General features: G+C 49.2%; 61 protein-coding genes and 1 other RNA gene (1 of these 62 only partly in view). 16 read left to right on the forward strand and 46 right to left on the reverse strand.

The features are described from left to right. Window positions 1-115: 115 nt before the first annotated feature. On the reverse strand, window positions 116-691 hold the full coding sequence (gene grpE / locus MN202_RS15650) for a nucleotide exchange factor GrpE (RefSeq protein WP_335737076.1): 576 nt from the start codon (window positions 689-691) through the stop codon (window positions 116-118). Between the two features lie 42 nt (window positions 692-733). After that, window positions 734-1,753 carry a heat-inducible transcriptional repressor HrcA gene (gene hrcA / locus MN202_RS15655; protein WP_335737077.1) on the reverse strand — a complete coding sequence of 340 codons (1,020 nt, stop codon included), beginning with the start codon at window positions 1,751-1,753 and terminating at the stop codon, window positions 734-736. Window positions 1,754-1,879: 126 nt separating this feature from the next. Between hrcA and nadK the strand changes: the two genes are divergently transcribed. The 3 genes from nadK to MN202_RS15670 all read left to right on the forward strand — a co-directional run bounded on the left by nadK (window position 1,880) and on the right by MN202_RS15670 (window position 4,951). Beyond that, window positions 1,880-2,761: an NAD(+) kinase gene (gene nadK / locus MN202_RS15660; RefSeq protein WP_335737078.1), complete on the forward strand. Its 882-nt coding sequence runs from the start codon at window positions 1,880-1,882 to the stop codon at window positions 2,759-2,761. Window positions 2,762-2,859: 98 nt separating this feature from the next. Beyond that, a complete protein-coding gene (gene recN / locus MN202_RS15665) occupies window positions 2,860-4,533 on the forward strand; it encodes a DNA repair protein RecN (RefSeq protein ID WP_335737079.1) in 1,674 nt (557 codons plus the stop codon). Window positions 4,534-4,600: 67 nt separating this feature from the next. After that, complete coding sequence (locus tag MN202_RS15670; RefSeq protein WP_335737080.1) at window positions 4,601-4,951, forward strand: outer membrane protein assembly factor BamE; 351 nt, start codon at window positions 4,601-4,603, stop codon at window positions 4,949-4,951. Between the two features lie 56 nt (window positions 4,952-5,007). Here the strand turns inward: MN202_RS15670 and MN202_RS15675 are convergent, their stop codons facing one another. Together MN202_RS15675 and MN202_RS15680 are read right to left on the reverse strand one after the other, a co-directional pair. After that, window positions 5,008-5,352, reverse strand: coding sequence for an RnfH family protein (locus MN202_RS15675; RefSeq protein ID WP_335737081.1), 345 nt, complete (start codon window positions 5,350-5,352; stop codon window positions 5,008-5,010). After that, the gene (locus MN202_RS15680) at window positions 5,345-5,788 is read right to left on the reverse strand and encodes a type II toxin-antitoxin system RatA family toxin (RefSeq protein ID WP_335737082.1); all 444 of its coding nucleotides are present in this window, start codon (window positions 5,786-5,788) and stop codon (window positions 5,345-5,347) included. Before MN202_RS15680 ends, MN202_RS15675 begins: the two co-directional genes overlap by 8 nt. Window positions 5,789-5,894: 106 nt before the next feature. On the opposite strand from MN202_RS15680, the gene smpB reads away from it, so the two are divergent. The 4 genes from smpB to MN202_RS15700 all read left to right on the forward strand — a co-directional run bounded on the left by smpB (window position 5,895) and on the right by MN202_RS15700 (window position 9,131). After that, window positions 5,895-6,377, forward strand: a complete 483-nt coding sequence (gene smpB, locus MN202_RS15685; protein WP_335737083.1) for an SsrA-binding protein SmpB — start codon at window positions 5,895-5,897, stop codon at window positions 6,375-6,377. A 145-nt stretch (window positions 6,378-6,522) separates the two neighbouring features. After that, window positions 6,523-6,883: a transfer-messenger RNA gene (gene ssrA / locus MN202_RS15690) on the forward strand. 412 nt (window positions 6,884-7,295) lie between these two features. Continuing rightward, the gene (locus MN202_RS15695; protein WP_335737084.1) at window positions 7,296-8,093 is read left to right on the forward strand and encodes a PEP-CTERM/exosortase system-associated acyltransferase; all 798 of its coding nucleotides are present in this window, start codon (window positions 7,296-7,298) and stop codon (window positions 8,091-8,093) included. A gap of 24 nt (window positions 8,094-8,117) precedes the next feature. Beyond that, window positions 8,118-9,131, forward strand: coding sequence for a metal-dependent hydrolase (locus MN202_RS15700; RefSeq protein ID WP_335737085.1), 1,014 nt, complete (start codon window positions 8,118-8,120; stop codon window positions 9,129-9,131). On the opposite strand, the gene MN202_RS15705 is transcribed toward MN202_RS15700, so the two are convergent. Continuing rightward, window positions 9,118-9,621 (reverse strand): DUF1543 domain-containing protein, encoded by a 504-nt coding sequence (locus MN202_RS15705; RefSeq protein WP_335737086.1) that lies wholly within the window; start codon window positions 9,619-9,621, stop codon window positions 9,118-9,120. The genes MN202_RS15700 and MN202_RS15705 overlap by 14 nt on opposite strands. A gap of 207 nt (window positions 9,622-9,828) precedes the next feature. On the opposite strand from MN202_RS15705, the gene MN202_RS15710 reads away from it, so the two are divergent. After that, window positions 9,829-11,199 carry a GAF domain-containing sensor histidine kinase gene (locus tag MN202_RS15710; protein ID WP_335737087.1) on the forward strand — a complete coding sequence of 457 codons (1,371 nt, stop codon included), beginning with the start codon at window positions 9,829-9,831 and terminating at the stop codon, window positions 11,197-11,199. Here the strand turns inward: MN202_RS15710 and MN202_RS15715 are convergent. Then, window positions 11,189-12,445: an ABC transporter permease gene (locus MN202_RS15715; RefSeq protein ID WP_335737088.1), complete on the reverse strand. Its 1,257-nt coding sequence runs from the start codon at window positions 12,443-12,445 to the stop codon at window positions 11,189-11,191. The two genes, MN202_RS15710 and MN202_RS15715, sit on opposite strands and share 11 nt — an antisense overlap. Beyond that, window positions 12,439-13,131, reverse strand: coding sequence for an ABC transporter ATP-binding protein (locus MN202_RS15720; RefSeq protein ID WP_335737089.1), 693 nt, complete (start codon window positions 13,129-13,131; stop codon window positions 12,439-12,441). Before MN202_RS15720 ends, MN202_RS15715 begins: the two co-directional genes overlap by 7 nt. A 68-nt stretch (window positions 13,132-13,199) precedes the next feature. Between MN202_RS15720 and MN202_RS15725 the strand changes: the two genes are divergently transcribed. Further along, window positions 13,200-13,739 carry a DUF3299 domain-containing protein gene (locus MN202_RS15725; protein WP_335737090.1) on the forward strand — a complete coding sequence of 180 codons (540 nt, stop codon included), beginning with the start codon at window positions 13,200-13,202 and terminating at the stop codon, window positions 13,737-13,739. Window positions 13,740-13,783: 44 nt separating this feature from the next. On the opposite strand, the gene MN202_RS15730 is transcribed toward MN202_RS15725, so the two are convergent. Then, the gene (locus MN202_RS15730) at window positions 13,784-14,374 is read right to left on the reverse strand and encodes a ZrgA family zinc uptake protein (protein WP_335737091.1); all 591 of its coding nucleotides are present in this window, start codon (window positions 14,372-14,374) and stop codon (window positions 13,784-13,786) included. 127 nt (window positions 14,375-14,501) lie between these two features. Between MN202_RS15730 and MN202_RS15735 the strand changes: the two genes are divergently transcribed. Continuing rightward, window positions 14,502-16,031: a cryptochrome/photolyase family protein gene (locus MN202_RS15735; protein WP_335737092.1), complete on the forward strand. Its 1,530-nt coding sequence runs from the start codon at window positions 14,502-14,504 to the stop codon at window positions 16,029-16,031. Between the two features lie 102 nt (window positions 16,032-16,133). Here MN202_RS15735 and MN202_RS15740 read toward each other — a convergent pair whose 3' ends face one another. The 3 genes from MN202_RS15740 to glnB all read right to left on the reverse strand — a co-directional run bounded on the left by MN202_RS15740 (window position 16,134) and on the right by glnB (window position 18,576). Then, the gene (locus MN202_RS15740; RefSeq protein WP_335737093.1) at window positions 16,134-17,030 is read right to left on the reverse strand and encodes a M28 family peptidase; all 897 of its coding nucleotides are present in this window, start codon (window positions 17,028-17,030) and stop codon (window positions 16,134-16,136) included. Between the two features lie 2 nt (window positions 17,031-17,032). Beyond that, window positions 17,033-18,064: a tetratricopeptide repeat protein gene (locus MN202_RS15745; protein WP_335737094.1), complete on the reverse strand. Its 1,032-nt coding sequence runs from the start codon at window positions 18,062-18,064 to the stop codon at window positions 17,033-17,035. Window positions 18,065-18,237: 173 nt separating this feature from the next. Beyond that, on the reverse strand, window positions 18,238-18,576 hold the full coding sequence (glnB, locus tag MN202_RS15750; RefSeq protein WP_335737095.1) for a nitrogen regulatory protein P-II: 339 nt from the start codon (window positions 18,574-18,576) through the stop codon (window positions 18,238-18,240). Window positions 18,577-18,725: 149 nt separating this feature from the next. Between glnB and nadE the strand changes: the two genes are divergently transcribed. Further along, window positions 18,726-19,553 (forward strand): ammonia-dependent NAD(+) synthetase, encoded by an 828-nt coding sequence (gene nadE, locus MN202_RS15755; RefSeq protein ID WP_335737096.1) that lies wholly within the window; start codon window positions 18,726-18,728, stop codon window positions 19,551-19,553. Between the two features lie 110 nt (window positions 19,554-19,663). Continuing rightward, entirely contained in the window at window positions 19,664-20,173 is a 510-nt protein-coding gene (locus MN202_RS15760; RefSeq protein ID WP_335737097.1) for a GspH/FimT family pseudopilin, read from the forward strand. On the opposite strand, the gene MN202_RS15765 is transcribed toward MN202_RS15760, so the two are convergent. The 24 genes from MN202_RS15765 to murJ all read right to left on the reverse strand — a co-directional run bounded on the left by MN202_RS15765 (window position 20,170) and on the right by murJ (window position 42,853). Continuing rightward, window positions 20,170-20,595 carry a type IV pilin protein gene (locus MN202_RS15765; RefSeq protein ID WP_335737098.1) on the reverse strand — a complete coding sequence of 142 codons (426 nt, stop codon included), beginning with the start codon at window positions 20,593-20,595 and terminating at the stop codon, window positions 20,170-20,172. The two genes, MN202_RS15760 and MN202_RS15765, sit on opposite strands and share 4 nt — an antisense overlap. Beyond that, on the reverse strand, window positions 20,582-21,658 hold the full coding sequence (locus MN202_RS15770) for a hypothetical protein (RefSeq protein ID WP_335737099.1): 1,077 nt from the start codon (window positions 21,656-21,658) through the stop codon (window positions 20,582-20,584). Before MN202_RS15770 ends, MN202_RS15765 begins: the two co-directional genes overlap by 14 nt. Before the next feature lie 4 nt (window positions 21,659-21,662). Next, window positions 21,663-22,022 carry a hypothetical protein gene (locus MN202_RS15775; protein WP_335737100.1) on the reverse strand — a complete coding sequence of 120 codons (360 nt, stop codon included), beginning with the start codon at window positions 22,020-22,022 and terminating at the stop codon, window positions 21,663-21,665. Between the two features lie 8 nt (window positions 22,023-22,030). Further along, window positions 22,031-22,981, reverse strand: a complete 951-nt coding sequence (locus MN202_RS15780; protein WP_335737101.1) for a PilW family protein — start codon at window positions 22,979-22,981, stop codon at window positions 22,031-22,033. 3 nt (window positions 22,982-22,984) lie between these two features. Further along, window positions 22,985-23,473: a type IV pilus modification protein PilV gene (gene pilV, locus MN202_RS15785; protein WP_335737102.1), complete on the reverse strand. Its 489-nt coding sequence runs from the start codon at window positions 23,471-23,473 to the stop codon at window positions 22,985-22,987. 66 nt (window positions 23,474-23,539) lie between these two features. Continuing rightward, complete coding sequence (locus tag MN202_RS15790; protein ID WP_335737103.1) at window positions 23,540-23,965, reverse strand: type IV pilin protein; 426 nt, start codon at window positions 23,963-23,965, stop codon at window positions 23,540-23,542. Then, complete coding sequence (locus MN202_RS15795; protein ID WP_335737104.1) at window positions 23,962-27,117, reverse strand: pilus assembly protein; 3,156 nt, start codon at window positions 27,115-27,117, stop codon at window positions 23,962-23,964. The genes MN202_RS15790 and MN202_RS15795 overlap by 4 nt, the downstream gene beginning before the upstream one ends. 17 nt (window positions 27,118-27,134) lie before the next feature. Further along, window positions 27,135-27,647 carry a pilus assembly PilX family protein gene (locus MN202_RS15800; RefSeq protein ID WP_335737105.1) on the reverse strand — a complete coding sequence of 171 codons (513 nt, stop codon included), beginning with the start codon at window positions 27,645-27,647 and terminating at the stop codon, window positions 27,135-27,137. A 7-nt stretch (window positions 27,648-27,654) separates the two neighbouring features. After that, window positions 27,655-28,575, reverse strand: coding sequence for a PilW family protein (locus MN202_RS15805; RefSeq protein ID WP_335737106.1), 921 nt, complete (start codon window positions 28,573-28,575; stop codon window positions 27,655-27,657). After that, on the reverse strand, window positions 28,572-28,994 hold the full coding sequence (pilV, locus tag MN202_RS15810; protein WP_335737107.1) for a type IV pilus modification protein PilV: 423 nt from the start codon (window positions 28,992-28,994) through the stop codon (window positions 28,572-28,574). The genes MN202_RS15805 and pilV (MN202_RS15810) overlap by 4 nt, the downstream gene beginning before the upstream one ends. After that, window positions 28,967-29,584 carry a GspH/FimT family pseudopilin gene (locus MN202_RS15815; RefSeq protein WP_335737108.1) on the reverse strand — a complete coding sequence of 206 codons (618 nt, stop codon included), beginning with the start codon at window positions 29,582-29,584 and terminating at the stop codon, window positions 28,967-28,969. The genes pilV (MN202_RS15810) and MN202_RS15815 overlap by 28 nt, the downstream gene beginning before the upstream one ends. Window positions 29,585-29,705: 121 nt before the next feature. Next, window positions 29,706-30,410, reverse strand: coding sequence for a LytR/AlgR family response regulator transcription factor (locus MN202_RS15820; RefSeq protein WP_335737109.1), 705 nt, complete (start codon window positions 30,408-30,410; stop codon window positions 29,706-29,708). Continuing rightward, window positions 30,410-31,444 (reverse strand): sensor histidine kinase, encoded by a 1,035-nt coding sequence (locus MN202_RS15825; RefSeq protein WP_335737110.1) that lies wholly within the window; start codon window positions 31,442-31,444, stop codon window positions 30,410-30,412. Before MN202_RS15825 ends, MN202_RS15820 begins: the two co-directional genes overlap by 1 nt. 132 nt (window positions 31,445-31,576) lie before the next feature. After that, complete coding sequence (locus MN202_RS15830; RefSeq protein WP_335737111.1) at window positions 31,577-33,472, reverse strand: DUF7305 domain-containing protein; 1,896 nt, start codon at window positions 33,470-33,472, stop codon at window positions 31,577-31,579. A 9-nt stretch (window positions 33,473-33,481) separates the two neighbouring features. Beyond that, entirely contained in the window at window positions 33,482-34,018 is a 537-nt protein-coding gene (locus MN202_RS15835; RefSeq protein ID WP_335737183.1) for a prepilin-type N-terminal cleavage/methylation domain-containing protein, read from the reverse strand. Further along, window positions 34,018-34,548 (reverse strand): prepilin-type N-terminal cleavage/methylation domain-containing protein, encoded by a 531-nt coding sequence (locus MN202_RS15840; RefSeq protein ID WP_335737112.1) that lies wholly within the window; start codon window positions 34,546-34,548, stop codon window positions 34,018-34,020. Before MN202_RS15840 ends, MN202_RS15835 begins: the two co-directional genes overlap by 1 nt. After that, window positions 34,541-34,981, reverse strand: coding sequence for a GspH/FimT family pseudopilin (locus tag MN202_RS15845; protein WP_335737113.1), 441 nt, complete (start codon window positions 34,979-34,981; stop codon window positions 34,541-34,543). Before MN202_RS15845 ends, MN202_RS15840 begins: the two co-directional genes overlap by 8 nt. Continuing rightward, a complete protein-coding gene (locus MN202_RS15850) occupies window positions 34,981-35,361 on the reverse strand; it encodes a type IV pilin protein (protein WP_335737114.1) in 381 nt (126 codons plus the stop codon). The genes MN202_RS15845 and MN202_RS15850 overlap by 1 nt, the downstream gene beginning before the upstream one ends. Before the next feature lie 218 nt (window positions 35,362-35,579). Further along, complete coding sequence (gene ispH / locus MN202_RS15855; RefSeq protein WP_335737115.1) at window positions 35,580-36,509, reverse strand: 4-hydroxy-3-methylbut-2-enyl diphosphate reductase; 930 nt, start codon at window positions 36,507-36,509, stop codon at window positions 35,580-35,582. Window positions 36,510-36,512: 3 nt separating this feature from the next. Next, window positions 36,513-36,950 (reverse strand): FKBP-type peptidyl-prolyl cis-trans isomerase, encoded by a 438-nt coding sequence (gene fkpB, locus MN202_RS15860; RefSeq protein ID WP_335737116.1) that lies wholly within the window; start codon window positions 36,948-36,950, stop codon window positions 36,513-36,515. Continuing rightward, window positions 36,947-37,435 carry a signal peptidase II gene (gene lspA, locus MN202_RS15865; RefSeq protein ID WP_335737117.1) on the reverse strand — a complete coding sequence of 163 codons (489 nt, stop codon included), beginning with the start codon at window positions 37,433-37,435 and terminating at the stop codon, window positions 36,947-36,949. The genes fkpB and lspA overlap by 4 nt, the downstream gene beginning before the upstream one ends. Continuing rightward, window positions 37,435-40,263: an isoleucine--tRNA ligase gene (ileS, locus tag MN202_RS15870; RefSeq protein ID WP_335737118.1), complete on the reverse strand. Its 2,829-nt coding sequence runs from the start codon at window positions 40,261-40,263 to the stop codon at window positions 37,435-37,437. Before ileS ends, lspA begins: the two co-directional genes overlap by 1 nt. Then, a complete protein-coding gene (gene ribF, locus MN202_RS15875; RefSeq protein WP_335737119.1) occupies window positions 40,260-41,228 on the reverse strand; it encodes a bifunctional riboflavin kinase/FAD synthetase in 969 nt (322 codons plus the stop codon). The genes ileS and ribF overlap by 4 nt, the downstream gene beginning before the upstream one ends. Window positions 41,229-41,278: 50 nt before the next feature. Beyond that, window positions 41,279-42,853 carry a murein biosynthesis integral membrane protein MurJ gene (gene murJ / locus MN202_RS15880; RefSeq protein WP_335737120.1) on the reverse strand — a complete coding sequence of 525 codons (1,575 nt, stop codon included), beginning with the start codon at window positions 42,851-42,853 and terminating at the stop codon, window positions 41,279-41,281. A 175-nt stretch (window positions 42,854-43,028) separates the two neighbouring features. On the opposite strand from murJ, the gene rpsT reads away from it, so the two are divergent. Then, on the forward strand, window positions 43,029-43,298 hold the full coding sequence (gene rpsT, locus MN202_RS15885; RefSeq protein ID WP_027670768.1) for a 30S ribosomal protein S20: 270 nt from the start codon (window positions 43,029-43,031) through the stop codon (window positions 43,296-43,298). Between the two features lie 57 nt (window positions 43,299-43,355). Here the strand turns inward: rpsT and MN202_RS15890 are convergent, their stop codons facing one another. After that, the gene (locus tag MN202_RS15890; RefSeq protein ID WP_335737121.1) at window positions 43,356-43,652 is read right to left on the reverse strand and encodes an ArsR/SmtB family transcription factor; all 297 of its coding nucleotides are present in this window, start codon (window positions 43,650-43,652) and stop codon (window positions 43,356-43,358) included. Window positions 43,653-43,774: 122 nt separating this feature from the next. Continuing rightward, window positions 43,775-44,143, reverse strand: a complete 369-nt coding sequence (locus MN202_RS15895; protein WP_335737122.1) for a response regulator transcription factor — start codon at window positions 44,141-44,143, stop codon at window positions 43,775-43,777. A 125-nt stretch (window positions 44,144-44,268) separates the two neighbouring features. Between MN202_RS15895 and MN202_RS15900 the strand changes: the two genes are divergently transcribed. Next, a complete protein-coding gene (locus MN202_RS15900) occupies window positions 44,269-45,600 on the forward strand; it encodes a M20/M25/M40 family metallo-hydrolase (protein WP_335737123.1) in 1,332 nt (443 codons plus the stop codon). Window position 45,601: 1 nt separating this feature from the next. On the opposite strand, the gene MN202_RS15905 is transcribed toward MN202_RS15900, so the two are convergent. Continuing rightward, complete coding sequence (locus tag MN202_RS15905; RefSeq protein ID WP_335737124.1) at window positions 45,602-46,006, reverse strand: hypothetical protein; 405 nt, start codon at window positions 46,004-46,006, stop codon at window positions 45,602-45,604. Window positions 46,007-46,190: 184 nt separating this feature from the next. On the opposite strand from MN202_RS15905, the gene MN202_RS15910 reads away from it, so the two are divergent. Continuing rightward, window positions 46,191-46,472, forward strand: coding sequence for a hypothetical protein (locus MN202_RS15910; RefSeq protein WP_335737125.1), 282 nt, complete (start codon window positions 46,191-46,193; stop codon window positions 46,470-46,472). A gap of 72 nt (window positions 46,473-46,544) precedes the next feature. After that, a complete protein-coding gene (smrA, locus tag MN202_RS15915) occupies window positions 46,545-47,123 on the forward strand; it encodes a DNA endonuclease SmrA (RefSeq protein ID WP_335737126.1) in 579 nt (192 codons plus the stop codon). 46 nt (window positions 47,124-47,169) lie between these two features. Here smrA and argH read toward each other — a convergent pair whose 3' ends face one another. The 8 genes from argH to metL all read right to left on the reverse strand — a co-directional run. Beyond that, entirely contained in the window at window positions 47,170-48,549 is a 1,380-nt protein-coding gene (gene argH, locus MN202_RS15920; protein WP_335737127.1) for an argininosuccinate lyase, read from the reverse strand. A 5-nt stretch (window positions 48,550-48,554) separates the two neighbouring features. Continuing rightward, window positions 48,555-49,763, reverse strand: coding sequence for an argininosuccinate synthase (locus tag MN202_RS15925; RefSeq protein ID WP_335737128.1), 1,209 nt, complete (start codon window positions 49,761-49,763; stop codon window positions 48,555-48,557). A gap of 7 nt (window positions 49,764-49,770) precedes the next feature. Beyond that, window positions 49,771-50,685 (reverse strand): ornithine carbamoyltransferase, encoded by a 915-nt coding sequence (locus tag MN202_RS15930; RefSeq protein ID WP_335737129.1) that lies wholly within the window; start codon window positions 50,683-50,685, stop codon window positions 49,771-49,773. Window positions 50,686-50,728: 43 nt separating this feature from the next. Next, a complete protein-coding gene (gene argB, locus MN202_RS15935; RefSeq protein ID WP_335737130.1) occupies window positions 50,729-51,499 on the reverse strand; it encodes an acetylglutamate kinase in 771 nt (256 codons plus the stop codon). Next, window positions 51,492-52,538 carry an N-acetyl-gamma-glutamyl-phosphate reductase gene (gene argC / locus MN202_RS15940; RefSeq protein WP_335737131.1) on the reverse strand — a complete coding sequence of 349 codons (1,047 nt, stop codon included), beginning with the start codon at window positions 52,536-52,538 and terminating at the stop codon, window positions 51,492-51,494. The genes argB and argC overlap by 8 nt, the downstream gene beginning before the upstream one ends. Window positions 52,539-52,659: 121 nt before the next feature. Continuing rightward, entirely contained in the window at window positions 52,660-55,650 is a 2,991-nt protein-coding gene (locus MN202_RS15945) for a diguanylate cyclase (protein WP_335737132.1), read from the reverse strand. Between the two features lie 137 nt (window positions 55,651-55,787). Next, the gene (gene metF, locus MN202_RS15950) at window positions 55,788-56,687 is read right to left on the reverse strand and encodes a methylenetetrahydrofolate reductase (RefSeq protein ID WP_335737133.1); all 900 of its coding nucleotides are present in this window, start codon (window positions 56,685-56,687) and stop codon (window positions 55,788-55,790) included. Window positions 56,688-56,702: 15 nt separating this feature from the next. Further along, window positions 56,703-56,766 carry the 3' end of a bifunctional aspartate kinase/homoserine dehydrogenase II gene (metL, locus tag MN202_RS15955; protein ID WP_335737134.1) on the reverse strand. The gene runs 2,312 nt beyond the window's last position, so the window shows 64 of its 2,376 coding nt (coding positions 2,313-2,376); the start codon falls outside the window, past its right edge; the stop codon is at window positions 56,703-56,705.

The raw sequence follows: 56,766 nt of genomic DNA on the forward strand, positions 1-56,766 counted from the left end.
GAAGTGTTAAATCGAGCAAACTTAAGTATCCCGTTAAAAAGAAAAATGCCGGTCAGCTTAACTGACCGGCATTAGGCAAAGGCCGGGTGTTTTTTTATCTCTGTGAGATTAAAGGTTATTCTGGCGCTTTAGATACACCCACCATCGCCGGACGCAACAGTCGGCCATTTAGCTCATAGCCTTTTTGCATTACAAAAGTAACGGTATTAGGTGCAACATCAGCAGAAGGCTGAATGCTCATGGCCTGGTGCAGCTCCGGGTTAAAGGGCTGGCCCTGTGGATCGATCTGGTTTACGCCGTACTTCGCGACCGTATCCAGAAAGCTCTTAACGGTAAGCTCTACGCCTTCAACCACACCTTTTAGCGCTTCATCCTCACGGTTGATAAACGCCAGTGCCCGCTCCAGGTTGTCTACCACCGGCAGCAGGTCTGCGGAAAACTTTTCCAGCGCAAACTTATGCGCCTTTTCTACATCCATACTGGCGCGGCGACGAATATTGTCTGACTCCGCCTTAATACGCAGCATTAAATCATGTTGCTCAGCCAGTTGAGCCTTGGTTTGCGCCAGCTCAGTTTCCAGCTTACTGATAATACTTTCCTCACCAGACAGTTCCACGGTATCAGCCGTGTCATTTGCCGGCTGCTGAGTATGTTCAGTCGTGTTATCTGTTGGCTGTTGTTGCTCAGTCATGTGTCACTACTCCGAAATTAAACAGGTGTATTATGGGGATACTTAGCGCCGATTCAAGTTTAAATTTAATTGGCGGGCACAGGCTTCTACCAGAGGAATGAGCCGGGCATAGTTCATTCGTCTTGGCCCAACTAACGCAATAAAACGGGCAGGCTGGGCCTGATAGCGCTGCGCAATCACGCTGACATTGGCCAGTTCAACATAGCCGGATTCCTTACCCAGCAATAGCTTAGGCGTATCGTCCTGGGTAATATTGTGCAACAAACGCACCAGTCCTTCCGGTTGTTCCAGCATCTGCATGACTTGTTGCAACGCGGTATTTTGCTGGTACTCTGGGGTCAGCAATAATTGATGCTGACCAAAAATTAATGGCTGATGTTGCTGCAATTCATCTAAACTGAGCTGGCCCAGTACCTTTTGCAGCAACTGCTGACACACGCCGCTTTCACCGCGCACTATGCTACCCAACCGGGCAATACCATCCTGCCACTGGCCACCACCACCGAGCGCCGCATTGAGCAGGCACAGTACCTTGCTCAGGATATTATTATCTATTGCCGTTTCACAATGCAGCACCCGATGCAGAATGTCGCCATCTTCGTCTATCACCACCAACAACAACCTGTCACTGGCCAGACGCACTAAATCAATTTGCCGCACCATCCTGCCACCGGCTTTAGGCGCACTGATAATGGTAACAAAGCCGGTGAGGTTAGTGAGTAACTGCCCCGCCTGCTGACATAACAACGACACCGGTAATTGCGGTGTTAACTTACGCTGCAATTCGCTGGCCCACAGTGTCGTCAGCGGCTGCAGCTGCAGCATTTTATCAATAAACAACCGCATACCGGATGTAGTCGGGATCCGCCCGGCCGAAGTATGTGGTGAACGAATAAACCCCTGTTGCTCCAACTGCATCATGGTATTACGCACCGTCGCCGAACTGACCGCCAATTGCGCATTATCTGCCAGCACTTTAGACGATACTGGCTGCCCATCCAGCAAATACTGCTCTACTATCAGTTTTAAAATCAGCTCGGGTCTGCTTAGGGTTATTGTCATGCGCCGCACTCAGTTCAGTCTTGGGCTTCTATATGGGGTGGGCATGGGCATAATTCAAGCAATACCCGCTAGTGTCTGAGTTAGCCTAACGCTATACTGCAGGCACGCTGTTATAGGAAATTGCTTATGCAACATGCTTTTACTACCGTAGGCCTAATTGGTAAACCGCATCATCAGGGTGCCAATGCAACCTTGTTAAGTCTGTATCAGTTTTTACAGCAGCAGGGGCTAAAAGTCTATGTCGAAGAGCAGGTCGCGCAGTCATTAAATATCGCCGGCGTTGAGGTACTGGATTTAGTCGAGCTGGGCAAAAATTGTGATCTGGCCATAGTAGTAGGCGGCGATGGCAATATGCTTGGCGCGGCCAGGGTATTATCGCGCTTTGACGTCGCCGTACTGGGCGTTAATCGCGGCAATCTGGGCTTTCTGACAGACCTGGCACCGGAAACCTTTGCCCAGCCATTAAGCGAAGTTCTGGCGGGAAATTTTGTTACCGAAAAGCGTAATTTGCTTGAGGTTGCCGTACATCGTCATGGCACCGTTAAAAGCAGTAACAGTGCGGTCAATGAGGCCGTATTGCATGCCGACAAAGTAGCCCACATGATTGAATTTGAAGCCTATATCAATGATGAGTTTGTCTACAGCCAGCGTTCTGATGGTCTGATCATCAGCACACCTACCGGCTCTACCGCGTATTCATTGTCAGGCGGCGGGCCAATACTGACGCCCGATTTAGATGCTGTCACCCTGGTCCCCATGTTTCCGCACACTCTAAGCAGCCGGCCATTGGTGGTGTCTGGTAGCAGTGAAATCCGCCTAAAAGTTGCCAGCACTAACGATGCGCATCTGCAAATAAGCTGCGACAGTCATGTCATTCTTGCCGTTATGCCAGGCGATGACGTATACATACGAAAGCATCCCACGCCTCTGCGGCTGGTGCACCCACCGGGATACAGCTATTTTCATGTGTTACGCAACAAGCTGGGCTGGGGCAGCAAACTTTATTAAACACCCGCTTGCCAGTTGCACAATTCCTGTATAATGTTACTGTATATATAAACACTGTTATTTTTAACAGTAATTTTTAATCAGGCTTGGAGCATCGCATGCTGTGTCATCTGCATATCAGTAATTTTGCCATAGTCCGCGCACTGGAAATTGACTGGGCCAGTGGTATGTCAACCATTACCGGCGAAACCGGTGCCGGTAAATCTATTGCGATAGACGCACTATCGCTGTGCCTGGGCGAGCGCGCCGATGCCAGTGTCGTGCGGCCAGGTTCAGACAAAGCCGATATCGTTGCCAGTTTCGACATCAGTGCGTTGCCGCTGGCACAGCAATGGCTGACAGAGCAAGACCTGGTAATGGGACACGAATGCATAGTGCGCCGGGTAGTAAGCAGCGAAGGACGGTCGCGCGGTTTTATTAACGGCGTACAGGTACCGGCGCAACAATTAAAAGCCCTGGGCCAGCACCTGCTTAGCATTCATGGCCAGCATGCACATCAATTGCTGCTAAAAGCTGACTATCAACGGCAATTACTCGATGCCTTTGCCGTAAATGCCTTAACGCAAGATGCCACCCGGCAGGCATGGCGTGGCTGGCAACAGCTGAAAAAAGAATACGCCGAACTTGAACAGTCGCAACAACAACGAGATGCGCAGCGCCAGTTACTTGAATATCAGGTTGCCGAGCTGGACACCTTTGCACCGCAAGAAAATGAATATCCACAACTGGAAGCCGAACACAGCCGTTTAAGCCACGGCAATACCCTACTTAGCCAAAGTCAGCAATGCCTGCAACTTTTGTATGATGATGAGCAGCAAAACATTTATCAGGCCCTGTCAGCAGCCACTGCGCTAGTTGATCAGCTAAGTAACCTGGACTCAAGCTTACACAACATTACCCAGATGCTGAATGACGCCCTGGTACAAACCGAAGAAGCCAGCCGCGAATTACGGCGGTATGCTGATAAAGTTGAACTGGATCCACAGCGGTTGGCGCAGATAGATGAACGTTTAAGCCAATGGCTTAACCTGGCCCGCAAACATCAGGTGGCTTACACCGATTTACCGGCGTTCCATCAACAGCTATCTGAGCAACTGTCGGCGTTAACCGGCAACGATAAACGACTACTGCAACTGTGCCAGGAAATTCAACAAGCCGAACAGGAATACATGGTACAGGCTGAACAGTTAAGCCAGCAACGTCAGCAGGCTGCATTGTTGTTAAGCGACAAAATAAGCAACAGTATGCATGAGCTGAGTATGGTAAATGCCCGCTTTGACATAGTGCTGAAAAAACTAAACGTCGAACAGGCCAGTGCCTGTGGCATAGATGCTATTGAATTTCAGGTATCAACCAATCCGGGGCAACCATTGCAGGCGTTGCATAAAGTCGCCTCAGGCGGCGAGTTATCCCGTATCAGCCTGGCCATTCAGGTGATCCTGGCAGATAAGGTGACAACACCCACACTCATTTTTGATGAAGTTGATGTTGGTATTAGCGGCCCGGTCGCAGCAGGCGTCGGACGTATGTTGCGGCAATTGGGCGAAACAACGCAGATTATTTGTGTTACCCACCTGCCACAGGTTGCCAGCCAGGGACATCAGCAATTGTTTGTTGAAAAATATACTGATGGCATGGCAACCGAAACCCGAATGCGCCAGTTAGATGATGAACAACGCATCAGTGAAATTGCCCGCTTACTGGCTGGCGAGAATATCAGTGCCAGTGCTCTGGCCAATGCGCGCGAACTTTTATGCGCCAAGGCAGTCTGAAAGAAGATTTTTCAGCAGAGCCGTCATAGGGTATGATGGCGTAATTCAGATAAAGCAGACAGTTTAAATGAAAGCAGTAATTCAAAATTTAATCGTTATATTGGCTCTGGCCAGCGTCAGTGCTTGTAGTAGCTGGGTTTATCGTATTGATATTCCTCAGGGTAACTTCCTGGAGCAGAAAGACATAGACAAACTGCGCATAGCCATGACTAAAGAGCAGGTAAAATATGTGCTGGGCAGCCCGGTAGCAAAAAATGCTTTTGATGACGATACCTGGCATTATTTTTATGCCCTTAGAGGTGGCCGCGGCAATGATTTTGAGAAACAGCTGATTGTCGAATTTAAAGACGATAAGCTTGCCGACATTAAAGGCGACTTTGCAAAATCAGACAACTTTAACACCCCGCTGGATATCTAACCCTTAGCGGCTTTTACGGTTTAGCAATAAATAAAACCAGCCTCGGCTGGTTTTATTTATTGCGCAGTTTTTACGTCGTGTACCCGGCCGCCGGTAACTTTATCTGCCCGGCCTTCTTCTTTGGCTTTTTCTGCCCGACGACGGCGTAAATCTTTTGGATCAGCAATAAGTGGCCGGTAAATTTCTATCCGGTCGCCCTGCTTTACTTCGTCCTGTAATTTAACCGGCCGGCTCCAGATGCCAACCTTTTGCTGCGTTAAATCAATCTCGCTAAACTGCTGTAAAATACCCGAAGCATTAATAGCCTGCTCTACAGTACTGTGTGCGGCTATTGCCAGCGTTAACAGGCTTTGCCGTTCAGGTTTAGCATAGGCAACTTCTACCGTGATCTGATCAGCCATTGTTTACTCCGTAAACTTGCTTAGCGCGTTGTGTAAAGGCACTCACCATAGATGTGGTTAACTCGGCGAAAATTTTACCAAAAGCAAACTGCACAAGTTTACTGGAAAATTCAAAATCCAGTTTCAGGATCACTTTACAGGCAGTATCGCTCAGTGGCTGAAACTCCCAGCCGCCCTGCAACTGTTTAAACGGGCCATCAACCAACTGCATTACAATACGCTGATTTGGATACAGCGTATTGCGGGTGGTAAAACTATGGCCAATACCAGCCTTGGAAACGTTAAGCGATGCCACCATCTCTGTTTCAGACTGGCTGACAATACGGGCAGAGTTACAACCAGGCAGAAATTGCGGGTAGTCAGGTACAGCATTGACTAAGTCAAACATCTGCTGTGCACTGTAAAAAACCAGCGCACTGCGCTCAATTTGTGGCATACTCTCTCCCCTTTAAATCCGCCGCCGATTGTAACAGAATAACGCGCTGCAACAAGGCTTGAGCCAACGCCGACCACTAAAACAGAGCTGCGACAACGATCAAATTATGAGTAAAAAACAAGCTAGTAAAAATAAAAACGGCACCATAGCGCAAAACCGCAAAGCTCGGCATGAGTACTTTCTGGAAGACCGCTACGAAGCAGGTATGGCGCTGCAGGGCTGGGAACTGAAGAGTATTCGCGAAGGTAAAGTAAACCTGTCTGACTCTTATGTCATCTTGCATAATGGCGAAGCCTTTTTGCTTGGCGCACAAATTCAACCTTTAAATAGTGCATCCAGCCATGTGATATGTGACCCGGAACGTAGCCGCAAACTGCTGTTGCATAAGCGTGAACTGGATAAGTTGCTTGGTTTGAAAGAACGCGAAGGTTTTACCCTGGTCGCCACTGCTATGTATTGGAAAGCCTGCTGGGTTAAGCTGGAGTTTCATTTAGCCAAAGGTAAAAAAACCTTTGATAAGCGTGACGATATTAAAGACCGGGACTGGTCACGCGAAAAAGAACGCATGATGAAGCATTCTAAACGCTAAACCGGCCTTGAAACTTATTCGACCTAACCCCATCTAAGGTTATGTCGTTAAAAATTGGCAAAGCTACAAAGCCCGCTTGTGTAACAGCATGCAGCTGCGTACAATAGCCAAACACTGAAAGTGTAAGTGTAACACCACAGAATTCGGGGCTGATTCTGGATTCGACGGGATTCACGAACTCTTAGGTGCATGCCGAGGTGCGGTAGGCCTCGTAAAAAAACCGCAAAAAACTAGTCGCAAACGACGAAAACTACGCAATCGCTGCTTAATAGGCAGTAGATAGCTCTTCCCCTCACGCATGTCTGTAAGCTGAGACTCTGGAAGATCACCCCTAACAGAATCGCGTCGCGTCTTCGCCTGGAGACAACACGTTAAAACCAATCAGGCTCGCCCGACGAAAGCCTGCCATTCGGCGCTCATAGGGTTAACTAAATGAATGTGCTAAGCATGTAGTACCGACGATGTAGGTTTTTCGGACGCGGGTTCAACTCCCGCCAGCTCCACCAAATAGCACAAGGCCAGCAGCGATGCTGGCCTTTTGTTTACTCAGGCGCTTTGCGCCGATATGCCACACTTTTATCAGCTTTGGCTTACACGCTGCTGCTAACAACTGCTGATCAGCTAATTTCAACCTTAGCCATCATTAACCTGTACTGAATAACATTTGGTAACAATGGTTAAAAATCAAAAAATAATTCTTAGATTAAAATCAGTTGCTTAGCTTACTTATAACACAAAAGCTGTATTTTTAGCCATACAGACGTTTGACGTAAGCATTAATCATGCGCATAGTAAAGCCTTCTTAAATTTGCAATGGATGCATGTTTTACTGAACTCCAATGGATTGAGACATCTAACTGTAGTTTTAAATAGATAATAAAGGCCGTTATCTGCTACATAACCGGCATTGGGGCGCATATGAACATCCATTTAGCAACAGGCATTAATTCGCCATTGTACGTACCTAAGGCCTGCCCTGAATTTGCATTGGGGCTTGATCCATCAGTAGCCTGTTTTCTTAATTCATTTCACTGTTTTGCCGCTGAGTCTGTGCTTGAGAAAAATGCCGTGTACCGGCTGCGACACAAAGTTTACTGTGAAGAGCTGAACTTTGAGCCTATCCGCGAAAACGGCATGGAAAGCGACAGTTTTGACACTAACTCTATGCATCTTGGTATAGAACATGCGCTGTCGGCAAAAATGGTAGGCACTGTCAGGGTTATTACGTCTGCTAATTCGCAGGAGCTGCTTCCGGTAGAAAGTAATTTTGGTAATACGATAACTCATGCCGAGTTAAACCCAGGTGCTTTTCAAAGAGAGCAAATTTGTGAAATTTCACGCTTAGCAGTACCTGATTTTGTCAGATGCAAACTGCGTTCAGGCGATATGTTTACTGACGAGCAACAGGCTCAATCAGGCAGTTTAGTGGCAATATCACTTTATTTACTCGCATCTGTGCTGTGTGAGCAGGAAGGGCGATTTCATTGTTTTGTTATGTTCGAACACAAAATGGCCAGAGCACTGAGAAAAATTGGCATTCACTTTAGCCAGGTTGGCGACTTCACTGAGTACCATGGTTTAAGGGCGGTACATTATCTGGATGTGCGCACACTCAACGAAACCTTGAAACCCAAATACCTGGCGTTAAGATCTATGCTGGCGACTCAGCTTGACTCTAATAGCCTGGCACGGCTTGGTAGCAAAAAAATTGCCTGATTAGTGTAGTGGTATTTAAACCTGGTGGACTCGTTAACCCAACTTACGCTGGGTGCCGCGGTAGCAGTTGCTACCTTAGGTCGGCACAGCCCGCATAAAACCAAGCTGGTCGCGGCAGGAGCCATTTTAGGCACTCTGCCGGATTTAGATGTATTACTTGATTATGGCGATGTCGTCAGCAATATGGTGCTACATCGTGCGCAAAGCCATGCGGTGTTTTACCAAACGTTACTGGCCCCCTTGTTCGCCTATCTCGCTGCAATCTTCTGCCGGCAACGCCAATATTATTGGCGCTGGTTACTGGCGACCTGGCTGATATTTATCAGCCACAGCGCTATTGATGCCATGACAGTTTATGGCACCCAACTGGCCTTGCCATTTAACAACCAGCCTTATGCTGTTGGCAGTATTTTTATTATCGACCCGCTTTATACCCTGCCGTTGCTGTTTGGCGTTGGTCTGTTTTTGCAGCGGCAGCATCCGCCGGCCGGTTACCGTGCAAATATGCTGGGTATTGCCCTGTCCAGTGCTTACCTGCTGTGGACTGTTGCTGCACAGTGGCAGGTAAGCCAGATCATCAAACAAGCATTGACCGCCCAGCAGCTGAATTATCAGCAGCTACTGGTCACGCCTGCGCCATTGAATACTCTGCTGTGGCGTATTGTCGTGATAACAGAACACGGTTATGCCGAAGGGTTTTACTCACTGCTTGATGCCGATAATTCGCTAACACTGCATCATGTCGCAACAGACCCAGCACTGAAGGCTCGTTATCAACAGTTAAAAAGCGTGCAGCAGCTGGCGGCTTTTAGCCGTGGTTTCTACAACCTGCGACAACAGAATGGCCAGCTACTTCTGACAGATTTGCGTATGGGGCAAGAAGGCAGCTATGCCTTTGAGTTTGTTATTGATAGCACCAGCGGTATGCCGCTGGCACAACTGCCGATGCGGCATAACAGCGAAACCGCCTTGCCATGGCTTTGGCGCCGGGCATTGGGCCAACCGCTACCCTCGCCTTACTGGCCTAGTGACCAATAATATTGTAACCAGACCAGTCCGGCTGCATAGCCTGGCTTTGCCCGGATGGTGTCAGATGCACGTACAGGCCCTGTAATTGCGTGAGGGCAAAGCAGTCGTCCAGTTCAAGTAAATCGTCTTTGTGCCGGCTATCAGCAGCGGGTAACAACTGCTGCTTCGCCTTTTGTTTGGCTTCTTGCTGTGAACCGGCAACACAAAGCATAAAATCATGCTGTTCGGCAATTTTGTCAGCGTAGTAACCACCAAAATTGACAAAATACAGCTTAAGATCACTTTGCGCTGGGGTGTCCTGTAAACTGACTGCATAACCATCGATATGCTTTACCTGCATATAACTATCGATATGCAGGCCTTTTACGGTGCCAATCCATTGCTGACACAACTGCGCATAGGTATCTTCTAACTGCAGTCCGGCAACAAAACGCACATCGTGCAGCTCAATATTGGCACCGGGTGCGGTGCCTCCCAGGTAAACCAAAAACAGTTGCATGTCCTCTCCTTAAGCTCAAAACCACAATACGGTGGCCCATTAACTAACACCGCGCAACGATAGCGTATTTCGCGTGTTGCAACCAGTAAGTCAATGAAACTTATCTGTTAAAAGATCGCTTCTGCTGCATAAAACTGCTATACCTTGCTAAGATAAATTTTCCGCACTCCTGTTTTTTTACTGTTTTTAGAGCCGAGCTGTCGTCTAATGCGAAGTGAACTGCAACAGATCCTGAATACGATAAGCCGCAATCCGGCTATTGATCAGGGCGAGCTGGAATCAGCAAGTGAATTAATTTTACAGGGTATAACTAAGGGCCTGGCAATAGACCGTGCCAGCGTTTGGTTGTTGTCAGACAATAACCAGCAGATACATTGCAACTACCTGGTTGATGGCGATAATAGCCAACCCAAACCACAGCTAAGCTTAAACCGGCAAGACTATCCCCGCTATTTCGCAGCACTAGATTGTGAACGCAATATAGTGGCAGACGATGCGCACCATCATCCCCAAACCTGTGAATTCAGCCAGCCTTACCTGACACCTCTTGGGATCTGTGCCATGCTGGACACGCCTATCCGGCATCACGGCGTGATGGTTGGCATTATCTGTATCGAGCACCGCGCCGCAAAACACTGGCACACCGACGAAATAGTATTCGCCGGCTTTCTGGCGGATATCTATGGCAGAGCCCTTAGTGCTTCAGAGCGCCAGCGCTACCAGCTGCAGCTGGAACAGCTAAACAGCTCGCTGGAGCAAGTGATTGAGCAGCGCACCCACGAATTGAGCCAGTCGCTGACACAACTGCAACATACACAACACCGGTTAATTGAAATGGAGAAAATGGCCAGCCTTGGCCGGTTAGTGGCAGGCATTGCGCACGAAATTAATACGCCATTAGGTGTTGCCGTAACAGCAAACAGCCATGCCGCAGCGACGCTGCTACAACTGGAGCAGGCATTTCAGCACAACCAGCTGACACGGCAGCAATTTTTGCAAGCTGGCAGCACCATTAATTCCAGCATTGCCATGGTAAATGCCAACTTGTTGCGCGCCGTTGATTTGGTTAACAGTTTTAAACAAACCGCCACTGCCGGCACGGAACAACAGGCAGAATTGATTGAATTAAAGCAATTTTTGCCAAGAGTTATTAGCAGTGTGCAATCGTTATTGGCTGAACATCAGGCGCATATACACCTTGCAGTGCCCGAGCATATGAAAGTGCAGAGCTTTATCAGCCCGTTGTCGACTATTATCACAAAATTAATTGAAAATGCCTGCCTACACGCTTTTTCCGGTGACAGTGACAGGCAAATTACTTTTACTGCCAGCGAGCATAGCCACTATTGGCAAATTGAGGTGGCAGACAATGGCCGTGGTATGACAGAAAACGAGCTGAATCGTGCCTTTGAACCATTTTTTACGTCAAGGCGCAATCTTGGTTCCAAAGGGCTTGGCCTTACTCTGGTGTTTAATCTGGTCACTCATCTGCTGCGGGGAGAGATCAGCCTGCATAACCAAAATACAGGCTGTCTGGTAAAGATTAAATTACCACTGGATCCTTACGCTACACTCTAACCGTTAAACCATCCGCCAGCGCGCGACGATAAGCCAGCGCACCGGGAATAACTGCCAGCAGCGCCGACAAGGCTATAACAGCCAGGCCACCATACAGGGTCTCACTGCGAACGATATTCAAACTGATAAACAAGCCATAATCGGCTGCCAGCGTATCTTGCCAGCAAAACAAGCAGAGCAGCAAAAGCAAGGTGCCGGATAACAGCGACAATAACGTGATCAGCAGCACCTCCATCTGAATAAGCACCAGCAAATACCAGGGGTGAGCGCCAGCTGCGCGCAGTATTGCCATCTCACGTTGCCGCTCCTTCATCGATGCCAATAACGTCGTCACCATACCTATCAATGCAGCAAGCAATACCAGCAGGCTAATCAGCAATAACATACTTTCTACCATGCTTAACATTTGCCACAGTTCAGCCAGCGCTACACCAGGCAAAATGGCCGATAAGGGTTCACGTTTAAATTCGTTGATTTGCCGCTGTACGGTAAAGGTAGCCATTTTACTGTTCAGGCCCAACATAAAGGCGGTAATAGAGCCGGGCGTTAAATCTTCTGCCAGCGTTTGCTCTGCCGTCAGTTGCCGCCCCGGCACAGGTGCGCCCTGCTGCCAGTCAAGATGTATTGCTTCTATCGCTTCCAGGCTAACATGTACTGTTTGATCTACCGGCGTGCCAGTGGCGGCCAATATACCGACTACAGTAAAAGGCTTACCTTTATGCTGACTAAAACTTACCGCCCCTACCCCATGTGACAGTTCGATCTGTTGTCCCAGCGTATAACCCAACTTTTCGGCGACCTGAGCACCTAACACCGTTTCATATACCGCGGCAAACGGCATGCCCTCAGCAAAACGCAGGGCTTGGGTATTGGCATAACGAAAATGCTCAAAATACTGCGCTGTAGTACCCATTACGCGGTAGCCCTGATGCGAGTCTCCAAGTGATATCGGAATAGCCCATTGCACTTGCGGGTGCTTAATAATGCGCTGATAGGTTGGCCAACTGATATTTGCTGTAGCATTGCCAATCCGAAATACCGAATACAGCAGTAAATTTAACTGACCAGAGCGGGCACCAACGATTAAATCAGTACCTGACACTGTGCTGGTGAAGCTGCTTTTGGCTTCGGTGCGTAAGTGCTCTATACCCAACAGCAGGGCAATACTGATAGTTAGTGACAGCCAGGTCATCAGCACGGTACCGCGCCGGTTCCACAAGCTTAATCGCGCCAGTTTAATCAGCATGGCTGTACTCCTTGGGCAAGTTGGTCCATTTGCAACTGATACTTAAAATACTGCTGCAAACTGGCATCATGGCTGACAAAGATAACGGTACAGCCGTTGGTGTCGGCTTCAGCCAGCATCACCCGCATAAAAGCGTCGCGGTTTTCGCTATCCAGAGCCGACGTTGGTTCATCCGCGATCAGCAAGGCCGGCTTTGGCAGCAGAGCCCGAGCAATGGCGACTCGCTGTTGCTGCCCGACACTTAGTGCACTGGCTTTTTGCTGCTGCAAAGCAGCCGGTAAACCCAAACGGTTAAGCAGTGCTTTAGCGCGCGCCAGGCTGTCCGTTTTATTTTGTCCGGCAAAATGGCTGCTTAATAAGGTGTTGTCCAACACCGATAAATAGGGGATCAGATTCAATTGCTGAAACACTACACCAATCTGCTGTGCTCTTAGCGTGTCACGTGCGCCACCGCTAAGCTGATGCATAGGCAAGCCATGCACATACAGCTCACCAGTTTGCACTCTGGCGATGCCACTTAATAAATTAAGTAAGGTGGTTTTACCGCTACCTGAAGCGCCACGAATAAATAAATGCTGGCCTTTGGCCAATTTAAGTGCCGGCATATGTAATTGCCAGCCGCTGGCTTTATAGTTAAACGTCAGCTGTTTGAGTTCAATAGCAGAAATTTCAGGCTTGTCAGTCACAGGCTTCCTCAGCGTCATGCTATGATGTGGTCGTTTCGCATTATGCCAACTTAGAGGAGCAAGCTCCAATGCTACGCCTGTTATCCGTTGCGTTATACCTGACACTGGTCGCAAGCTTTACTCTTGCCGCCAGCGAAGTCAAAACCATTGAATGGACTGACTTAATGCCAGAGGAAGATTTAAAACTGCTGCAGCAAATGCCTGAAGTACAGCACGATTACAGCCAGCCTTCGCCTTTCGATGACAACTATCAGGGTGATGATCCTGCTGCGCAGCAATGGCAACAAATTTTAAGTTCTGCAAAAGTGCGCGAAGAATTTAATAACACTAAGGTACGGGTGCCGGGCTTTATTGTGCCGCTGGAGTTCGATGCAGAACAAAACGTGACCAGTTTCTTTCTGGTGCCTTACTTTGGTGCTTGTATCCACGTGCCACCGCCGCCGCCGAATCAGATCATTTACATGCATGGTGCAAAAAATCTGAAAGCCGACATGATTTACTCACCGTTCTGGATTTCCGGTACCTTAAAAACCGAAACTATGACGCACGATCTTGGCCAGGCAGCCTATAGCATGACTGTCGATTCGGTTGAAGAATACACGTACTAATTAAAAACGGCAGCTTCGGCTGCCGTTTTTATTCGCTGATTTTTTTATTGCAGCTGTACGGTGCTGTTAGCCAGTGTCGCTGTACTGCCACCTTGTTGATCATTAACAATCCACTGCACCTCTACTTCTTCCAAAGCAGGCAGCAAACTAAAAATGTGCAAACTAAGTGTATTTAGCCGGGCCGGGCTTTGACACAACAGTTGATAATTTGCGTAAAAGTCAGCATGTCCGCCACTGACATTGGCCTGGGTTAAATCTGTGCTGGCCTGAGCATTTAGCACCTCACAACTTGCCTGAGCATTCAGGCTAAACCAGTTACCCTGATTAAAGACGGCTATCGCCGCTGCCACTTCCTGCTGTTGTTCGGCCGTACTTGGCTTATGCTCAAAGCCTAATACGCTTTGTGCTGCCGCCTGAAATGCCAATTGCATTTCGTTACCTTCCAGCACTAAGGTTAACAGCGCTTTACCATGTACATGGGCGCCCAATGCAGTAAACTCTTCATCATGCTCATGCTCATGCTCATGCTCATGCTCATGCTCATGCTCATGCGGCTCAGTTTGCGCGGCATTTAGCGGCAATGCCAACGGCACTATTGATAACAGTACCCCAAAAACCGCTGCACTAAACTTCATTTCTGTCTCCCATCATCAGATTGGCAATTGTTATAACATAACACACAGCGCCACAACCTTGCCATACTCTGATCGTCAGCGCCACTGCAGCCGTATCATCCGGCAATAAACAGCATAAGTGTACAGCATGCCAAAGTTAATAGTCGTTTTAGGAGACCAGCTAAGCCCCGCTTTAGCCAGCCTGCAACAATTGCAACCTGAAGACCTTATTTTGCTGGCCGAAGTCACCAGCGAAGCAAGTTATGTCAGGCATCACAAGCATAAGATAATTCTATTATTTAGTGCCATGCGCCACTTTGCCGCTACGCTGCAGCAGCTGGGTTACCAGTTGTGTTACATCCGCTATGGCAGCGTACCGCATCTAAACACCATGACAGATGCTGTGCAGTTTGCGCTGGCACAACACACTGATCTTACCAGCGTAGTCATTACCGAATGCGGTGAATACCGCTTACAACAAGAGATTTTAAGCTGGCAGCACCAACTATCGCTGCCGGTGCACATTCTTAGCGATGACCGTTTTATCTGTGATCTGCCACGCTTTTCCCGTTGGGCTAAAGGTAAAAAGCAGCTACGGATGGAGTACTTTTATCGGGAAATGCGCCGCTACACAGGCTTATTAATGCAAGCAGAGACACCTGAAGGCGGCAAATGGAACTATGATGCTGACAATCGCAAAACCTGGCCCGATAAACTCCAGCCCACCGCGCCCTTGAGCTTCCCGCCAGATGACATTACAGCCGACGTTATTGCACTGGTTCAACAGCATTTTGCTGACAATATGGGCCGCGCTGAAAACTTTCACTATGCCGTATGCGGCAAAGATGCCCGGCAGGCCTTTTTACATTTTGTGCAGCACCAATTGCCACAGTTTGGTGACTATCAGGATGCGATGCGGCTGGGGCAGCCCTTTTTGCAACACAGCATTTGCTCCATATATTTAAACTGTGGTTTGCTGGACGTACGCTGGATGTGTAACAAAGTACAGCAGGCCTATCAGCAAGGCCTGGTGCCGCTTAATGCCGCCGAAGGTTTTATCCGGCAATTAATTGGCTGGCGCGAGTATGTCCGTGGTTTATATTGGCTGCTGATGCCCAATTACAAACAGCGTAATACCCTGGAAGCCACACGAGCACTGCCCGGCTTTTACTGGCATGGCCAAACTAAAATGCGCTGCATGCAGCAGGCTGTTCAAAGCACAATTGAGCATGCGTACTCACACCATATACAGCGTTTAATGATCACCGGTAATTTTGCCTTGCTGGCCGGTTTATCGGTTGAGCAGGTTACCGATTGGTATCTGGCTGTGTATGCCGATGCTTATGAATGGGTAGAGCTGCCCAATACACTGGGTATGGCATTATTTGCCGACGGCGGTGTGCTGGCGTCTAAACCTTATGCCGCCAGTGGCGCTTACATTAACCGAATGAGTAACTATTGCAAACACTGCGCTTACAATGTTAAGCGCACCACTGAAGCCGACGCCTGCCCGTTTAATGCACTTTACTGGGACTTTTTGCAACGCAACCAGGCTGTGCTGGCACAAAACCCTCGCTTAACTTTGGCGTACACTAACTGGCATAAGCGCAGCGACACTGATAAAGCCGCTATTCTGGCCAAGGCGGCAGATACACTGATAAAGCTGGAGCAGTTATGAGCCTTATTCGACTTACCGACACTTCGAGGCCGCATGCCTTCCTCCACTAAGGTGTCCGGCTACGCCACGATCACTTGGTTAAGTTGTGATTGGTCGTTAATGCTACTGCGATCGCAGCGTCGTTGGCGTTTGCTGCTCAAGCCACTGCACGGTTTGCCAAATGCCACTCATTGCCATTTGCAGAAAATCAGGTTCTATTCTCTGCCAGGTATCCTCGGGTGTATGGTAATGCGGGTGCTCCTGGCCACCAAAAAACAAATAAGCAATACCTGCCCGGTGGAATGGGCCATGATCACTGGCATTAGGCCAATCGTGACGTCCACTATCACGTGGTGAGCGCGTCAGACCGCGGTGATGCAGAAACTGCAATTTGCTGTAGTCTTGTTCCAACTCTGCAATAAGCGCCGGAAATCGTCTGGCGCCGGTAAGGTACAATTTGCCGCGCTTGTCTTGGCGACTAATCATATCCAGATTCAGGTTTAGCACGACATTGCTCAGTGGCACCGGTGGTGCAGCAACAAAGGCTTTACTGCCATAAAGGCCGCTTTCCTCAGCATCGGTAGCGATAAAAATATAAGAATATGCCGGACAACTTTGTGTTAAGCGCGCGGCCAACTCCAGCATCGCTGCAACACCCGATGCATTATCATCTGCACCATGATAAATTTCACCGCCACTTTGACCTAAATGGTCATAGTGCGCTGTTACCGCAATATAGTGTTGTGAGTAACGGCAACCAGGCACAACCCCGATAACATTAACGCCGGTTTTTTGTGGTAAACGGGAATAAACAAAGCTGTGCTGATAACCATCGCCAACAGTTTGCAAACCCAATTCGCTGTAGCGTTGGCTAATAAACTGTCTGGCAAGCTCAGCACCTGCAGTTGCAGTTTTCCGGCCCTGCATACTGGCTGCACTTAATTGCTGTATATCGGTTAATACCCGGGCTTGCAGGCCCCCCGCCACAGCGAGAAATAACAACAGTAATATACAACGCATAACTAGTTTGCAGGCCGGCGTAATTTGATTGCTTCCAATTTGGCGTAGTAGCGTGGCCGCAAATTAACCGGTGCTAACTCAGAGGCTTTTAGCAGCACCTGACGTGCCAGCTCTGACTGACTATTGCGGTAGTAAGCCAAAGCCAGCTCTAATTGCAGCTGATGTAGATATGGCGCTTGCTCTGCAGCTTTTTTTAAGAATGTGATGGCGTCAGTATATTGCTGTTGTTGCAGTGCTGTTTTACCGAACAGATACCATAGATAAGGATCGTGCTCATCAAGCGATATCAGAGACTGTAACAGTAGCTGAGCAGCTGCGGCATCTCCCTTGCTTTGTTTTAACAACGCATAATTACTAATCAATGTGGCTTTATCTGCTGATATATCTAAACCATAACGGTAATACTGCTCTGCCAGCACCGTCTCATCCAGATGTCGGTGCACTAAAGCTGTCAAATTGATAATAGCCCCATACGAAGGGGCATATTCCAACGCCACTTTCAACAATGCCAAAGCTTGCTGATATTGTTCTGCCATCAATGCATCTGCAGCAAGGTTACGGTAAAACATAGCAATAAAAGTATGCTGTGATATTCGAGGGCCCGTTATATCTCCAGCCGCAGGCATATAGTCAACTACTATTGACGGCTTGCTAAAGTAGATTTCTCCCTTTTGTGCTACGAAATCCGGATTATACAAAAACGTTCTGACATGATCGGACGACAGCATAAAATCATCTTTAATACTGTAAACCGGCGCCGACACGATAGTCTGAAACTCTATTTCCACTCCTGCTAAATCAGCTAAAGCTTTGGTCAGTACAGCCAGTGAAATACAATTGCCACTTTTTAGGGCATAAGCCTCTGAGGCCGTGTAGTTATTACCCTGGTAGTCAAAACCCGACAAATGCCGTTCCAAAAAATTATACACCCGACGATGGGCTTCAATATGTTGCTGCTCAGGAGCATGGAAGTAAGCGAGAAACTCAGCTTGCTGCTGTGCTGATAATGAAAAAATATCTTCCAGCGTCGGCACAGGTGCAACTGCTGATTGCAACAATTTGGAATAGGGTAAAACTGCAGTCTTAGCGGGAGCCTGCTGCACTGAACTACAAGCACTAAGCAACCCTGTGCTAGCGCTCAGAAGCAACAACGCGCTCAAAACACCTGTACGCATCGCAAACCAACGTTAATTAAACATAAACCCTGTTATATCGCATCCTCATCTTCTTCGCCAGTACGGATACGCACCACCCGCTCCACATCGAAGACAAAAATCTTACCATCGCCAATGCGGCCGGTTTGTGCGGTTTTCATTATGGCTTCAACACAGCGCTCGACCTGATCGTCAGCAACAACAATTTCCAGCTTAACCTTGGGTAAAAAATCCACCATGTATTCTGCGCCGCGATAAAGCTCGGTGTGGCCTTTTTGCCGGCCAAAGCCTTTTACTTCTGTTACCGTCATGCCGGTAACGTTAATATCGGCCAACGCTTCGCGCACATCATCCAACTTGAAAGGTTTAATAATCGCTTCAATTTTTTTCATTATCGTTCCTATTGGTTAAGCCGCAGTATTGCTGGCAGTATAATACAAGCCAGGTGGTGGTTCAGCAGTTAATGCTGAAGAATCACTTGATCCGGCAAGGGTAAAGCACGGTAAGATAGGCAAATATTCTCAGCAGAGGCTTAACAGGAATGAATGCAGCACAGATTATTGCCGAAATGCGGGTATTACCGCAGATCGACGTGGAATTTGAAATTCGCCGCCGGGTAGATTTTATAAAACAACGCCTGATAGCCTCAGGCATGAAGACACTGGTATTGGGAATTAGTGGTGGCATAGATTCCACTACCTGTGGCCGCTTGGCACAGCTGGCCGTAAATGAACTGAACCAAGGCGATAGCGGCTATCAATTTATTGCCGTGCGTCTGCCCTATGCAGCCCAGCAAGACGAAGCAGAAGCACAACTGGCTGTCGATTTTATTCAGCCGAGCAAAGCTATAACGGTTAACATTCAAGCCGCGGCCGATGCTATTCATCAGGCAAGCTGGAGTGCGATGGCCGCGATGGAGCTGGCGACGGCCACAGCAGCACAGGCCGATTTTGCCAAAGGTAATGTAAAGGCGCGTAGCCGGATGGTGGTGCAGTACCATATTGCCGCTTTGCTCGGTGGGCTGGTGTTAGGCACAGATCATTCCGCCGAAAATATTACCGGCTTTTACACCAAATGGGGCGATGGCGCCTGTGATCTGGCTCCGTTGTTTGGCTTAAGCAAACGCCAGGTACGCTTACTGGGCAAAACACTGGGGGCTCCGGACATATTAGTGGGCAAAGTGCCAACGGCAGATTTAGAATGTCTGGCACCACAAAAAGCCGACGAAGCCGCGCTGGGTCTGAGCTATGAACAAATTGATGATTTTCTTGAAGCCAAAACGGTAGCAAAAGAGGTTAGCGATAAGTTGATAGCTATCTATCTGAAAACACAACATAAGCGCCAGCCAATTCCTACTATTTACGACTAACATCGCCCTTAACCCGCGCTAAAACAGGCTGCGTTAAAACTTTAATGCAGCTTTTAATTTACAAAAATTAAACCATACTTATTGCTATATCCAAAAAGCAAGGAATAGCTATGCGGGCTTATAAACAACGGGCATTTAGTTTGCCGGAACTCATGGTAACTCTGGCCGTTCTCATTTTGCTGGCGACTATTGCTGTACCGGCTATGGCTGCCTTTATCGACTTTCAGCGGGCTCAGGCCTATATGCGTCAGTTTAGTCAGCATCTGGCCTTTGCCCGGGTTGCTGCGGCCAGCAGTAACTTGCCGGTGCAATTATGCCCACAACAGGCTGGCCAGTGTCAGAACAATTGGCAGCAACTACCGTTACAGCTTTCACTGCTGTACCCTGGCAGCAATGACAGTAAGTTACTACGTGAAATTGCACCGCCGGCTCAGCAGCACAAACTACTGTATAACCGCGAACGGCTCACCTTTCGCCGCGATGGTAGTTTAAATGGCTTTGAAAACGGCACTTTTTATTATTGTGGCAAAGCAGGCAGCGACTGGCATTTTCGCCTGGTGCTTAACCAGGCCGGACGCAACCGCTTAAGCCATCAAACCACCGCTTGCCCGGTAAACTAGTGCCAGCAACTCAAATATTGCGGGCTTTGCACGTTACGCTGGCCAAAATGGTTAAGCGTGAATTCGGCGCAGTCCGAATCTGCCTGCTGCAAACCTATGGCCGTCGCACTTAACAGATAACCCTGAGCTTCAGCTTCCAGTGTAATCTGATAGCGATAACGGCCAGACTGCTGCAAGCTTTGCCAGCCCAGCAACGAGAAATCGTCCGTGTAGCGGCCATAATCAGCAATATACTGCTCCTGCGCATTCGCCAACATATATAATTGGCTGCTGGCCTCTGCCCGATAGGTGTGTAGCACATAGCGCTGATACGACGGATAACAAATGCTCACCAGAATCGCCACTATGGCTACCGTTACCATCACCTCCAGCAAAGTAAACGCCTGTTGCGGTTTAGCCAGCTGCATCTTAGTGTGCGCCATATTCAGTCTGAAAAGTGGCCAGCCTGATCAACTGCGGAAACTGTGCTGCCGTTAGCGGCTCGGTGCAATCTGCGCACTCGGATGATATAGCCTGCAACTCCGTTTCTAACGACTGCGTTAACTCGCCACGCTGCAATACCAATTGCAAGCCACCATTTTCACTTTGCTCAAGTGCCAGTTCACCACTTTGTTGCAGTGCTACCTGCCTGGCACGTTGCGTATACACCAACCCGGCATGATGCAGATGCAAAGCATGCAGTAAAGGCGACGCATCTGCAGCCAATGTGCAGTCTGAGTCTGCTGTACCAGCCTTTGCTGACAACAGATAGACGACACCAGCATACACCTGAGGTTTGCTGATAAGTTGCCGTGGCAATCTGACGTACCAGCCAGATGATTGCTGCATTGCCATCCAAAGCTGCTCATCTATCCCATGACGTTGCTCTTCTGCGGCTATACTGCTGCGATCTGTTAAATCAGATAACACAGCCACAGCAGCGCGCTGCGGGCGATGTTTTAACGCAATTACAATACTGGTTTGCTGGCTATCAGACGCGGTTAGCAGCAGGGTAATTTGATACTGTAACTGGCCTGAAGGCGCCGGGGCACGGGTTTTAATCAATTGCAATGGCTGCTCAAACCTATACCCCAACCCAGAAAAATCGGCTATCAGTTCAGCTGCAGCAAAACCACTGCGGCCCAGCCCAACAAACCACAGCAGGCCAGCGGCATCTATCAGGTACACAGCATCGGCAATACCGTCATAGTTACTATCCAGAACCGCTGGCTGGGCCAGAATTGCACCGATTTGGCCACCGGTCACGGGCCATTGCTGCAACTGGTCAAGCAACTGCAGATTATTGGCATTATACAAAGCTAATACACCTGCCGCAGTGGGCGTCGCCAGGCTGAGATTATTATGAATAACCACCTGTCGTGGTTCAGCGCCTAAAATGGTTGCAGCCAATACAGTATTAACCGGCTCAGCGGCTGACTGTAAACACGCCTGCAGCGGAAAACACAGCCCAAGAAAACTAAACAGCAGAGCCCTCCAACCAGACATAGACTCACTCCTCTGCCAGATTTTGCAGCAGCAATAAGCTGGAATATTCGATAAAAGCCTGACGATTAGCGCTAAACTGCTGCGATTCGTGACGAATAACCGCACACTGCAACACGCCCTCACTCCAGCCGGCATAAGCGCCAGGACATTGCGCTAACAGTTGCACCGGTATGGCCTGGCCGGCAACAGGCAACGCAGCCAGATGTTGCTGCAATGCCTGCTGCGAAAGTTGAAGTTGCTGTTGTGCCGCCAACGCACTTTTATGACTTAGCTGAGTCACCGTTAACATCGCCGTCAGCAGTAAACTCATTACCATTAGTAGAATTAACGAAATTAGCAGTACTGCGCCGCTTTGCCTTGTCATTGGCCACCTCAGTTCAAAGTTGCGTTGGAGAAATACACACTATTGCTTATCAGCAAACGACGATAATGATCATCAGGTGCGGTAAAACGATGCACACCCAATTGATAAGTCTGGTTATTGCGGTAATGGATATCCGGCTGAGTTGAGCGTAATAAAATATGATAACGAAGACTGACAACAGCGTTTCTTTGCCACAATTCTGCTGTCATTTGTTCGGTGGGTAACATGTAATTCAAACTGCCGTCACCATCGGCATCCACCCCAAACTGAAAATGCATTCGTTCAACGCCATCAAGCACAGAGTCGGTGCTGATCACCGCCTGACCACTATTGCTTCTGGCCAGCCGTTTACGCATTAATACCGGCACCTCAGTATCGTCATGTTGCTGGGTTTGCAGATAGAGCACCAAATGCTGATACGGAAAATAATCCAGCGCCGGGTTTAGCTCAGCACTGCCACTATCAACAAAGCGGGCATGTTGCCAGTCGGTTTCAACATAGAAGCGGTTTTGCCGCATAGCGGCAGGTACAGCATATTGCCCGAGCAAGCGTTTAACCTGCAGTAATTCAGAGCCGGCTATCGGCTGGCTTACGCAATCCAGCGGCCGGCCCGGCTGTACTTTCTCGGCATACAAGGTTACAAAAGATTGGCCTGGCTGCGGAAAGCTGCCGCTATCGAGTCCTGCCTTAGCGCAATCAGCTAGAGGCGGCGCTAAGGCGGCGGCCTGCAAAATGTCGTCAAGATCTGAACGGCCGCCCCAAAAGCCAACGTTTGCCAGTTCATTGTGCAGTAAATTCATCACTAGCTGGGCATTTTGCTGCAACTGTGCCAATTGCTGGGTTTGCCTTACAGACCGGCTAAGGCTGCCAAAAGCGGTAAAAGTAACACCGAGTAAAAACGTCGCCAGCAGCAGCGCTATCATCAGCTCAGTTAAAGTGAGCCCTTTACATTTGCGCATAACTTAACCTGCAGCAATGACAAAGTGACTACGACCCGCTCCCGGCTGACATCCCTGGGCGCGGCCTTGCTGCGTCTGGCTAACAGAGCGCCAGCTAACAGCAAGTGATACAGCCCCAGCCGACTGCTGCAAACAAAATTCAGCCTCTGGCAGCGGTGCACCCGCTTCAGGTTTTAACAACTCAAACCATTGTTGTAGTTGCACTGCAGCTACCTGGCCAGCAGTACAGGGTTGGGTAGGAGAACACTCGGGTGCGGCAGGAATTTCTGACTGCAGATGTAAACGTGAACCTATAACATTGGCCAAGGCACTGTTGCTTTGCATTTCCTGCACCAGCGCATTACCAAGCGCCAGCGCCTGAGTACGGTAAGTGGCGTCACGCACTTGCTTTAAAGCCAGTGTCTGTGCCGCCAACACACCAAGTAAACCTATGTTAAGTACCAGTAGGGTTACCAGTACCTCCGTCAGGGTAAAGCCATGTTGTAACCGCATATCCATATGCCCAAGGTTTTAAATTAACCTTAAAGTTACAACATTATTTCAAAAGATCAAATTTAATTACCAGCAATTTCTAACCGTAGTAGCGTCAAAACCACCGGCAGCTCCTTTTCGACCCGCCTGATTAAGCGTTAGTGTGCCGCAATTATCTTGTTGAAGCGTTGTCGGAACAGCCTGCAACGTATACGTTCGCTGCCCTAAATCAGCCGCAACAGAACTGAATTGATATCTAGCAGCCAATTCAGTACCGCATTGAAAAGCAGGCAAGACGAACCCAACTGGGTTATATCGCATGTTTTGCGTATAATTCCTTTCCATAAACTGAGCAATTTCAGTAAGGCAGGCTACCGCAGCGGCTCGATTAGATCGCTGAACGTAGGCTTGATATGACGGCAAAGCAACCGCAGCCAATATTCCCACTATTGCAACAGCAATCATTAGCTCAACTAAGGTAAAGCCTGCAAGTTTTCTATGTTTTATCATCATTGGTTGCTTACCTCTCGCCAGGACAAACGACCACGCTTAATGTCCAAATTCACTGGATCGGTATTCAGCGCTAAATTGGTTGTATTGATAATCATGGTAGGTGGACCTGACGAATTACTGGTATCAAATACCGGCTCTCCTGGCATACCTTGAAATTTTACGCCACTGGCAGCTGTTCCATCAGGCAAAGCGTCCTTAGCTTCAAATTTCTTATCCCGGGATAAGTCAAAGAAGTGATAATCCAAACGACCTCCGGTATAAGGGTCGACAGCCATTATCCAGCCATCACCTTGAGGATTACATAAATCAGAATCAGGAATAATGGTATTCATCACCAAATTTGAACCTATTATTCTGGGTTGAGAAGTTATGCGTTCACGACTGTCAATTAAATCCATTACCCACCCGCGCTTGCCATTTAAATCAGTTTCAGATGCAACAGGTACACGGCGGCCTGGCCGAACCTCACTGGTATCAGGATTAGTGTAATCCAGATTAGCCATAGTTCTTTCAACAAGCTGCGCACGTGAACCGATGGTTGAGCCATCAGTAATACCATACCAGCTCTGGGTATCAGCGTTTATGCTATCACCGCTTTCATTAAACTTGCCTGTGCCAAAAAATACCCATAGCTGAGCTGTCTTAGGATGCGTGCTTAAAGTGATGCCGCCTGTAATGGGCTGAGGTTTATCTGATTTATCTTTTGCCGTAAACAGTGGGCTGCCATTGTAAGCCACTTTCCATGAAGCTGCTGTGCCGCCAGACAAATCAAATTTCCACACATTACCATTTAGATCACCGCTAAAAAACCAATCGGTGTTGCCATCACCATCTGCATCCCAGCCTTCAATCTGACTGAGTCCATTTGCAGCTGCTGGTGCTTCAATTTTGGTTGCCGTGCCCGTTTTAATATCAACTGCGATAATTCCGTCCTTATTCGCGCTGTTGTTATAGCCATAAGGCAAAAGCACAGACCAGCTACCGTCGTTCAGCCTCGCTACGGTAGGTCGGGTAGTAACAATGCCAATTTCAGGCAAGGTTAAGTCCCACAGCAGCGCTACTTCAGTTGGTTTAGTAACGTCTAGAGCAAAAATGCTATTTCCACCACGACCTAAAGTGCCGATCAAAATACTGCGCCAGGCACCATTTATGTAAACATCATTTACTACAGGTGAGCCGTCTACAAAAAACTGGTGCTCGTAATCTGTAGATGAAAAGCTTGCCAATGTTGAACCAGCTGAGACAAATTTACGCGGCACATAAGCAAAAATCTCCTGACCTGCAGTACTGCTTTTGGTATCAGCGTTAAAACCATGTAACATACCGTCGTTAGCACCAACATAAACAACAGGGCTTCTGGTTTTCATACTATTCAGAAACGATGCATATCCACCGGCACCTTCCCAACCGTAACGCTGATAGTTACGATTCTGAGGTGCTGCAACATACACTGGTGAGGAATGTGCAATATCACCCAGTAAAGACACCCGTTCACGGAAACCACTTGGGTTAGTCGCCGATTTCTCTTTAGTTTGATCTCCACGCAGGTAATCGACTATTTCTCTACTTTTTAACACAGCTTGCTCAGCGGCATTAAGTTTGTCCCAGTCAAAATCAACAAAAACGTTATTTCTCGAGGTATAAATTTTACGTTTAGACAATTCAGGGAAGTTAGCTCGCCATTGTACTTTAGTCAGATCTTTAACATCTCTGCTAACCAAGTCACCCGTCCAGCTTTTAGTATTGAAAGATGCCTGGAACACACTATTGTCTTGTTGTAGTGTAGTTGTGGTAGACGCAAGATTAGATGCAGACGCAGTTCTTAGTTGCAGGTTTCTTAGCGTGCTAGTTAACTGATCGGCAAACTCCTGCGGACTTTTTGCACTAAAAAAACCGCCTTTGCCGTTTACTGCAGCGTGAATAAAATCATCAACTTTTCCAGGGTCTGCGGCGCAGGTAGCACAACCTGGATTTGTCCAAACCGCCGCATCTGGCTTTGCTTCTTTTACGTCCTCATACTTAAGTGAACCTACGACACCTAAACCGACAGTATAAGTGACCATGTGTTGCCAATCAGCATTATCGAATGAAGAAGTGGGTACGTTATTAACCAAACCGCTACTCTCACCAGTTCTTAGATCTTCACTCCAGTATTTGTATGCAACATCAGCTAAAGTGTTCGAATAGCCATCACCATCGGCATTCCCTACATCCGGCGAGTTCTCTTCATTCCAGCCGCCATCACTCATCAGAATAGAAAAGTTTTGTCTACAGGAAACTAAACCACTTTTATCGTCTTCCGGTATCGTTAAATACGGCTCATCTTTTTTAAAATACTCACCAACTTCCTTTAATGCTCCACGAAGTGGGGTTGAGCTGGTTCTGTCAGGTTGGCCATACAACCAACTAAAAAAACTGCTCCTGTCCGTGCCAGAAAACTCTCGCACCCCACGCTTAACAGGGTCATTGTTAATTGCCCCGTAACCAACTCGCATAGCTTCTGGTAATGTTGCAAAAGCACGACCTATGCCAGCAAGAGATGCCATTTTACGTGATCGATAATAGCTGTACCAGATTGCAAAATTTTTCTTAATTGTTGAACTCTGCTCTGCAACTTTATATCGCCGGTAACAAGAATTACTTTCTACATCATTGCACAGGGTTTTATCGAATAAATAATAATCAGCAGCTCCAGCTTCGCCACAATACTGGTCGTTACTTCCATTTTGGTAATACCAGGTAGCTCGGAAGTCTTTACTCAAATCAACATGCCCAGTCCAGCTGTAGCCATCTTTTGGAGCATTGGTAAACGAGGGGGTGTTATTGCTTGTGCCATCTGCCTTTGGTGGCACTATGTAGGTTGTAGCAGGGTTAAAATACATTTCATTGTAATCTGGAGAGCGCCCTCTACGACGTTGAAATTCAGTTGAATTATTTTTACAAATATTTCTAATACCATCAGGAATATAGGACCAAGCCATTGAACCAGAGTCGTCAATAACAAACATTAAATTAACAGGAACATCACTGCCAGTTTGTAAAGGCACCTTGGGTATAGCTAAATCAGCAGCCGCCATGCCAGACATCAAACCGAAGCAGATTGAGACTAAAGAATACGTCAATTTTGTAAACCTATTTTTACCCTTTAACATTTTAGCTCTCCTGCGTTTTATAAACGCCAAATCGTTTGCATTACAACTTGCGCCGTATCATTCGCCGGCACTGTTCTGGCCGTAATGCGAAAAGTGGGTGATAGGCAATCTGGATCTATAGTGGTTGATCTGGCGCAATCAGGACGCGCTGGTGATGCCCACTCTCCCATATACTCCATAATATATTGTGCTTGCGCTGCCATGCCTTGATTAACAGCAGGTGCATTTACCCACGCCGTATTATTGTCAACCCAACGGTCGATATTACCTGGCACTGGCAGGCCATATAAACCAGCCTGCACTCCGACTGAATCTGCAGGGTTTGGTCTTAAACCTTCAAGCACTAACTCTGCTGCCCGCAAAGCAGACTCTATCTGTTGCACAGCCAGCTGCCGCTCGTAAAGATTTGACGTCATGCGCTCTTGCATGACCGAACGTTGCATGCTTGAAATGGTTAGCATAGTAATCGCCAGTAATAACAGTAAACTTACGATCAGAGCCACACCATGTTCTGCTTTAGAGCTCTTCATCTACACCTCAAAGTCTATTTCTGACGGCAGCCAAAAACGTTATTGTTCTTTGCTCAGCAGCCAGTTGAATATTAGGAAACGCAGCCTGGTCAAGTACTATATTTACGTTTACTGCAACCATGTTGCCCATATTTAGCGCTGCAGAAAACGGCACTAACGCAAATGGCTGGCCACTATATTGAAATGTTAATGACGCCACACCTGCCAAAACTTCCTCAGCAACCACTTGTCCGCCGATGACCGTTTCGCGAAATAATGAGCGTATAGCATTATTTCTAATTCCTGGCCCTACAAACCAGCGCACGGACTCAAGTCGCAATATCATGGAGTCTGCGCCGAATAGCTTTGGCCTAGGCGCTGCACAAACAAAAGGATCGCCGATGATTCCCAAATCGGCTGAACAATTCATAGTACCGGCAACAGCGTGACTTAAATTAGTTGCCCCAACTGCAGAAACTTGAAAAATAGACGTTAGCGTGTCGTCACAAACTAATGCTATGTCGCCAGCTTGCAATGCTGGTGCAGCACTCAATGTAAAAACTGGCGGCGCATGTGTAACAACTGAGCTACTCGTGCCTGTACCATACATTAATCGGATTGATTCATTACCGTTTGCATCAGCAGCAAATCCCTGCAATCCGCCAATCCAATCTGCCCATGCGGGAGTTACACCTGCCACTTGAATTAAGCTAACATCGCGTGTTGCATTATTGCAGCCGGAAAAGCCCGCACTTCGAATATCTTGAGACAGTAATTGAAATGCCAAGCGTGTACTATTTTGAAGATTAGATAAGTCTGTTGTTGCCCTTGCTGTATTCTGGTTAGAGATAAAAACACCGATAACACCAGCCAGCAGAATCAAGCTAAGTGCAAGCGCGATCATCAACTCCACCAGAGTAAAGCCCTTGTGCTGATTAACTACAGTCATGGTCTTGTCTCCATTACAACTACGGAGTTGGCATTGAGACGCTGATCACTCCAATCTATGGTTACCCGATAAACACCATTGTCCCATGCAACATCTGCGCACGTCTCGCCATCTGTCGCACTTTTAACGTCATCAAACCAGGCCTCAGTACCTGCGACAGCTGAGTTGCAGTCCATGTTGAAATTGCCTTGACGAGCTCCGATAGCATTAACTCGCATAACTTCAAACAAGGTTTCCGTCAGCACTACAGCCATGGCTCTCTCATGTGAGGTATTGGTGCTCCTAAGGCTAACAGACTGTAAACCTGCTACCCCCAAGATGCCGATTGCTAATACCAAAACTGATATTAGTACTTCAAGCAAAGTCACTCCCTTTTGCGTTCGGATGGCCCTCATATTATCTCCTCCGGCACTGCGCATAATGTATTAGTCGAATTCACAACATCTACTTGTCCTCCAGAGCTAATACCTATATCTCTTATATTCATTACACCACTAAACTTTAAACAAACCCTTAAAACCGAGGTTAACGGTACATTCCCTTGATCTCTGACCAGACCTTGTGGCACAAAGCGGATTTCGCCATCCGAATCGGCAATACTCTCAGCTTCCAGTATCATGATTTGATCAGAATGCAACTCACCAACGGCCATAATATTTCCAACAACAATACCAGTAGCAGGTCTTGGCTGAGCAATTCCAACTAACCAGCCTTGCCAGCCTGTATTGGCCGGCTCTGAACATGTTGTGGCATCAGAAGAGTGACAAAACAAAACTGCACGATTAAGCTTTACTGCTTCGGCTTTAGCCAAGTTTAGCGCAGCAACAATTTGATTAACCTGCCCGGTCAACCTGTTACCCTGAACCAAAGCGGCAAAAGACGGTACCGCGACAGTTAGGACGACAGATAGCACAGCAACCGTTACCATTAGCTCTACCAGAGTAAACCCCGTTTCAATGGCTTTTTGCGTCTTATCGCAGCGCGCTTTTTTACATCCAGCTTTAGTCATATCAAAATCAACTCAGAGTTTTAGCGGAATTTTATAGCTAAACCATACTGCTGAATGTTTTCCAGGCAAACTGCTTTTTGGACAAACGGTAGTATTGCCGGATAAACGGCAGGCCGGACAGTTACATCAGGCTGTCACGTAGTGATGCCACTTCACGGCGGCTGACTTCAAGTTTGTCATCACAGCCATTTAGCAGCACCCAGTGGCGGCCATCCTGACTGAGCAAACGGGCGAAGTAGGCTTTATTGATTAAGGTGCGCCGGTGAATGCGTACCAAAAGTTGCGGAAATTGCTGTTGCAGTTGCACCAGGCTTTGCTCGATTAGAGCCTCGCCCTGCTTAAACACCATCCGGACATACTTGTCATCGGCGGTAAAGTAAAAAATGTCGTCTAGTGCCAGTTGGCGTTTAACGCCAGCCTGCAGATAGGTAAGCTTGGCGACAACAGTTTTTTTCTCCAGATGCGCCCGGGTTAGCGTACCGGCTTTTTGCAATGCAGTTTGCAGGGCTTCGGCAGCAACCGGTTTTAACAAGTAGCCCACCGGGCTGGCCTGATAGGCATCCAGCGCATGTTGCGGGTGAGCGGTAACAAAGATAACTGCCGGTGGTACGGCCAGTTGCAGTATCTCTGTGCCCAGGCTGATACCGTCTTGCTCTGGCATAGCAATATCCAGCAGCACTAAATCAGGCTGCAGTTGTTTAATTTGCTGCAGAGCCTGGCTGGCATTTTCAGCTTCGGCTACACACTGATGCTCGGGTAGCTGCGCCAGCAGGCGTTTTAGCCGGGCTCTGGCCAGAGGTTCGTCATCAACAATCAGTATACGCATTAGCCCGCTCCAGCCTGTAGCGGAATAACCAGCTTCACGCGGAATGACCCATTTACCACACTCTGGCTTAACTGCGCTGCACTACCATAGTGCAACTGCAAACGCTGACGAATATTATCCAGCGCTATGCCGTTGCTGGCGCGGCCTGAGGGTTTTAAATTGAACGGATTAACAATAACGATAGTAACTGACTGGCTGCTTTGCAAAATATCCACCTGCAGGGTAGCCGTTTGCGCGCAGCTTTCTATGCCATGGCGCACGGCGTTTTCCAGCAGTGGCTGCACAGTTAATGCCGGCACATTCAGTGCAGCCAGATTATCAGGTTGTTGCCACTGCACCTGCATGCGCTTACCCAGACGCCATTGCTCCAGCGACAAATACTGTTTTGCCAGTGTGAGCTCGTCTTGCAGTGTGACCATTTCACCGGCATGCAATGCGGCACGAAACAGTGCGGACAGATCCAGCAGTGCCTGCTCAGCAGCAGCAGGTGCGACATGAATTAATTCGGCGGCAGTATTAAGGCTATTAAATAAAAAGTGTGGCTGAATACGGGCTTGCAAGGCAGTAAGTTCAGCTTTGCTTTGCGCTTGCAGCTGAATACTGCGCTCGCTGTGCATAATAAAAAACTGCATAGCGATAATGGCGACAATTAACGCCACCATCAGATTACCCAGGGTAAAACTAAGCAGGCTTTGGCTAAACATAGCATGGCCGCTGGCAAAACCGCTATGCGCCAAAAAACTTACCAGCATCGTTAGCAGCAAAAAAATACCACTACAACTTAGTAATATATTCAGTGGAGATAAGCGATTTAACCTGTTGCGCAGCAGGCAAAACAGCAAGGTCGTTAACAATGCCACCCAGTGCACGAATAAACTGATTAAACCCAGCCTAAGCCACAGTTCGTGGTGTGTACCGGGCGCAAATGCCAGTACCACCGCTACCGCCTGTGCCAGCACAGCACAGCGCAACAAAAAGCGGCCATGGCATAAATACGGTAGTTGTAACGCAGGCAAAGCCCATTGCAGGTACATCTGCTTATCCACAAAAGTTGGCATAAACAGCATAATACACCGACTGGCTTAACAAAGTTAATAGTGGCGCACTGAGGTGCCGGTACTGCGGATCAGCTAATAATGCCGGCTGTACTTTATCCTGTCCGAAGTTTAGCTCTGCGATGCAGACCAGCCAATAAAACTGATACGTCTGACCGCAGAGCTGCCATTATTACCATTGCCCACTTTGGCCCGACCCAGTGCTTCATCATAATGAATACCGCCGGCACCGGTAGCAGCAACCGTCTTCGCCAGCACAGAGCCAAACAACTGGCCGCTGCCCTGCACTTTGACATCGGTTAACGGGGCATAAATAGCCGCATACAGATCGGATGCGCCAGACAGGGTTATGCCATCAGCACCGCTATAATCTGAATAGACCGAAAACACCGGCACTCCGTCAGCGCCAACACCTGTTACCGGTGTTATCACTCTGGCAGAGGCTCTAACGCTGAATTTACCGCGTACCACTAAGGTTAATGAACTCCCCTCAGCGATAGTTAACCGGCTGTCACCCGACAGGGTTACATCACCGGCAACGAACAAGGTCACATTGCCACCGCTGATATAAAAATTACCGCCTATCGTCAGACTCTGCAGGCTATAAACCGCCTGTTGCCGGTTTAAAAAAGCCAGATTTTGTGGTGTTAAGCTAAGCTGGCTGCGGCCACTGCCCAAGGTTTTATATTGTCCCTGCAGTGGTGTCAGTGTATAAACTTCCGGCAGGGTCGTCAGCGACAGGTCCGGCAACTGCGTGGCCTGCTCTGCCAGGCGACTGCTGTGCTCAGCAATGTTCAGCGGATCACAGCTGACATAAGCCTCATCTTCCGGCGGCACTGTGGTATTTTCTATCGGTACTTCGGCAACAACATCTACACTGCTGATAAAAGGCGCTGGCGTTTGATAGTAAGGTGCCGTGCGGTAGTGCGCCACGACATTCGGCACCGTAGCTGTGCCACCATAACGCAGATCGTCAGCCGTGATCGGGCTGTTAACTGAAGTGGTCAGGTTTATATTGCCACTTGCATGTACCCCGCCACTAAACATATTGCTGCTCCAGCTGGTCAGGCTGACATTGCCAGCACTGCGAATGCCACCGGCCACCTGGCCTTGCTTCATTTCAATATTGCCATTAGCGCGCACTTCGCCCGGCACGCTCAGGCCTTCATGATAATAATGCCCCCTGGTGCGGATATGGCCGCCAACAATGCCCTGCGTGATCCTTACATTGCCATTGGCGTGAATATTGGCCAATACCTTGCCACTGGATTGGTTATAGGCGGCACCGGCCAAAATACCCCCACCTATTTCACTGCCACCGCTTAGGGTAATACTGCCATTGCTATGCACTTTGCCACTGATGGCAGAAGAGCCACTGATCACTATATTGTTGGTTGATAAAACGTCGCCAAAAATAGGCGAATTGCCGGTAAGGCTAATATCGGCAGTACTGCGTAAAGTACGCACAGTGGCATTATTACTGGCGCCGGGGCGGTTATAGGCGCCGTCCGCTGAGTCATAGCTGTCTATCAGGCCACTACCATTTAACAACACACCATCACAGCCGGTAATACCATGGCTAAAAGGGGACGCCAGCGCCGGCGCAGCAGCTAAATGTTTGCGTAATAATGCCTGATTACTGTATTTGCTATCGGCGTATCGCTGCCCACGCGCCAAAATTGATATATTTGCGGCATCTATTGCCGTGCCAACCGCTTGCAAGCCACGTCCACCGCCGGTATCTGTTTGCTGGCGGCTGGCTGCGGCCAATAACTCTGCGTCGGTTGCTGCCGGGTTGCGCCACAACGCATCGTTCATACGATGGAAACTATCGTAGCTGGCTCTGTCGGCCTGATACTCAGCATTGAGCCGCTTCTGAAAATTGCCGCTCATCCGTTCCTGCGCCACACTATCCTGCAGCACGGTAAACACCAGCAAACTGGCAGCAAACGTCAGCAATAGCACCACTACTGACGAAATTCCTTTCTGATTACAGCATCCCGGCATCTGCAGCTCCTAGGTATTATCTGCCAGAATCTGGCTTTTCAAGGCGAAATCCAATTGAATAAAACGTTCCAGCTGACCATCACCGGTCAAATCTGCTGCCGGAAAATTATCCGCCAGGCCCGGGCTGGCCAGCCGGACGCTGATCAGTTGATCTGCCACGTTAAACTGCGCTGCGCTAATACCACTAAGCAAGGTTACCCAGTCACCAGCGGCAACCTGACACTGCAACAACTCGCCCTGCCAGCGAAAACGCTCGGTAAAAGCCGCGGTTTGGGTTTGTCCCAGGCAATCTGTCACGGAGCCGGTAGCCGCGTTATGTGTTACCAGCAGCTCAGCATCCACCACCAACGCACTGGCGGCTTGTTTCAGGCTGCGCGACAGCACTATTTGCGAGCTGCGGATCACCTCTTGCGCTGTTTCCAGTTGTTTTATTTGGCCGGCGGTTTGTTTGATACTGATAAAGGCGGAACCCACCCCAAGTACCAATAACGATGACAACGCCAGCGCTACCATCAGTTCAACCAGTGTAAAGCCATGTTTAAGCATCAACAGGCCCCACCGTTGCGTAACCAGGGAAAGCTGGTATCAATATCCAGCGTATTGGCCTGGTTATCATTGAAGCGGGCGTCGTTCCAACTAACCTGGATCAGAAAGCTATTTGGTAATGCCGGTGTAGCAGAGCCCGGTGGCGGCAGCGGAATTGCACCCGGTAACGGCGTGCTGTAGCTGTAGGGTGTCGCGCTAAAATCAAAAGCAGCCGGCGTCGGCAGGCTGACAACAAAACCTTGAGGATCACGACCGGCTAAAGGCAACCACTGCTGTTGTAACGTAGCGTCGTAACTGAGCTCGGCGCGCTGTAGCGCACATAAAGAAGGCCAGGCCCGCTCTACTGCATTTTGTACCTGCACTGTAGCCACAGTATAGGCTAAACTGCTGCTGGCATACTGCAGCGCTTTCACCTGGCTAAGCACCAGACCTAGTAAACATAGCGCAGCTAACAACATGGCAATCAGCACTTCTACCAAACTAAAACCCGCTGCGCCAGCTGTTGATTTTGGATTAAACCGCTTATGCACAGGCCGCCTCCTGTACTACCAGTTGGCCGCTTAGCCAGACACACAAATGGCGTTTCGGCACCAGATTGCGCCCGTCAGTTACCGATATTGCCAGCGCAGACGACACAGCCCCAAACGGCAAAATATCCAGCGCTGCCAGACCGTCTACGCTAATGCTGCTGGATTCCGGCGGTAACGCCAGTTGGCGCAACACCTGTGCATCCAATAACACCTGTAACTGACCATTATTGGTGGCAAGTCGGATCACCTGCTCACGTTTGGTGGCTTCACTACGGGCATATTTGTACAGCGCCTGCAGTTGATTCACTACCCTGGCATGGCGTTCGTGCTGGATCATACGGCTAAAAGACGGTGCGGCTATACTGGCGGCAATGGCTATTATTACCACTACCACCATCAGCTCTAACAGGGTTAACCCTGCCTGCCGGCGCATTATGCTTCTCTCCAGCAACTGGCGCCGCCAGCAGAGCCGCGCACACCCTGTGCATTGATGCTTAACGTGCCACATTCTGCGTCGCTATGCGGCGACTTAGGTTGTGCCGTTAAGGTAAAACCGCTACCAGCATTCGCCACAACATAGCTAAACTGATAAAAACTGTGCGCCGGTACAGCATGCGCTTCCGGGTAGCGCCCGCTGCGGGCATAAGCCCGTTCTAGTATAACTGCCTGATCCAACAACACCCGTTGTCCGTCTAAGCGCCGGCCCTGTTGTACATATTGTTGATAAGACGGATAAACGATGGCAGACAAAATACCGATAATCGCCACCACCACCATTAACTCTATCAGCGTAACACCCTGTACTGTCTTCACTGCAACCCCGCAACATCCATGCAACATGACAACGCTGTCAATGCAATTTTAAAAAAATTGCCGCCACGGCAACACTTCAAACAGGCGTTTAGATGGATAAACACCTTAAATTTGGCGTAATTAGACACAAGAAATGAAAAAAAGGGAAGAGCTAGTTTAATAAAATTGCAACCGCTGCAACATTACCCGCGCTGCAGCGGCTTTTGGCTGACGTATCGTTAGCGCAGCTCGGCCGGTATGGCAAACACTACGTTTTCTTCGCGGCCCGGGTTTTCACTTACGGCTTTACCGCCCCACTGCTGCAGTTGTTTTACAACCTGTTGCACCAGTACTTCCGGTGCTGAAGCGCCAGCGGTAACGCCTACCGCTGCGACACCATCAAGCCAGGCCTGCTGAATGTCGTCAGCGGTATCAATTAAATAAGCTGTACAGCCCATTTTGTCGGCCAGTTCGCGCAAGCGGTTTGAATTGCTGCTGTTTTTAGCCCCCACCACCAGCAGTAAGTCGGCTTTGCTGGCTAAATCACGTACGGCATCCTGGCGGTTTTGCGTGGCATAGCAAATATCATCTTTGCGCGGGCCCTCAATGTCAGGAAAACGGATACGCAGCGCGTCTATAACGTCGGCGGTATCATCTACTGATAAGGTGGTCTGGCTGCTAAAACACAGTTGCGCCGGATTTTTAACCTGCAGTGTTGCTACATCTTCTGCCGACTCCACCAGATAAATACCGCCTTGCGGGTTATCATACTGGCCCATGGTGCCTTCCACTTCCGGGTGACCAGCATGGCCAATCAGAATGCATTCAATACCTTTTCGGCTGGCGCGGGTCACTTCCATATGCACTTTAGTTACCAGTGGACAGGTGGCATCAAACACTTTTAAGCCGCGCTGCTTGGCATTTTCGCGCACCGCTTGCGACACACCATGCGCACTGAAAATAACAATATTACCGTCCGGTACTTCGTTCAGCTCATCTACAAACACCGCACCACGGCGGCGCAGGCCATCTACCACAAATTTGTTATGCACCACTTCATGGCGCACATAAATAGGGGGCTCATACAGTTCCAGCGCCCGCTCAACGATACTGATGGCACGATCTACCCCGGCGCAAAAACCGCGTGGATTAGCGAGTAAAATATCCATAACTTAGCTTACCTGTACAATTTCAACACTGAAGGTCAGCGTCTGCCCGGCCAGTGGATGATTAAAATCTATAGTCACCGACTCACCCACCACTTCGCGCACCAGACCCGGCATTTCAGAGCCATCCGGCATGGTAAAGCCAATAATCATGCCGGTCTTTGCCGGGGCGTCGGCAGAAAACTTACTGCGATCAACATAGTAAATATTGTCCGGATTCGGCATGCCATAAGCATCTTCCGGTGCCAGCGTAAAGGTTTTCTTGTCACCGGCTTTCAGGCCGGCAAGCTGGGCTTCAAACGCTGGCGAAATACTGCCGTCGCCCATTTGTAGTTTGGCGGGTTTGTTATGCACCCGGGTGCTTTCTGCTGCACTACCGTCAGACAACTTAATATCAAAGTGAAAAATTACTGTGCTGCTGCCAGCTATTACTGCATCTGTCACTTTTTCACCTCATTGTTGCTAAAACTATCCCAAATTAATAAAGCAGCGCCAATACAAATGGCCGAATCAGCAATATTAAACGCCGGGTAATGCCAGTTTTGATAATAGACATGCAAGAAATCAATAACATAGCCGTAAATGCTACGGTCAATCAGGTTACCTATGGCACCGGCCAGCACTAAACTCAACGCCAGATTAAGTTTAAGCTGCGTTTTGTTATTACGCGCCAGCCACACGGCCAGCACGCCGCTTATCACCACCGCGATAAGGGTAAAAAACCAACGCTGCCAGCCGCCGGCGTCACTTAAAAACGAAAACGCCGCGCCATAGTTGCGCACATAGGTAAAGTTAAAAAACGGCAACAGCTCGATAGAATCGAACAGCTGCATATTGGCGATGACCACCTGTTTACTGATTTGGTCAGCGACTAACACTAACAGCATCAGCCACCACAGCCGCCAACCGCTTTCTTTAAATAACACCATTATGCAAATGCCCGCTGTTCGCCTTCACCTTCAACATTCGACACGCAACGCAAACACAATTCGGCATGGGCTGCATTGCTGCCAACATCATGGCGGTGATGCCAGCAACGGCCACATTTGGCAGCGGTTGACGCCGATACCTGCACGCTTAAGCCGGCCAAGTCAGTTTGTACTGCATCAGCAGGCGCAGCAGCAGTGCTCACCTGTGCGGTAGAGGTAATCAGCACAAAACGCAGCTCATCGCCCAGTTTGGCTAAATCTGCGGCCAGTGCCTCTGAGCTAAACAAGGTCACTTCAGCTTGCAACGAAGCACCGATTTTTTCTTCGCGCCGTGCAGCCTCTAATACTTTATTTACCTCATCCCGCACCTGCAGCAATTGCTGCCAGAAGGCATCGTCAAACTTTCCGGCGGTTAAACCGCTAAAGCCGGTATACCAAACATCGGTAAACACGAATTCATCGCGTTCGCCCGGCAGCTCCTGCCAAATTTCCTGGGCAGTGAAACTCATAATAGGTGCCATCCAGCGCACCATCGCCTGGGCAATATGGTACAGCGCTGTCTGACACGAGCGTCGCGCTACGCCATTGGTATGGGCGGTGTACTGCCGATCTTTAATCACGTCCAGATAAAAACTACCCAGCTCTACGGTACAGAAGTTCATCAGCTTCTGGCTCACCTGATGGAACTGATAGTTATCATAGGTTTCAATAATTTCTTGTTGCAGCTTAGCGGCACGGTTTACTACCCACAGATCCAACTCAACCATCTGCTCAAATGGCACCACATCGGTAGCCGGGTTAAAGCCGTTTAAATTCGCCAGTAAAAAGCGTGCGGTGTTACGAATACGGCGGTACTTATCGGCAGCTCGGTTTAAAATTTCATCCGATACTGTCATTTCTGAGGTGTAATCGGTCGTGGCCACCCATAAGCGCAGTATGTCGGCGCCGAGTTTATTCATGACATCCTGTGGCGATACCACATTACCCAGCGATTTTGACATCTTGCGGCCATCAGCATCGACTGTAAAACCATGTGTCAGCACCTGTTTGTAAGGTGCTTTGTGCTTAATGCTTACACCGGTCATTAATGACGACATAAACCAGCCACGGTGTTGATCCGAACCTTCGAGGTACAAATCGGCCTGATCGGCACCGCCAAATTCCGGCCGTACGTCAACCACGCAGGCATGTGTAACACCAGAATCAAACCAGACGTCCAGCGTATCGCTGACTTTAACGTATTGCTCAGCGTCATCTGCCAGCAAGGTGACAGCGTCTAAATCAAACCAGGCCTGAATACCGTCCTGTTCAACCAGTTTCGCTACTTGCTCAATCAGTTGCTGAGTATTTGGATGTAAAGCTCCGCTATCTTTATCTACAAATAAAGCGATAGGCACACCCCAGGTACGCTGGCGGGAAATACACCAGTCAGGGCGGCCTTCAACCATTTTTTCAATCCGCTGCTGACCCCAGTCCGGGATCCAGCGCGTTTGTTCAATTTGCGCCAGTGAGGTAGCACGCAGGCCTTGCTGTTCCATGCTGATAAACCACTGTGGCGTAGCACGGAAAATAATTGGCGTTTTATGCCGCCAGCAGTGCGGGTAACTATGTTTGTAAGCTTTGTGTACTAACAGCGCTCCGGCAGCCTGTAACGCCTCTACTACGCTGTCATTTGCTTTGAATACATGTTGGCCGGCAAATAAAGGCGTATCAGGCAGGTAAACGCCATTGGCCCCTACCGGGTTAGCCACTTCAAGGTTATATTGCTTGCCAACCACAAAGTCTTCCTGACCATGGCCAGGCGCCGTGTGCACACAGCCAGTACCCGAGTCAGTAGTTACGTGTTCCCCCATAATCAGCGGCACGTTAAAGTCGTACAACGGGTGTTTTAACTGTACCAGTTCCAGCGCCGCACCTTTGGCAAACCCCAGCGCGTGGTAGTGTTCAATGCCGGCACGGGCCATCACATCTTTAACCAGATCAGTGGCAATAATTAAGCGTTCAGCGCCCAGCGGCCCCTGTTCTACCTGTACCAGGCTGTAATCGAGTTTGGCATTTAATGCCACGGCACGGTTGGCTGGCAAGGTCCAGGGCGTAGTGGTCCAGATAACTACCGATACCTTACCGGTACCACGTTTGCCTTCAGGATGATCAAAGCGATCGGCTACGGCTTCATCAACCACAGCAAAACGTACATCTATGGCCGGTGATACTTTGTCCTGATATTCCACTTCGGCTTCAGCCAGTGCCGAACCACAATCGGTACACCAGTGCACGGGTTTAAAGCCCTGCTGCAAATGGCCATTACTGATTATTTTTCCCAGCGAACGGATAATATTAGCTTCAAAACCATAATCCATAGTGCGATATGGGTTTTGCCAGTCACCCAGCACGCCCAGACGAATAAAATCAGTGCGCTGGGCATCAATTTGCGTCGCTGCATAGTCACGGCATTTTTGTCTGAATTCTGCCGCTGTCAGCTTAGTGCCTGGCTTGCCGTATTTCTTCTCTACTACCAGCTCAATAGGCAGGCCGTGACAATCCCAGCCGGGGACATAGGGCGCATCAAAATCGTCCAGCGTTTTTGCTTTAACAATAATGTCTTTTAAGATTTTATTAACTGCATGCCCAATATGAATATTGCCGTTAGCATAGGGAGGGCCATCGTGCAGAATAAAGGTTTTTTTACCTTTTTTAGCCGCACGAATTTTGCCGTATAAATCAGCTTCGGTCCATTTGGCCAGCATTTGCGGCTCACGTTGCGCCAGATTGGCGCGCATCGCAAAAGCCGTTTCCGGCAAATTCAGGGTATGCTTGTAGTCGCTCATCCGTTATGTTCCGTCTTATCAGTAGTGGCATGTGCAATAGCGTCATGCTGAAAAAATGCTTTTGCTGCTGTTACATCAGCAGCAATTTGTTGTTGTAACTCGGCCAGGCCAGCAAAGCGCTGTTCACTGCGCAATTTATGCTGCAATAACACCTCTATCTGGCTGCCGTACAAATCGCCTTTAAAATCAAATAAATGCGCTTCAAGCTGTTGTCGTTGCCCTTGCACCGTCGGCCTGTTACCAATATTGGCCACGCCATAATAACGCCCAAACACGGTATTGGCTGTAATAGCGTATACACCTGCTACCGGCAGCTTACGCCGGTATAAAAACACATTGGCAGTCGGAAAGCCCAGATCCCGACCCAATTTACGGCCATGCCGTACCCGGCCGGTTAACGCAAAAGGCCGTCCCAGCATCTGTGCTGCCAGGGTTAATTCATCTTCAGCCAGCGCCTGGCGTATCAGGGTACTGCTAATACGTTGCTCTCCCAGCAACAAGCTGGAGGTACTGCACAAACCAAACTGGTGCTGCTCGGCAGCCAGTGCCAGCAATTCGAAACTGCCGCTGCGGTTTTTACCAAAACGAAAATCATCGCCGACAATTAACTGCTCAACACCCAGTTGTTTAAGCAACAATTGCTGAATAAATTGCTCTGGCGCCTGCGCCGCAAAGGCCGGCGTAAAATGCACGCACAGCAAACGATCTATGCCCAGACTTGCCAGCGCCGCATATTTTTCCCGAAACCGCGTTAAGCGCGCCGGTGCCGCTGCGCCGGCAAACAACTCCAGCGGTTGCGGCTCAAATAACATTACGCAAGCGGGCAACTGCATCTGCCGGGCGATGGCAACGACCTTGGCCAACACTGCCTGATGCCCCAAATGTACACCATCAAAGTTGCCTATGGTCAGCACACAACCGCGGTGGCGGGGCTGAATATTGTGTAAGCCGCGAATTAACTCCATGCCTGCCGTATCTGACCTTTGCCTACAAACCGCGCATTATAACCACTTAATCAATTGCTTTCAGCAACAGAATTGGCTTTAAAATGCCGCAAACGCACACCAAGCAGCCATAACATTACAAAATACCCCAGCACCGCTAAACCACACAGCATGCTTAAACGCCACACCTGAGCAGTAAAACCCAGTTGTAACCAAGCTTGCAGATCGGGGGTTTGCCAGTACAGTAAGGCCGCCATAATAGTGCTGGCAAACACCAGTTTAACGATAAATATCAGACTGGTTTTACTCAGTTGGTAGACTCCGGCCAGTTTTAAACCACGGTACAATAAAAACGCATTCAGGCTGGCCGACAATGCCGTCGCCAGTGCCAGGCCGACATAACTTAAAAACGGCGCCAACATCAGGTTAAATAGCATATTCGCTACCATAGCAATAATACCAATACGCACCGGCGTTTTAATATCCTGCCGGGCATAAAATCCCGGTGCCAGCACTTTAATTAGCATATAACTTAGCAAACCGCTGCTATAGGCAATTAGGCTATACGACACCATTAATACATCGCGCTGGCTAAACTCGCCGCGCATAAACAACAGCGCAATAATCGGCTGCGCCAACACCATCAGGCCAGCCATGGCTGGTATGCCAAACAGCGCAACGAAGCGCAAAGACCAGTCCAGCGTCTGGCTAAACCGCGCGCTGTTTTCACTGGCATGGTGGCGCGATAAATTCGGTAATATCACCGTCGCTATGGCAATACCAAACAACCCCAGAGGAAACTCAATCAGCCGATCAGAGTAGTACAACCAACTGACGGCACCGGTCAGAAGAAATGACGCTATGACCGTATCAAGCAGCAAGTTTATCTGGCTTACCGATACGCCAAACAGCGCCGGCAGCATCAGCTTACGAATTTTAGTGACATTGTCATCGCGCCAGCCCCACTTGGGACATACCAGCAAACCGGCTTTGGCCAAAAACGGCAACTGAAACAGCAACTGCACAGCACCGCCGATAAATACTCCCCAGGCCAGCGCCAGCGCCGGTTCGTCCAGCGTCGGTGCCAGCAATACGGCACAGGCAATAATGGCAATATTTAAAAACACCGGCGTAAAGGCCGCTACAGCAAAGCGGTTATACGTATTTAATATTGCACCGGATAAGGCCACCAGGCTGATAAACCACAAATACGGAAAGGTTATTTTCAGCATCAGGCTGGCCAGTTCAAACTTATGCGCCTGCGGGCCATCATTTAACCATTCAACAAACCAACCCATGCCGAATAACATCGCTACCAGCGGTGAAGCAATTACGCCAAATAAGGTGACCAGCGTAACGACTACACCTAAACTACCTGTCACTTTAGCCAGCAGTTCGCGTACTGCATCATCACCATGCCTGGCTTTAACTTCAGCCAACACCGGCACAAAAGCCTGCGAAAAGGCACCTTCGGCAAATAAGCGCCGTAAAAAATTCGGGATCCGGTTAGCAAAAAAGAACACATCGGCTGCTGCACCGGCACCGATAAAGTTGGCTACCACCACATCTCGTATTAAGCCCAGCACGCGGGAAATGAGTGTCATAAAGCTGACAATCAGGCCTGATTTTAATAACTTTGCCGACACTTATGCTTCCTTCTGTTAGCCAGCGGCTATTTTGCCCCGTTACTGCTGCTGATTACCAGTAGGCTATCAGATTAAAATCTGTGACTTTACCGTTAAAGCATTTGACAACGGGCCATTAAATAGGCATATTATGCGGCCTTTGATGGGTCCGGTTTAGTTTTTTAGGAGTGTTACCTTGGCTAACATTAAGTCTGCTAAGAAGCGCGCAATTCAATCAGAAAAACGTCGTCAGCAAAATGCTTCACAACGTTCTATGATGCGTACTTTCATTAAGAAAACCTACGCGGCAGTATTAACTGCTGACGTAACTGCTTCAACTGAAGCATTCAAGAAAATGGTGCCTGTTCTTGATCGTATGGCCTCTAAAGGTCTGATCCACAAGAACAAAGCAGCACGTCATAAAGCTCGTTTAAATGCCCATGTTAAGGCATTAAGCGCTGCTTAAGACACAGCTCCAACAAAAAAGCCGGCTTTTGCCGGCTTTTTTGTTGCTGTTATTCGCTTAGTCAGCGCAGTACAGCTTATGCAATAAGGCTATCAGCGCTTCGGCTTCTTTGCTGTTCAGGCTGTAATACACTGTTTGCGCTGCTTTACGGGTTTTCACCAATTTATGCCGGCGTAGCAGTGCCAAATGTTGCGACAGAGCAGATTGGCTTAGTTCTAATTTCTGATTTAACTCACCCACCGACAATTCTCCGTCAAGTAAGTGGCATAACATCAGCAATCGCCGCTCATTAGATACTGCCTTCAACAATTTTACCGCTTTTGCCGAGTTGGCTAACATATCCTGCATATTCATTGGTTACTACTCTGCCGTGACTAAAACCCTGATATTACCGATTTGTTTACCAACCGACAATATAATCATTCGTATTTGACAAAGAATAACCAGATTTAGCAGACTGTAGCAAAGCTGCACATTTAGTGTAACAAGGGCTGTACTAACTTATGAATGCGGTTGATTGTAAAAGGTTTTACTACAAATGCCCGGGCGCCGTTTTCTACTGCCATTTTCAGGTTATCGACACTGGAAAACGCCGAAACCATAAACACTACGGCATTTTCATTCTGTTGCCGAAAACGTTTCAATAACTGCTGGCCGTTAATATCTGGCAACTGAATATCAAGAAATACCAAATCGGGCCGGTGTTGGCTGAATAACTTTGTCGCGCTATCACCATCTGCGGCTTCCAATACAGAAACAACACCAAGGCTGAGCAAAATTTGACTGATATAACTGCGCACAGCTGCGACATCATCGACAACCAAAGCACATAATGCTGACGGCATGAGCTTTCCTTACTGCCTTAAACTTTCCATTTAAACAACACCTTTTACGCGCTAAAACGGTGAGATAGCTGACAAAAGGTGGTAAAGTCGGGCTCACTTTACCAACAACGGGACAGAATGAAAAGATGAAATTGTGGCTAACAACAATAACTGCCGTACTAAGTCTGCAGCTAAATGCCAGTGAACTTAAGCTGGATAATAACCTGGCTTACCAACTTACCGAATCCCTTACCGTTGAAGTTGGCCAGCGCCTTGCCGGTAGCGAAGCCGATGCCAGAGCCGTAGCCTGGGCCGAGCAAAAATTTAAGCAACTGGGGTACGATAAGGTGTGGACTGAGCCTTTTACCATGCAATATTGGCAACGTGGTCAGGCCAGCTTAACTGTCAGTGCGCCTTTTCAGCAAAGCCTGGTTGTTACCGCTTTAGGCGGTTCAATCGGCACACCTTTTGATGGAATTAATGCTCAAGTCGCTATGTTTGACAGCCTGGAGCAGTTAAAGCAAGCCGATGCAGCTGATGTAAAAGATAAAATTGTCTTTATAAATAAAAGCATGGGTAAAGATAAACTCGGCACTTTTTATGGCTCCGTAGTCGGTGCCCGGGCCCAGGGTGCAGTAGAGGCAGCTAAACTGGGTGCAAAAGCGATTATTATCCGCTCTGTCGGTACCAGTATTAACCGCTTTGCCCATACCGGCATTATGCGCTATAGCGACGATGTCGCACGCATTCCGGCCGCTGCGGTTTCGGTACCCGACGCTATTCAGCTGGAAAAAATGCTCAGCCGCCAGCCCGAGCTAACCTTACAGCTGCAAATGCAGAATAAACTGCCCGGTGAGGTAGTAAGCCACAATGTAATAGCAGAAATTACCGGCAGCAAAAGACCGGACGAAATTGTACTGATAAGTGCCCATATCGACTCCTGGGATGAAGGTACAGGCGCACTGGACGATGGCGCGGGTGTAGGTATTGTTATGGCCACCGGCGCCCTGCTAAAACAACAAGGCCGGCCTGAGCGGACGGTTCGGGTAGTTTTGTTTGGCAATGAAGAAGGCGGCCTGGTCGGCGCCCGGGCTTATGCCGCTAAACATGCAGCTAAGCTAAAACAGCATGTGTTTGCTTCCGAGTCTGATTTTGGTGCCGGCCGGATCTGGCGGCTGGACACCGGCTTTGGCCCTAACGCCCTAAGCTTTGCTAAAACCCTGCAACAACAGTTGGCAGCTTTAGGTGTTGAACCAGGTGACAATACCGCCAGCGGTGGCCCGGATGTGTCAGTACTGAAAGCACAGGGCGTACCTGTAGTTAGCCTGCAACAGGACGGTACTGATTATTTTGACTATCACCATACGCCCAACGATACGATGGACAAAATAGACCCAGCCGCTATGCAGCAAAACCTTGCGGCCTGGCTAGTCACCACCGCGGCGATAGCCAATAGCAGCATAGATTTACGTCAGTAAGTCAGCGTTGATGATACTTTAGCGGCTGCAGCTTTTGCTGCGGTCGCTGATGTTTGCGATAGCTGCCGCGCAGCAACCATAAATGAGTGCCGACACCAAGTAACATCATGGCAAAGGGATAAAAATACATATTTTTTGACACGGAAAATACAAACAGCGCTGACATCACACAGAGGAAAGGCAACATTTCATAGTACCAAAATGGTAGCTTGCCTCCGTATTTATAACGGGCACCTTTGACATCAGAACGCCGGTTGTCCGAACGCAGGATCCAAATAACTGCACCTGCCAGAGTTAACAGCAAAGCACACACCACAGCTAACCAGTTCCCATAGTTTAATAATACCGCGACACCGGTACCAATATATACATAGGGTAAGGCCTCGTATAACTTTGACGGCAACATAAGCGACTCCTTGCTTGCTTAGCCACAGTTAAGTCTAGCGCAGCTTTACTAAGCTGCCAGAATACTTTTTCAAAGCATTAATTTAACTAATCTGATGGATGCAAAATTCTTCAATTGTGTAAAACAGATCCGAGCAGCATAATGCGCGCAATTTTTAGTCACGCTGGTTTATTGGAAGCACGCCATGGACACCATTTTGTTCGATGTTATAAGTTGGGTTGGGCTAACAATATGCATTGGCGCGTTTTTTATTAAAGATGTATTTTGGCTACGACTGGCAACATTAGTGGGTTGCAGCTTGTTGTTTGTTTATTACAGCCATATTGCAATACCGCAGGGTGTCATCTCAAATTTATTAGTATTACTAATAAACGCATATTATTTGTTGCGCTTTGCACAGGCACGCAGAGCGACCAAAGCCAGCGAAGCCGCCACTGCAACCCCTCTTGTCAGTCAGGCAGATTAAGCGTTAACCGACTTCTGTCCATGGCCGGGCTTCGTTATAATAACCAGCCCGGTTGGTCACAGGAGTAGCGTGATGCAAAACGATGAGCTAGAGCTGTTTTTGCAGGAAATGTCTGGCGTTAAGCCATTGTCACAGGATGAGGTATTACCGGACAGTGGCGAGTTCAATCCTACGCTGGCGCAGCAGGCCCGCCGTAAGGCTGCCGAGCAGGACATGGAATACGATGCCAACTATCTCAGCATGGAGTATGTTGATTTAGTTAAGCCAGACGAGCCTTTTAGCTATAAAAAAGACGGCGTGCAAGAAGGAGTTTACCGCAATTTAAGACTGGGTAAATACCAGACCGATGCGACGTTAAACCTGCTGGGCAAAAGTCTGTCCGATGCGCGGCGTGAATTATTCTTTTTTATCGAAGACTGCCATAAACGCGGTATCCGCACCTTGCTTATTCAGCATGGTATGGGCCGTAACAGCAAACCACATCCGGCCATTTTGCGCAGCTATGTGTTTAAGTGGTTGCCGCAAATGCCAATTGTATTAGCGTGTAATACCGCACAAAAGCAACACGGTGGTTATGCTGCCACTTATGTGTTGCTGCAAAAAAATGCTGAGCAAAAACGCGACAACCGCGAACGCCACGCTAAGCGCTGAGTATAAAGCCTGCGTTAAATAAAAAGCCCGCAGTGCGGGCTTGTTTTCAGATAGTGTCAAACCACTGTTTTGCCTTAGCTAACGCCGCCAGCACCTGCTGCGGTGCAGTCCCCCCCAGTGCGGCTCGTTTTTGCAAACCGGCCTCCAGTTGCAGTGCAGGATAAACATCGTCGCTAATCAAGCCGCTAAACTGCTGCATTTCACTCAGCGGTAAAGCTTCCAATGCCAGTTGCTGCTTAGCGGCGTGCACCACCAGCTCGCCTACCACCTCGTGAGCATCACGAAATGGCATGCCTTTGCCAACCAGATAATCAGCTAAGTCGGTGGCGTTGCTGTAGCCCAGCTCTGCCGCCAGACGGCACTGCGCCTCGTTGACACTTAAATGCGGCAACACCGTAGCCAGCACCAACAACGACTGCTGCCAGGTGGCCATCAGGTCAAAAAAGCCCTGCTTGTCTTCCTGCATATCTTTGTTGTACGCCAGTGGCAGGCCTTTCAGCACATGTAAAATCGCCACTAAATGCCCCAACACGCGGCCGGTTTTACCGCGCAGCAGCTCAAATACATCGGGGTTTTTCTTTTGCGGCATAAGCGAAGAGCCCGAGCTTATCGCATCGCCCAGTTTGAAAAAGCCCGCCTCACCAGAGCAGAAGAAAATTACATCTTCGGATAAGCGCGATAAATGCGTCATACAGATACTGGCAGCGGCAGATAGCTCCACCACGTAGTCGCGATCGGATACCGCATCCAGGCTGTTTAGCGCGGCGCTGGCAAAACCCAGACGCTGCGCCAATTGTTCACGATCAACCGACACACCGGTACCGGCTAAAGCGCCACAACCGAGCGGACAGACATCCATCCGCGCCAGCGCATCGTCTAACCGGCTGACATCGCGCTTAAACATCTCGACATAAGCCAGCGCCCAGTGTGCGACTAATACCGGTTGCGCCCGTTGCAAGTGGGTAAAACCAGGCATGACGACTGTACCGGCTTTATCGGCAAAGGTGAGTAAGGCTGCTATGGCGCCGAGCAAGGACTGACGCACATGTTGTGTGTTCAGTTTGCTCCATAGCCGCAAGTCAGTCGCGACTAAATCATTACGGCTGCGGCCGGTGTGCAGCTTTTTTGCTACCGCACCCAATTTGGCCGTTAGCTGCGCTTCTACCCAGCTGTGAATATCTTCTTCACTGGTTTGCAGCGGCAGCTTAGCGTCGGCCTCTATCGCCACCGCTAAATCGGCCAAGCCGGCATCAAGCTGTGCCGCTTCATCAACAGTGATAATACCGGCCTGCGCCAGTTGCTGCGCCCAGGCGCGCGACGCCTGAATGTCCTGCTGCGCCAGCAGATAATCAAAACTTAGCGAGTCGTTAAAGTCACGAAACTCAGCCAGGGTTGCTTCCTGAAACCTTCCGCCCCACATTGCCATGACAATTAACCCTTTTGTTGCTGATGCAGCGCACGGATGCGGCTGGCCAGGCTGTACAGGCGGATAAAACCGGCGGCATCTTTCTGGTTGTACACTTCATCGCCCTCAAAGGTGGCGAAAGCTTCAGAGTACAGCGAGTTTGGCGAGCGGCGCTTGGCCACGGTAACATTACCTTTGTACAGCTTAATGACCACATCACCGGTTAACTGTTCGGCCAGCGAGGTAGCCGCTGCCAGCAGCGCATCTTTTAATGGCGTAAACCAACGGCCGTCATATACCAGTTGGGCAAATTCCTGGCCCACTTCTTCACGGTATTTCAGTGAAGTACGGTCATATACCAGCGCTTCCAGGCCTTTTAATGCTGCCATTAAAATGGTGCCGCCCGGCGTTTCATAGCAACCGCGTGACTTCATACCCACTAAACGGTTTTCGACGATATCAATCCGGCCTACACCATGCTCAGAGCCAATTTCGTTTAACAGTTCAATCGCCGCTACCGGGGCAACGGCATGGCCATTAATTTTGCTCAGCTCACCTTTATCAAAGCTCAGCTCAACGTAGGCTGCATGATCCGGTGCCTGTTCCGGTGATTTGGTCCACATCCACACCTGCTCAGATGGCTCACACCAGGGGTTTTCCAGCTCGCCGCCTTCGTGCGAGATATGCCATAAGTTAGCATCGCGGCTGTATATTTTGGTGGCCGATGCCGTGGTAGGCACCTTTTTCTCAGCTAAATAGTCCAGCAGAGACTGGCGTGAATTAAACTGCCATTCGCGCCACGGTGCGATAACCGTTAATTGCGGCGCCAGCGCAGCAAAGGCTCCTTCAAACCGCACCTGATCATTACCTTTACCGGTACAGCCGTGGCACAGCGCATCGGCGCCCAGTTCCAGCGCTAACTTTACCTGAGCCCGGGCAATAACCGGCCGCGCCATAGAGGTACCCAGCAAATACTGGCCTTCGTACACGGCACCGGTTTTCAGCGTCGGGTAAATGACTTCTTTTACCAGCTCTTCACGCAGGTCAACAATATGACAACTGCTGGCACCGGAGTTAATGGCTTTTTGCTCAACTCCGGCCAGCTCTTCATCACCCTGACCAACGTTGGCAACAAAGGCGATGACTTCGCAGTTATAATTGTCTTTTAACCAGGGCACGATGGCCGAAGTGTCCAGACCGCCGGAATAGGCTAAAACGACTTTTTTAATACTCATAGTGTCCTCACGCAAATAAACTGATTAATACCGCATTCTGGGCATGCATGCGGTTTTCCGCCTGCAGCAATACAAGTGACGCTTCGCTGTCGAGCACCTCGCTGGTAACTTCGTGTTCGCGATGTGCCGGTAAACAATGCATAAAATACTTCACCGCCAGCCGTTGCATTACAGCGGTGTTGATTTGATAAGGCTTAAATACCCGTTCAATAAGTTCAGGATCGGCTTTATCGCCCATCGACAGCCAGGTATCAGTATAGATAGCATCGGCGCCGGCAGCGGCAGATAAATGCGGGCTTAGCTCCAGCACAGCACCGGTATCAAGGGCAATTTTCTGCACATTAAGCAGCACCTGCGCATCGGGCGAAAATCCCTGTGGCGTCACCACAGTCATCTTCATACCACTAAGCGCAGCGCCTATCATCAGCGAGTGACAAACGTTATTGCCATCGCCGACATAAGCCAGATGTACTTTGCTTAAATCGCCAAAACGCTCTTTTAACGCCAGCAAGTCGGCCAGTGCCTGGCACGGGTGATATAAATCACTCAGCGCATTAATTACCGGCTTGTGGCTGGCCTGTGCCAGTTGCTCTAATGTTTGCTGCGAGAAGACCCGCGCCACTATAGCGTCGGTCCAGCAAGCGAGGTTACGGCCAAAATCGGCCACGGTTTCGCGTTTACCCATGGCGCCGTTTTGCTGGTCCAGATACACACTGTGGCCACCCAGTTTATAAATACCGACATCAAAACTGACGCGGGTACGTAGCGAGGGCTTTTCAAAGATTAGCGCAATGCTTTTACCTGCCAGTGCCCGGGTATATTTTTCCGGCTGCTGCTTTACATTCAGCGCTAAATTCAGCAAATCGTTAAGCGTTGCCGGGCTTAATTCAGCCAGACTCAATAGTTGGTTCAGTTTACTCATTTTCGATCGACCTGCCGCCAGTGCGGCATCCTTGTTTAAGGGACTAACAGACGATGCGCGTGCCTACTGCTTGCTGTCGCATCAGATTTAACAGATCTTGCGGGTGTTGCCAGCCCGCGACGGTAATACTTCGTCGCAGCGCCTGAGCGGTGTCTAAAGCAGCATCTAATTTAACTTTCATGCCGCCTTTAATCACGCCCTGTGTGACCAATGCTGCGGCCTGGCTACTGTTCAGCTCACTGATAAGCTTACCTTCGCCATCTAGAATACCCGGTACGTCGGTCAGCAACACCAGTTGCCCCTGAACCAGCTGGCAGATCGCTGCGGCAGCTAAATCGGCATTTACATTTAATAACTGACCTTGTTCGCCATGACCTATGGAGCTGAATACCGGCGTAAAACCGCCAGACAACAAGGTTTGCAGTAAAGTGCCGTCTTGTGGTTTGGCCACACCGACAGCACCCAGTTTAGTATTTAACTCAAACCGGCAGCTGTTACCGGCAGACAAGGTTAAACCGACCGGCTTTAAACCCTGCAACGATGCGCGCGAAACCATATGCGCATTTACTGCGCCAGCTAAGGCCCCTGCGATTACCGGCATTTGCTCAGCCGGTGAAATACGCTGGCCGTCGAGTTTTTCAGTATGAAAACCAAATTTGGCCAGCCACTGATCAACCTGATCACCGCCGCCATGCACCAGCACCAACGGGTACTGCTGTTTTAATTCGGCACAAACCGCCAGTAAAGCATCCAGCGCCTTGTCGTCCTGCAACAAGCGGCCGCCCATTTTTAATACCAGAGGTGTATTATTCATGGCTCACCCCTGCAAATAAGCCCGCAGTTTCCGGCTTGCCAAAACGCACATTAGCCGCCTGCATCGCCTGGGCGGCTGCGCCTTTTAACAGGTTATCGATAGCCGATACTACTACCAGTTGCTCACCATCCTGCTGCCAGTGAATATCGCAATACGGCGTACCTGCCACATCGGCCACATTGGGTGAGTGTGACACTAAACGTACTAACGGCTTGCCGGCATAGGCGTTATTAAAGGCTGCGGTTACCTGCTCTGCGGTGACTCCTGTTTTTAACGTTACTACGCTGGTAGCCAGGATACCGCGCTTAAAATTACCCAGATGCGGCGTAAATACTACTTTGCGGCCCAGGTTTTGCTCTATTTCCGGCCGGTGGCGGTGTTTAAAAAAGCCATAGGCATTTAAGCCGACTTCACAAAATGAGGTGTTAAGTGCCGCTTTACGGCCGGCACCGGATACGCCGCTGGTGGCGTTGATCACCGGAATACAATTGTCTGCCACTAAATCCGCTTTTAACAGCGGCAACAATGCCAGTGAACAGGCCGTAGGGTAACAGCCTGGTACCGAAATTAAGCGTGGCAATGGCGTAGTTTGCCATTCCATTAAGGAATATACCGCTTCTTCTAACAGTTCGGGATGCTGATGTTCGTATCCATAATACTTAGGATACAGCTGCAATTGCTTCAGCCGGAAGGCACCGGATAAATCCACCACATCGATACCCTGCGCCAGCAACAACGGGGTTACTGCTTCGCTGGCTTCATGTGGCAGGGCTAAAAAGGCAACATCAATCTTGCCGTTTAAGTCTGCTGCCAGCTCATCTGTCCACGGTTGCACTAAAATATCCAGTTGCTGTTTATACCGCGGATACAAAGCAGAAAATGGCTCGGCATTACGCCCGGCAGAAGCATAGGCACCACAGAGCTCAAAAAACGGATTGCGCGCTAAAATTACTGCCAGCTCAGCACCGCTGTAACCGGCAGCACCTAATACAATGCCGCGTACTAAAGAAGAAGAAGAAGATTTGTCAGTTGATAACATTGATTACGGCTCTCGAACAATAAATAACGTATAGGTATAGCACGAAACAGCCGCTAGTGTAGAACGGCCGCCATGCAGTTTCAAGAATTATTATTCTGTTTTTGTGAATTTTTATACAGATTCACATAGGTAAAGCGATATCGATCCGGTTACGGCCGTGCTTTTTCGCCTGATATAAAGCGCTGTCTGAGCGTGACAATAATCGCTCATGCTGAGCTTCGCCGGCATATTCAGCAATACCCATGCTTATCGTCAGTTTTAAGCCGGGCGCCACAGCACTGCAATCAGTTAGCATTATGGCCTGACGAATACGCTCACAGATATCGCGCGCTACCAGGGCTGATGTATTGGGCAGCAGCAGCGCAAACTCCTCGCCACCCCAGCGTGCAAAGGTATCATCTTCTCGGCAATGTGAACTGATCAGGCTGGCCACCAGTTTAAGGATCTCATCACCAATGCTGTGATTATAAGTGTCATTTACATGCTTAAAGTGATCGATATCTAACAGCACCAGCGTTAATGGCAGTTTTGCCCGTCGCGAACGGGCGCACTCACGTGCCAATGCCTCATCAAAGGCGCGCCGGTTCGCCAAGCCGGTTAGCGCATCTAAGCGGGCTTGCAAGGCAAACTCTTGTGCCTGAATTTTTAATTGTTCCAGCAACTTTGAACGATCTAAATCAGCCGCGGTTAAATAATCGGCCTGGCGCTGCAATTCAACGGTCTTCTCTGCCACCTGCTGCTGTAACTGCTGCTGCCGGTATTTAAGTTGTAACAAGCGCCAGCGCAGCGCCAAAACTAACAACAGGACCAGGCAGCTGGTGAGCAGTGCCCAAAACAATGGTTGCTGCCAGTAATAGGGCAAAATAGTAAAGCGAATATTGGCATGATGCTCACTCCAGCCCCCCTGAGGGTAAGCAGCGGCAACCTTTAGCTGATAATCTCCCGGCGGCAAATTGGTGTATTCCGCCACATTCTGGCTACCACGGTCTATCCAATCGTCATCAAAGCCTATCAGCTGGCTGCGATATTGGATCCGCTGTGGCATCACAAAGCCCAGGCCAGCAAAAGCAAACTCCAACCGGTTTGCCCCCGGTGCCAAAACGATATCTTGCTGTAGTGACAGCTCTGCGCCATTAACCCGTAATCCTTCAATTACTACCGGCGGGACATGGCTGGCAAAACGTTGCAAAATACCCGGCTGTACCCAGCTGACACCTTTAGAAGTAGCAAACCAGACAGCACCGTCTGCAGCCAATGCCGCAGCCGACATAGAACCGCCATTGGCTTGCGAGCTTTGCATGCCATCGCTTTCACCGAATAACTCGTACGCTAAGCTATCTTGTTTACCGGTAAGCACAGCCGTTAAGTTGTCGCGTTGCAGCCGTAAAATGCCCCTGTTGCTGCTGATCCACAGATGATGGCTGTTATCGGCCACCGCCTGAAACAGTTTATCAAACGGCAAACCGACGTTACGCCCTAACATGCTAAGCCCAGCATCCGCCAAATTATAAGCAACCAAACCACGATCTGTGGTCATCCATAGCAGATCTAACAGCGGGTCTGGAGTAAAGCCAAAGGCATATTCGGCACCGTCCAGTGCACTGAAATCCAGTGCGCTAATACTGCCATCGGTTTGCATAATGGCAACACCACCACCGGTACCAATAAATAAGCGACCATCTGTGTGCTGATACAATGCCATGATAAAAGGAGCCGGTAAGCCATGCTGAGTACCATAAGCAGTAACGCCGTTGGCAGAGACATAATTTAAGCCTTGCGCCGTGCCAACCCAAACACCGTTTGCATCTGGTAAAACGGCCCGTACTTCGTTAGTCAGCAAACCATTATCACGGTGAAGATGCCGCTCTACCCTGCCGTTGCGCCACAATAGTGCTCCATCGGTATAGGTACCGATCCAGACGCTACCATCGGCAGCTTCACTTAAACTCAATACTGACTGGCCGCGGCTATATGCAGACAAATCCAGCTGTTCTATCTGTTGACCATTTATCCGGTTAAGCCCCTGGCTGCTGCCCACCCAAATGCTGCCGTCACTGTGCGCTAACACCGCCCGGACATAATCACCGGCTAAACCACGCTCAGTGTCATAGGTTACAAAGGGCGCTTCACGCAGGCGGAATAAGCCGCCATTGGTGCCAACCCAAACGCTGTCTTCGCGATCCTGATATAGAGATAAAATTCGGTTATTCGGTAAGCCGGCATCAATGGTCAGCTGCTCCAGCACACCGGCTGTAAGACGCAATAAACCCCGATCTGTAGTGCCTATCCATAGCTCGTCATTGCGCTGTAGCAGTGCCGATACCGGCATTTGCGCCAGCTCTGGCCGCAACAGGCTAGTGTTACCTGCCTGCCATTGGTACAGGCCGCGTTCAGTGCCAAACAACAAGGAATCCCGCTGTTGCAGCAGTGCAAACACCGGTATTGGTGGTACATTGGTAAGAGTTGTAATGCTGTCAGGCAAGTCGGGAGTAATAACTGCAACACCACGACCAGAGCCAATCCAGACCCGGCCTGCTGTATCCACCAAAACCGAGTGCACGACATTGCTGGGCAGCCCGTCAGTCGTAGTATATTGCCGCCGGCTGCCGTCGGTATGCTGGTAAAACAGCCCTTGTCCTTCACTGGCCAGCCAATAACCACCGTGCGAATCCTCAGCCACGGCATTTAGCAACACGTTAAGCGCTGGCCAATGTTGCCAGCCTGCTGTAGCACGCCGGGCAAAACCACCACGCGAACCTACTACCAGCAGGGCGCCGGCATTATCACGTGCTATGGCTCTGATCCCCGAGTCCGGCAAACCGGTTTGTTTACCCCGGCCTTTAATGGTAAAGCTACGGCCATTAAAACGAGCCAGGCCTTCCCAGGTTGCTATCCACAGGTATCCGTCGTCACTTTGGCTGATGCTGTTAATGGTGTTGTGGGGTAAACCGTCGCGGGTGGTCCAGCTTTCCTGAAAGTAGTTGTTTAACTTAATAGCGGGCTCAGCCGATGCAACTGCACCAGCACCCGGCGATGCCAGAAAAAACACCGAGCATAGCATAAGGTATTTACTGCAACTGACTGTATTGCGCCAGTTTTTTATCCAATGCATATCACTCTATCCCTGCTAAAACAGCAAATGCTAAAGCACTAGTCGGGAACAGAGTAACTTAATTTTTCGTTGTCGCCAAGCTCGGCGCAGTAGCTGCACTCAATAGTGCCTGTCAGTTGCAGGCACACCCACAGCACTTACACAGCCAACTGTGGCCGCACCCCCAGCAAGTGACAAATGGCATAACTGAGCTCACTGCGGTTAAGGGTGTAAAAATGAAAATGATCGACACCTTCGCGACTTAGTACTTTCACCATTTCCATCGCAATACTGGCCGCCACCAGATTACGCGTCGTGGCATCGTTATCCAGACCGTCATAGGCTTTGTGCATCCACTGCGGTACGGCGACATTGGTCAGCGCCGCGAATTTTTTCAGCTGCTGAAAATTGGTTACCGGTAAAATGCCGGGAATAATATCCACATCAATACCAATGGCAGCGCAGCGGTCGCGATAGCGCAGAAATTTCTCTATATCAAAGAAAAACTGCGTAATAGCTCGCGACGCACCGGCATCGGCTTTTCGTTTTAAATTCAGTAAATCGAATTGAGCATTCGGTGCTTCCGGATGCACTTCAGGATAAGCCGCCACTGAAATATCAAAATCAGCTACCGAGCGCAGTATCTCTACCAAATCTGCCGCGTATAAATCCGGTTTAGACGTACTGCCTGGCGGCAAGTCGCCGCGCAGTGCGACTATATGGCGAATACCGTTTTGCCAGTAATCTTTCGCAATGGAGATTAAATCATCTTTGGTCGCGTCAACACAGGTTAAATGCGGCGCGGCTATTAAACCTGTGCGTTGTTTAATCGACTTAATAATGTCGTGGGTACGATCACGCTCACCCGAATTAGCACCATAGGTAACTGAAACAAAAGTCGGTGCCAGTGGTGCCAGCCGTTCAATCGACTGCCACAAAGTTTGCTCCATCTGCGGTGTTTTTGGTGGAAAAAACTCAAAGCTGACGTTTACCTTGCCTGCCACGTCCTGCAGGTTGCGGTTTATTGCCTCTAAATACTGTGCATTTGCAAATGCCATAACGATTCTCTTTTGTTACGTCAGTGATACCGGCGCTGCGGCCAGACCAATAAGTTGATTAATCAGTTGCGCTAAATCG

The organism is Rheinheimera muenzenbergensis (genome assembly GCF_036984005.1).
Taxonomy (GTDB): Bacteria; Pseudomonadota; Gammaproteobacteria; order Enterobacterales; family Alteromonadaceae; genus Alishewanella; species Alishewanella muenzenbergensis.

Excerpts from the sequence above, each read along its gene's own strand:
- grpE (WP_335737076.1), bottom strand. The coding sequence starts at position 691 with ATGACTGAGCAACAACAGCCAACAGATAACACGACTGAACATACTCAG.
- hrcA (WP_335737077.1), bottom strand. The coding sequence starts at position 1,753 with ATGACAATAACCCTAAGCAGACCCGAGCTGATTTTAAAACTGATAGTA.
- nadK (WP_335737078.1), top strand. The coding sequence starts at position 1,880 with ATGCAACATGCTTTTACTACCGTAGGCCTAATTGGTAAACCGCATCAT.
- recN (WP_335737079.1), top strand. The coding sequence starts at position 2,860 with ATGCTGTGTCATCTGCATATCAGTAATTTTGCCATAGTCCGCGCACTG.
- MN202_RS15670 (WP_335737080.1), top strand. The coding sequence starts at position 4,601 with ATGAAAGCAGTAATTCAAAATTTAATCGTTATATTGGCTCTGGCCAGC.
- MN202_RS15675 (WP_335737081.1), bottom strand. The coding sequence starts at position 5,352 with ATGGCTGATCAGATCACGGTAGAAGTTGCCTATGCTAAACCTGAACGG.
- MN202_RS15680 (WP_335737082.1), bottom strand. The coding sequence starts at position 5,788 with ATGCCACAAATTGAGCGCAGTGCGCTGGTTTTTTACAGTGCACAGCAG.
- smpB (WP_335737083.1), top strand. The coding sequence starts at position 5,895 with ATGAGTAAAAAACAAGCTAGTAAAAATAAAAACGGCACCATAGCGCAA.
- MN202_RS15695 (WP_335737084.1), top strand. The coding sequence starts at position 7,296 with ATGAACATCCATTTAGCAACAGGCATTAATTCGCCATTGTACGTACCT.
- MN202_RS15705 (WP_335737086.1), bottom strand. The coding sequence starts at position 9,621 with ATGCAACTGTTTTTGGTTTACCTGGGAGGCACCGCACCCGGTGCCAAT.
- MN202_RS15710 (WP_335737087.1), top strand. The coding sequence starts at position 9,829 with ATGCGAAGTGAACTGCAACAGATCCTGAATACGATAAGCCGCAATCCG.
- MN202_RS15715 (WP_335737088.1), bottom strand. The coding sequence starts at position 12,445 with ATGCTGATTAAACTGGCGCGATTAAGCTTGTGGAACCGGCGCGGTACC.
- MN202_RS15725 (WP_335737090.1), top strand. The coding sequence starts at position 13,200 with ATGCTACGCCTGTTATCCGTTGCGTTATACCTGACACTGGTCGCAAGC.
- MN202_RS15730 (WP_335737091.1), bottom strand. The coding sequence starts at position 14,374 with ATGAAGTTTAGTGCAGCGGTTTTTGGGGTACTGTTATCAATAGTGCCG.
- MN202_RS15735 (WP_335737092.1), top strand. The coding sequence starts at position 14,502 with ATGCCAAAGTTAATAGTCGTTTTAGGAGACCAGCTAAGCCCCGCTTTA.
- MN202_RS15740 (WP_335737093.1), bottom strand. The coding sequence starts at position 17,030 with ATGCGTTGTATATTACTGTTGTTATTTCTCGCTGTGGCGGGGGGCCTG.
- glnB (WP_335737095.1), bottom strand. The coding sequence starts at position 18,576 with ATGAAAAAAATTGAAGCGATTATTAAACCTTTCAAGTTGGATGATGTG.
- nadE (WP_335737096.1), top strand. The coding sequence starts at position 18,726 with ATGAATGCAGCACAGATTATTGCCGAAATGCGGGTATTACCGCAGATC.
- MN202_RS15760 (WP_335737097.1), top strand. The coding sequence starts at position 19,664 with ATGCGGGCTTATAAACAACGGGCATTTAGTTTGCCGGAACTCATGGTA.
- MN202_RS15765 (WP_335737098.1), bottom strand. The coding sequence starts at position 20,595 with ATGGCGCACACTAAGATGCAGCTGGCTAAACCGCAACAGGCGTTTACT.
- MN202_RS15770 (WP_335737099.1), bottom strand. The coding sequence starts at position 21,658 with ATGTCTGGTTGGAGGGCTCTGCTGTTTAGTTTTCTTGGGCTGTGTTTT.
- MN202_RS15775 (WP_335737100.1), bottom strand. The coding sequence starts at position 22,022 with ATGACAAGGCAAAGCGGCGCAGTACTGCTAATTTCGTTAATTCTACTA.
- MN202_RS15780 (WP_335737101.1), bottom strand. The coding sequence starts at position 22,981 with ATGCGCAAATGTAAAGGGCTCACTTTAACTGAGCTGATGATAGCGCTG.
- pilV (WP_335737102.1), bottom strand. The coding sequence starts at position 23,473 with ATGCGGTTACAACATGGCTTTACCCTGACGGAGGTACTGGTAACCCTA.
- MN202_RS15790 (WP_335737103.1), bottom strand. The coding sequence starts at position 23,965 with ATGATGATAAAACATAGAAAACTTGCAGGCTTTACCTTAGTTGAGCTA.
- MN202_RS15795 (WP_335737104.1), bottom strand. The coding sequence starts at position 27,117 with ATGTTAAAGGGTAAAAATAGGTTTACAAAATTGACGTATTCTTTAGTC.
- MN202_RS15800 (WP_335737105.1), bottom strand. The coding sequence starts at position 27,647 with ATGAAGAGCTCTAAAGCAGAACATGGTGTGGCTCTGATCGTAAGTTTA.
- MN202_RS15805 (WP_335737106.1), bottom strand. The coding sequence starts at position 28,575 with ATGACTGTAGTTAATCAGCACAAGGGCTTTACTCTGGTGGAGTTGATG.
- pilV (WP_335737107.1), bottom strand. The coding sequence starts at position 28,994 with ATGCGCAGTGCCGGAGGAGATAATATGAGGGCCATCCGAACGCAAAAG.
- MN202_RS15815 (WP_335737108.1), bottom strand. The coding sequence starts at position 29,584 with ATGACTAAAGCTGGATGTAAAAAAGCGCGCTGCGATAAGACGCAAAAA.
- MN202_RS15820 (WP_335737109.1), bottom strand. The coding sequence starts at position 30,410 with ATGCGTATACTGATTGTTGATGACGAACCTCTGGCCAGAGCCCGGCTA.
- MN202_RS15825 (WP_335737110.1), bottom strand. The coding sequence starts at position 31,444 with ATGTACCTGCAATGGGCTTTGCCTGCGTTACAACTACCGTATTTATGC.
- MN202_RS15830 (WP_335737111.1), bottom strand. The coding sequence starts at position 33,472 with ATGCCGGGATGCTGTAATCAGAAAGGAATTTCGTCAGTAGTGGTGCTA.
- MN202_RS15835 (WP_335737183.1), bottom strand. The coding sequence starts at position 34,018 with ATGCTTAAACATGGCTTTACACTGGTTGAACTGATGGTAGCGCTGGCG.
- MN202_RS15845 (WP_335737113.1), bottom strand. The coding sequence starts at position 34,981 with ATGCGCCGGCAGGCAGGGTTAACCCTGTTAGAGCTGATGGTGGTAGTG.
- ispH (WP_335737115.1), bottom strand. The coding sequence starts at position 36,509 with ATGGATATTTTACTCGCTAATCCACGCGGTTTTTGCGCCGGGGTAGAT.
- lspA (WP_335737117.1), bottom strand. The coding sequence starts at position 37,435 with ATGGTGTTATTTAAAGAAAGCGGTTGGCGGCTGTGGTGGCTGATGCTG.
- ileS (WP_335737118.1), bottom strand. The coding sequence starts at position 40,263 with ATGAGCGACTACAAGCATACCCTGAATTTGCCGGAAACGGCTTTTGCG.
- ribF (WP_335737119.1), bottom strand. The coding sequence starts at position 41,228 with ATGGAGTTAATTCGCGGCTTACACAATATTCAGCCCCGCCACCGCGGT.
- MN202_RS15890 (WP_335737121.1), bottom strand. The coding sequence starts at position 43,652 with ATGAATATGCAGGATATGTTAGCCAACTCGGCAAAAGCGGTAAAATTG.
- MN202_RS15895 (WP_335737122.1), bottom strand. The coding sequence starts at position 44,143 with ATGCCGTCAGCATTATGTGCTTTGGTTGTCGATGATGTCGCAGCTGTG.
- MN202_RS15900 (WP_335737123.1), top strand. The coding sequence starts at position 44,269 with ATGAAATTGTGGCTAACAACAATAACTGCCGTACTAAGTCTGCAGCTA.
- MN202_RS15905 (WP_335737124.1), bottom strand. The coding sequence starts at position 46,006 with ATGTTGCCGTCAAAGTTATACGAGGCCTTACCCTATGTATATATTGGT.
- MN202_RS15910 (WP_335737125.1), top strand. The coding sequence starts at position 46,191 with ATGGACACCATTTTGTTCGATGTTATAAGTTGGGTTGGGCTAACAATA.
- smrA (WP_335737126.1), top strand. The coding sequence starts at position 46,545 with ATGCAAAACGATGAGCTAGAGCTGTTTTTGCAGGAAATGTCTGGCGTT.
- argH (WP_335737127.1), bottom strand. The coding sequence starts at position 48,549 with ATGGCAATGTGGGGCGGAAGGTTTCAGGAAGCAACCCTGGCTGAGTTT.
- MN202_RS15925 (WP_335737128.1), bottom strand. The coding sequence starts at position 49,763 with ATGAGTATTAAAAAAGTCGTTTTAGCCTATTCCGGCGGTCTGGACACT.
- MN202_RS15930 (WP_335737129.1), bottom strand. The coding sequence starts at position 50,685 with ATGAGTAAACTGAACCAACTATTGAGTCTGGCTGAATTAAGCCCGGCA.
- argB (WP_335737130.1), bottom strand. The coding sequence starts at position 51,499 with ATGAATAATACACCTCTGGTATTAAAAATGGGCGGCCGCTTGTTGCAG.
- argC (WP_335737131.1), bottom strand. The coding sequence starts at position 52,538 with ATGTTATCAACTGACAAATCTTCTTCTTCTTCTTTAGTACGCGGCATT.
- MN202_RS15945 (WP_335737132.1), bottom strand. The coding sequence starts at position 55,650 with ATGCATTGGATAAAAAACTGGCGCAATACAGTCAGTTGCAGTAAATAC.
- metF (WP_335737133.1), bottom strand. The coding sequence starts at position 56,687 with ATGGCATTTGCAAATGCACAGTATTTAGAGGCAATAAACCGCAACCTG.